The 57,671-nt window shown below is 45.9% G+C and carries 56 protein-coding genes and 1 tRNA gene (2 of these 57 only partly in view); 31 read left to right on the forward strand and 26 right to left on the reverse strand.

Annotation, left to right across the window (positions count from 1 at the left end; all coding sequences use genetic code 11):
• The 7 genes from B4F66_RS00865 to B4F66_RS00895 all read left to right on the forward strand — a co-directional run.
• Positions 1–175: the final stretch of a formylmethanofuran dehydrogenase subunit A gene (locus B4F66_RS00865; protein WP_292358590.1), read on the forward strand. The gene continues 1,493 nt to the left of window position 1, outside the view; only the last 175 of its 1,668 coding nucleotides appear in the window; its start codon lies beyond the left edge, outside the window; it ends in the stop codon at positions 173–175.
• Positions 172–1,074 (forward strand): formylmethanofuran--tetrahydromethanopterin N-formyltransferase, encoded by a 903-nt coding sequence (gene fhcD / locus B4F66_RS00870; RefSeq protein ID WP_292358588.1) that lies wholly within the window; start codon positions 172–174, stop codon positions 1,072–1,074. Before B4F66_RS00865 ends, fhcD begins: the two co-directional genes overlap by 4 nt.
• Entirely contained in the window at positions 1,071–1,886 is an 816-nt protein-coding gene (locus tag B4F66_RS00875; RefSeq protein ID WP_292358586.1) for a formylmethanofuran dehydrogenase subunit C, read from the forward strand. The genes fhcD and B4F66_RS00875 overlap by 4 nt, the downstream gene beginning before the upstream one ends.
• 159 nt (positions 1,887–2,045) lie before the next feature.
• Positions 2,046–3,056, forward strand: coding sequence for a class 1 fructose-bisphosphatase (locus tag B4F66_RS00880; RefSeq protein WP_292358584.1), 1,011 nt, complete (start codon positions 2,046–2,048; stop codon positions 3,054–3,056).
• A 79-nt stretch (positions 3,057–3,135) separates the two neighbouring features.
• Positions 3,136–3,873 carry a dienelactone hydrolase family protein gene (locus B4F66_RS00885; protein ID WP_292358581.1) on the forward strand — a complete coding sequence of 246 codons (738 nt, stop codon included), beginning with the start codon at positions 3,136–3,138 and terminating at the stop codon, positions 3,871–3,873.
• 47 nt (positions 3,874–3,920) lie between these two features.
• Entirely contained in the window at positions 3,921–4,730 is an 810-nt protein-coding gene (locus B4F66_RS00890; RefSeq protein ID WP_292358580.1) for an HD-GYP domain-containing protein, read from the forward strand.
• Positions 4,731–4,762: 32 nt separating this feature from the next.
• Positions 4,763–5,158, forward strand: coding sequence for an MAPEG family protein (locus B4F66_RS00895; RefSeq protein WP_292358578.1), 396 nt, complete (start codon positions 4,763–4,765; stop codon positions 5,156–5,158).
• A gap of 30 nt (positions 5,159–5,188) precedes the next feature.
• Here the strand turns inward: B4F66_RS00895 and B4F66_RS00900 are convergent, their stop codons facing one another.
• Positions 5,189–5,446 (reverse strand): TIGR03643 family protein, encoded by a 258-nt coding sequence (locus B4F66_RS00900; RefSeq protein ID WP_292358576.1) that lies wholly within the window; start codon positions 5,444–5,446, stop codon positions 5,189–5,191.
• 48 nt (positions 5,447–5,494) lie between these two features.
• Here B4F66_RS00900 and B4F66_RS00905 point away from each other — a divergent pair, with 48 nt between their 5' ends.
• Positions 5,495–6,025, forward strand: a complete 531-nt coding sequence (locus B4F66_RS00905; RefSeq protein WP_292358574.1) for a lipocalin family protein — start codon at positions 5,495–5,497, stop codon at positions 6,023–6,025.
• On the opposite strand, the gene B4F66_RS00910 is transcribed toward B4F66_RS00905, so the two are convergent.
• The gene (locus tag B4F66_RS00910) at positions 6,001–9,165 is read right to left on the reverse strand and encodes an efflux RND transporter permease subunit (protein WP_292358572.1); all 3,165 of its coding nucleotides are present in this window, start codon (positions 9,163–9,165) and stop codon (positions 6,001–6,003) included. The two genes, B4F66_RS00905 and B4F66_RS00910, sit on opposite strands and share 25 nt — an antisense overlap.
• Positions 9,166–9,171: 6 nt before the next feature.
• Entirely contained in the window at positions 9,172–10,251 is a 1,080-nt protein-coding gene (locus B4F66_RS00915) for an efflux RND transporter periplasmic adaptor subunit (RefSeq protein ID WP_292358570.1), read from the reverse strand.
• Between the two features lie 162 nt (positions 10,252–10,413).
• Between B4F66_RS00915 and B4F66_RS00920 the strand changes: the two genes are divergently transcribed.
• From B4F66_RS00920 to B4F66_RS00940, 5 genes are all read left to right on the forward strand, one after another.
• A complete protein-coding gene (locus B4F66_RS00920) occupies positions 10,414–11,490 on the forward strand; it encodes an AI-2E family transporter (protein ID WP_292358568.1) in 1,077 nt (358 codons plus the stop codon).
• A 117-nt stretch (positions 11,491–11,607) separates the two neighbouring features.
• Positions 11,608–12,033 carry an MgtC/SapB family protein gene (locus tag B4F66_RS00925; RefSeq protein WP_292358566.1) on the forward strand — a complete coding sequence of 142 codons (426 nt, stop codon included), beginning with the start codon at positions 11,608–11,610 and terminating at the stop codon, positions 12,031–12,033.
• 223 nt (positions 12,034–12,256) lie between these two features.
• On the forward strand, positions 12,257–12,682 hold the full coding sequence (locus B4F66_RS00930; protein ID WP_292358565.1) for a plastocyanin/azurin family copper-binding protein: 426 nt from the start codon (positions 12,257–12,259) through the stop codon (positions 12,680–12,682).
• A 159-nt stretch (positions 12,683–12,841) separates the two neighbouring features.
• On the forward strand, positions 12,842–13,222 hold the full coding sequence (locus B4F66_RS00935; RefSeq protein WP_292358564.1) for a DUF6746 family protein: 381 nt from the start codon (positions 12,842–12,844) through the stop codon (positions 13,220–13,222).
• Positions 13,223–13,300: 78 nt separating this feature from the next.
• Positions 13,301–13,642 carry a hypothetical protein gene (locus B4F66_RS00940; RefSeq protein ID WP_292358563.1) on the forward strand — a complete coding sequence of 114 codons (342 nt, stop codon included), beginning with the start codon at positions 13,301–13,303 and terminating at the stop codon, positions 13,640–13,642.
• A 180-nt stretch (positions 13,643–13,822) separates the two neighbouring features.
• On the opposite strand, the gene B4F66_RS00945 is transcribed toward B4F66_RS00940, so the two are convergent.
• Positions 13,823–15,991: a TonB-dependent receptor family protein gene (locus B4F66_RS00945; protein ID WP_292358561.1), complete on the reverse strand. Its 2,169-nt coding sequence runs from the start codon at positions 15,989–15,991 to the stop codon at positions 13,823–13,825.
• 587 nt (positions 15,992–16,578) lie between these two features.
• Between B4F66_RS00945 and B4F66_RS00950 the strand changes: the two genes are divergently transcribed.
• The 3 genes from B4F66_RS00950 (at position 16,579) to B4F66_RS00960 (ending at position 18,063) form a co-directional block, all read left to right on the forward strand.
• A complete protein-coding gene (locus tag B4F66_RS00950) occupies positions 16,579–17,415 on the forward strand; it encodes a plastocyanin/azurin family copper-binding protein (protein WP_292358559.1) in 837 nt (278 codons plus the stop codon).
• Between the two features lie 225 nt (positions 17,416–17,640).
• A tRNA-Asp gene (locus tag B4F66_RS00955) sits at positions 17,641–17,717 on the forward strand.
• A gap of 94 nt (positions 17,718–17,811) precedes the next feature.
• Positions 17,812–18,063: a hypothetical protein gene (locus tag B4F66_RS00960; RefSeq protein WP_292358558.1), complete on the forward strand. Its 252-nt coding sequence runs from the start codon at positions 17,812–17,814 to the stop codon at positions 18,061–18,063.
• Between the two features lie 93 nt (positions 18,064–18,156).
• Here the strand turns inward: B4F66_RS00960 and B4F66_RS00965 are convergent, their stop codons facing one another.
• Genes B4F66_RS00965 through B4F66_RS01035 form a run of 15 tightly spaced genes read right to left on the reverse strand, consistent with a single transcriptional unit; the run spans position 18,157 to position 31,327 of the window.
• On the reverse strand, positions 18,157–18,921 hold the full coding sequence (locus tag B4F66_RS00965; RefSeq protein WP_292358556.1) for an HAD family hydrolase: 765 nt from the start codon (positions 18,919–18,921) through the stop codon (positions 18,157–18,159).
• Positions 18,921–19,097, reverse strand: a complete 177-nt coding sequence (locus tag B4F66_RS00970) for a DUF3012 domain-containing protein (RefSeq protein WP_292358554.1) — start codon at positions 19,095–19,097, stop codon at positions 18,921–18,923. The genes B4F66_RS00965 and B4F66_RS00970 overlap by 1 nt, the downstream gene beginning before the upstream one ends.
• Positions 19,098–19,116: 19 nt before the next feature.
• Positions 19,117–20,400: a dihydroorotase gene (locus tag B4F66_RS00975; RefSeq protein WP_292358553.1), complete on the reverse strand. Its 1,284-nt coding sequence runs from the start codon at positions 20,398–20,400 to the stop codon at positions 19,117–19,119.
• A complete protein-coding gene (locus B4F66_RS00980; protein ID WP_292358551.1) occupies positions 20,397–21,371 on the reverse strand; it encodes an aspartate carbamoyltransferase catalytic subunit in 975 nt (324 codons plus the stop codon). The genes B4F66_RS00975 and B4F66_RS00980 overlap by 4 nt, the downstream gene beginning before the upstream one ends.
• Positions 21,361–21,891 carry a bifunctional pyr operon transcriptional regulator/uracil phosphoribosyltransferase PyrR gene (gene pyrR, locus B4F66_RS00985; protein WP_292358550.1) on the reverse strand — a complete coding sequence of 177 codons (531 nt, stop codon included), beginning with the start codon at positions 21,889–21,891 and terminating at the stop codon, positions 21,361–21,363. The genes B4F66_RS00980 and pyrR overlap by 11 nt, the downstream gene beginning before the upstream one ends.
• Positions 21,888–22,307, reverse strand: coding sequence for a Holliday junction resolvase RuvX (gene ruvX, locus B4F66_RS00990; RefSeq protein ID WP_292358548.1), 420 nt, complete (start codon positions 22,305–22,307; stop codon positions 21,888–21,890). Before ruvX ends, pyrR begins: the two co-directional genes overlap by 4 nt.
• Complete coding sequence (locus B4F66_RS00995) at positions 22,304–22,861, reverse strand: YqgE/AlgH family protein (protein ID WP_292358546.1); 558 nt, start codon at positions 22,859–22,861, stop codon at positions 22,304–22,306. The genes ruvX and B4F66_RS00995 overlap by 4 nt, the downstream gene beginning before the upstream one ends.
• A gap of 3 nt (positions 22,862–22,864) precedes the next feature.
• Positions 22,865–24,238, reverse strand: a complete 1,374-nt coding sequence (gene trkA, locus B4F66_RS01000; protein WP_292358544.1) for a Trk system potassium transporter TrkA — start codon at positions 24,236–24,238, stop codon at positions 22,865–22,867.
• A gap of 9 nt (positions 24,239–24,247) precedes the next feature.
• Entirely contained in the window at positions 24,248–25,522 is a 1,275-nt protein-coding gene (locus B4F66_RS01005) for a sigma-54-dependent transcriptional regulator (protein WP_292358542.1), read from the reverse strand.
• Positions 25,523–25,524: 2 nt separating this feature from the next.
• Positions 25,525–27,684, reverse strand: coding sequence for a HAMP domain-containing sensor histidine kinase (locus B4F66_RS01010; RefSeq protein ID WP_292358540.1), 2,160 nt, complete (start codon positions 27,682–27,684; stop codon positions 25,525–25,527).
• Positions 27,669–28,250, reverse strand: coding sequence for a DUF4390 domain-containing protein (locus tag B4F66_RS01015; protein ID WP_292358538.1), 582 nt, complete (start codon positions 28,248–28,250; stop codon positions 27,669–27,671). Before B4F66_RS01015 ends, B4F66_RS01010 begins: the two co-directional genes overlap by 16 nt.
• Entirely contained in the window at positions 28,228–29,535 is a 1,308-nt protein-coding gene (gene rsmB, locus B4F66_RS01020) for a 16S rRNA (cytosine(967)-C(5))-methyltransferase RsmB (protein ID WP_292358537.1), read from the reverse strand. Before rsmB ends, B4F66_RS01015 begins: the two co-directional genes overlap by 23 nt.
• Positions 29,528–30,460, reverse strand: coding sequence for a methionyl-tRNA formyltransferase (gene fmt, locus B4F66_RS01025; protein ID WP_292358536.1), 933 nt, complete (start codon positions 30,458–30,460; stop codon positions 29,528–29,530). Before fmt ends, rsmB begins: the two co-directional genes overlap by 8 nt.
• A gap of 8 nt (positions 30,461–30,468) precedes the next feature.
• Positions 30,469–30,972 carry a peptide deformylase gene (gene def, locus B4F66_RS01030; RefSeq protein WP_292358535.1) on the reverse strand — a complete coding sequence of 168 codons (504 nt, stop codon included), beginning with the start codon at positions 30,970–30,972 and terminating at the stop codon, positions 30,469–30,471.
• A 37-nt stretch (positions 30,973–31,009) separates the two neighbouring features.
• Complete coding sequence (locus B4F66_RS01035) at positions 31,010–31,327, reverse strand: c-type cytochrome (protein ID WP_292358533.1); 318 nt, start codon at positions 31,325–31,327, stop codon at positions 31,010–31,012.
• A gap of 187 nt (positions 31,328–31,514) precedes the next feature.
• On the opposite strand from B4F66_RS01035, the gene B4F66_RS01040 reads away from it, so the two are divergent.
• From B4F66_RS01040 to topA, 4 genes are all read left to right on the forward strand, one after another.
• Positions 31,515–32,546 carry a LysM peptidoglycan-binding domain-containing protein gene (locus B4F66_RS01040; protein WP_414673343.1) on the forward strand — a complete coding sequence of 344 codons (1,032 nt, stop codon included), beginning with the start codon at positions 31,515–31,517 and terminating at the stop codon, positions 32,544–32,546.
• A gap of 10 nt (positions 32,547–32,556) precedes the next feature.
• Positions 32,557–33,678 (forward strand): DNA-processing protein DprA, encoded by a 1,122-nt coding sequence (gene dprA / locus B4F66_RS01045; RefSeq protein WP_292358529.1) that lies wholly within the window; start codon positions 32,557–32,559, stop codon positions 33,676–33,678.
• A gap of 23 nt (positions 33,679–33,701) precedes the next feature.
• Positions 33,702–34,169, forward strand: a complete 468-nt coding sequence (locus tag B4F66_RS01050) for a Smg family protein (RefSeq protein ID WP_292358527.1) — start codon at positions 33,702–33,704, stop codon at positions 34,167–34,169.
• Positions 34,170–34,253: 84 nt separating this feature from the next.
• Positions 34,254–36,536, forward strand: a complete 2,283-nt coding sequence (gene topA / locus B4F66_RS01055; protein ID WP_292358525.1) for a type I DNA topoisomerase — start codon at positions 34,254–34,256, stop codon at positions 36,534–36,536.
• Positions 36,537–36,588: 52 nt separating this feature from the next.
• Here the strand turns inward: topA and B4F66_RS01060 are convergent, their stop codons facing one another.
• From B4F66_RS01060 to purE, 3 genes are read right to left on the reverse strand one after another with little or no spacing between them, the layout of a single operon-like run.
• Complete coding sequence (locus B4F66_RS01060) at positions 36,589–36,864, reverse strand: Rdx family protein (RefSeq protein ID WP_292358523.1); 276 nt, start codon at positions 36,862–36,864, stop codon at positions 36,589–36,591.
• Positions 36,864–37,994 (reverse strand): 5-(carboxyamino)imidazole ribonucleotide synthase, encoded by a 1,131-nt coding sequence (locus B4F66_RS01065; RefSeq protein WP_292358522.1) that lies wholly within the window; start codon positions 37,992–37,994, stop codon positions 36,864–36,866. Before B4F66_RS01065 ends, B4F66_RS01060 begins: the two co-directional genes overlap by 1 nt.
• Before the next feature lie 14 nt (positions 37,995–38,008).
• Positions 38,009–38,503, reverse strand: coding sequence for a 5-(carboxyamino)imidazole ribonucleotide mutase (gene purE / locus B4F66_RS01070; protein WP_292358520.1), 495 nt, complete (start codon positions 38,501–38,503; stop codon positions 38,009–38,011).
• Positions 38,504–38,736: 233 nt separating this feature from the next.
• Here purE and gltB point away from each other — a divergent pair, with 233 nt between their 5' ends.
• The 3 genes from gltB (at position 38,737) to hemE (ending at position 45,855) form a co-directional block, all read left to right on the forward strand.
• Entirely contained in the window at positions 38,737–43,227 is a 4,491-nt protein-coding gene (gene gltB / locus B4F66_RS01075; protein WP_292358518.1) for a glutamate synthase large subunit, read from the forward strand.
• A 23-nt stretch (positions 43,228–43,250) separates the two neighbouring features.
• Positions 43,251–44,657 carry a glutamate synthase small subunit GltD family protein gene (locus tag B4F66_RS01080; RefSeq protein ID WP_292358517.1) on the forward strand — a complete coding sequence of 469 codons (1,407 nt, stop codon included), beginning with the start codon at positions 43,251–43,253 and terminating at the stop codon, positions 44,655–44,657.
• A 133-nt stretch (positions 44,658–44,790) separates the two neighbouring features.
• Entirely contained in the window at positions 44,791–45,855 is a 1,065-nt protein-coding gene (gene hemE / locus B4F66_RS01085) for a uroporphyrinogen decarboxylase (RefSeq protein WP_292358515.1), read from the forward strand.
• A gap of 69 nt (positions 45,856–45,924) precedes the next feature.
• Here the strand turns inward: hemE and amtB are convergent, their stop codons facing one another.
• From amtB to B4F66_RS01100, 3 genes are all read right to left on the reverse strand, one after another.
• Positions 45,925–47,199, reverse strand: a complete 1,275-nt coding sequence (gene amtB, locus B4F66_RS01090) for an ammonium transporter AmtB (RefSeq protein WP_292358514.1) — start codon at positions 47,197–47,199, stop codon at positions 45,925–45,927.
• An 18-nt stretch (positions 47,200–47,217) separates the two neighbouring features.
• A complete protein-coding gene (locus tag B4F66_RS01095; protein ID WP_226075668.1) occupies positions 47,218–47,556 on the reverse strand; it encodes a P-II family nitrogen regulator in 339 nt (112 codons plus the stop codon).
• 63 nt (positions 47,557–47,619) lie between these two features.
• Positions 47,620–48,351: a TorF family putative porin gene (locus B4F66_RS01100; RefSeq protein WP_292358510.1), complete on the reverse strand. Its 732-nt coding sequence runs from the start codon at positions 48,349–48,351 to the stop codon at positions 47,620–47,622.
• A gap of 286 nt (positions 48,352–48,637) precedes the next feature.
• On the opposite strand from B4F66_RS01100, the gene lgt reads away from it, so the two are divergent.
• Positions 48,638–49,411 carry a prolipoprotein diacylglyceryl transferase gene (lgt, locus tag B4F66_RS01105; RefSeq protein WP_292358508.1) on the forward strand — a complete coding sequence of 258 codons (774 nt, stop codon included), beginning with the start codon at positions 48,638–48,640 and terminating at the stop codon, positions 49,409–49,411.
• On the opposite strand, the gene B4F66_RS01110 is transcribed toward lgt, so the two are convergent.
• Positions 49,408–49,767, reverse strand: a complete 360-nt coding sequence (locus B4F66_RS01110) for a diacylglycerol kinase (protein WP_292358505.1) — start codon at positions 49,765–49,767, stop codon at positions 49,408–49,410. The two genes, lgt and B4F66_RS01110, sit on opposite strands and share 4 nt — an antisense overlap.
• A 152-nt stretch (positions 49,768–49,919) precedes the next feature.
• Here B4F66_RS01110 and mnmG point away from each other — a divergent pair, with 152 nt between their 5' ends.
• The 7 genes from mnmG to atpB all read left to right on the forward strand — a co-directional run.
• Complete coding sequence (gene mnmG / locus B4F66_RS01115; protein WP_292358503.1) at positions 49,920–51,803, forward strand: tRNA uridine-5-carboxymethylaminomethyl(34) synthesis enzyme MnmG; 1,884 nt, start codon at positions 49,920–49,922, stop codon at positions 51,801–51,803.
• On the forward strand, positions 51,803–52,429 hold the full coding sequence (rsmG, locus tag B4F66_RS01120; RefSeq protein ID WP_292358502.1) for a 16S rRNA (guanine(527)-N(7))-methyltransferase RsmG: 627 nt from the start codon (positions 51,803–51,805) through the stop codon (positions 52,427–52,429). The genes mnmG and rsmG overlap by 1 nt, the downstream gene beginning before the upstream one ends.
• Before the next feature lie 5 nt (positions 52,430–52,434).
• Positions 52,435–53,217, forward strand: a complete 783-nt coding sequence (locus B4F66_RS01125; RefSeq protein ID WP_014705464.1) for a ParA family protein — start codon at positions 52,435–52,437, stop codon at positions 53,215–53,217.
• Positions 53,218–53,235: 18 nt separating this feature from the next.
• A complete protein-coding gene (locus B4F66_RS01130) occupies positions 53,236–54,099 on the forward strand; it encodes a ParB/RepB/Spo0J family partition protein (protein WP_292358499.1) in 864 nt (287 codons plus the stop codon).
• 239 nt (positions 54,100–54,338) lie between these two features.
• Positions 54,339–56,168, forward strand: a complete 1,830-nt coding sequence (locus B4F66_RS01135; RefSeq protein WP_292358498.1) for a methyl-accepting chemotaxis protein — start codon at positions 54,339–54,341, stop codon at positions 56,166–56,168.
• Between the two features lie 288 nt (positions 56,169–56,456).
• A complete protein-coding gene (locus B4F66_RS01140; RefSeq protein WP_292358496.1) occupies positions 56,457–56,831 on the forward strand; it encodes an ATP synthase subunit I in 375 nt (124 codons plus the stop codon).
• Positions 56,832–56,838: 7 nt separating this feature from the next.
• Positions 56,839–57,671: the 5' portion of a F0F1 ATP synthase subunit A gene (gene atpB, locus B4F66_RS01145; RefSeq protein WP_292358494.1), read on the forward strand. It continues 67 nt past the right edge of the window; 833 of the gene's 900 nt are visible here — the first part of the coding sequence; it begins with the start codon at positions 56,839–56,841; its stop codon lies off the right edge, out of view.

Genomic DNA, 57,671 nt, shown 5'->3' on the forward strand with positions numbered 1-57,671 from the left:
TACTCATGTGGTTAAACCGGAATATGACGTCAGCATTGAAAAACCGCTGCAACAATATTTTGATAAATTCCATACCCTGAAAATGAGCAACTTCAAAATCAGTAACGACGAAATCGTCGATGATGGTCGTGGTAGCTTAACGATACAGCCGCTGCATAAGGGAGGCAGACTATGATCATCAATGGCGTCAGCATTGATAAAACTTTTGCTGAAGCGTTTCCGATGAAAGGAACGCGAATTATCATTACCGCTCAGAATCTGGAATGGGCAATGCATTCAGCTACTGCCTTCACCGGTTTTGCTACATCGGTTATTGCCTGCGGTTGTGAGGCCTCCATTGAACGAACATTAGAGCCTTCTGAAACCCCTGATGGCCGTCCCGGTGTTGCTTGTCTGATTTTTGCCATGGGCGGTAAAGGACTGGCGAAACAGGTTGAAACCCGTGCTGGCCAGTGTGTTTTAACTTCGCCGACATCTGCTTTATTTTCAGGGATTGAAGGTGAAGATGGTAAAGAAATTGCTTTGGGTAAAAACCTGCGTTTCTTTGGTGATGGTTATCAGATATCAAAAATGATTGATGGTAAACGTTACTGGCGTATTCCGGTGATGGATGGTGAATTTCTAACCCAGGAAAATACCGGCGTGGTTTCCTCTGTTGGTGGTGGTAACTTCCTGATACTCGCCGAGTCGCAGCCTCAGGCACTGGCAGCGTGTGAAGCAGCTGTTAAGGCCATGAAACAACTGCCTAATATCATTATGCCGTTTCCGGGCGGTGTGGTTCGCAGTGGTTCAAAAGTGGGTTCCAAATACAAAGCGTTAAACGCCTCAACCAATGATGCATTTTGTCCGACCTTGAAAGGTCAGACTAAATCCGAGTGTTCACCAGAAGTCGAGTCCGTCATGGAAATCGTTATTGATGGCTTAAGCAAAGAAGATATAGACAAAGCCATGCGTGTCGGCATTCAGGCCGCATGTGATTTAGGCGCTGAAAACGGTATTCGCCGAATCAGTGCTGGTAACTATGGTGGCAAACTGGGTCCATTCCACTTTCATCTGCAGGAGATCATGGCATGACAGCACTGACTCTTAAACTTAAAACGGATTTGGCACAACGTGTTGATTGCTCTCCTTTAACACCCGATAAACTGGCGGGTAAAGATGTTGCAGATATTGCTGCGATGGAACTGGTCAGTGGTCGTTTAACGCTACCGGTAGAGGAACTGTTTGATATCAGTGGTGATGATGTAAATGACATTCGCTTTGAAAATAGCTCAGCCAAACTGGATCATATCGGTCATGCTATGAGTGAGGGTCGGATTACCATCAAAGGTGATGCCGGTGCTTATCTCGGGCAGTTTATGACCGGTGGAAATATTGAAATCACCGGAAACACTTTTATTTATACCGGCTGTGAAATGAAAGGCGGTCAAATAAAGATTAACGGTAATGCCGGAGATTTTGTCGGCGCGGCTCGTAGCGGATATAAAAACGGTATGACTGGCGGCATTATTATTGTGACGGGTAATACCGGAGCACGCACCGGCGATCATATGCGTCGTGGCATGATACTGATAGAAGGTAATGCGGGAGAATACTGCGGTTCACGGATGATTTCCGGCACCATCGCGGTATTGGGGGATGTCGGTAAACATTTGGGGTATGCCATGAAACGCGGCACGATATTGCTACCTAAAATGCCGCAGCATGGCATCACTGCCAACTTTAATGATTGTGGTTCACATACCTTGGCATTTTTACCATTGATGTTTGCTTCATTTAAAAAACTGGATAGCAAGTTTGCCAATGTTGAAGGATTTTCCCGGGTACAACGATACGCTGGCGATGTCGGTGGCATTGGCATGGGCGAGATTCTCGTTAAGATTTAAGGCTATTTGCTAGGGGGTTAGCCTGTCTAATCCCCGCCGTTTTTGAAACCCCATTGAACTGCTCTTGGCATTTTCACTGCCACTGGTTTACTCTCTTATTAACAGCTGCGAATCATCAGCTCAACTCCCAGAAAATAAATAGTCAAAGAGAGAAACGCCATGTCTGATATCGGCAAATCGGTTAATCAATTTATCGTTGAAGAACAAAGATCTCACCCCGATTCAACTGGTGATTTGACGGGATTATTAAGTGATGTAGTTAGTGCCTGCAAAAAAATCTCTCACTTGGTCAGCCGCAGCAATATTATTGGTCTTGGCGGTTATGCTGACAGTGAAAATGTGCAGGGTGAAACGCAGAAAAAACTCGATATCATTACCAATGAAGTAATGGTTGATCATCTGAAGTGGACAGGCCATCTGGCAGCTATGGCATCTGAAGAAATCGAAGAAATTATTCAGATCCCCAGCAAATTTCCCAAAGGCAAATATCTGATCTGCTTTGATCCTCTGGATGGTTCCTCAAATATTGATATTAATCTGTCGGTAGGTACTATTTTCTCCATTTTGCGTTGCCCTAATGATTGCAAAAATCCGACATTAAAAGACTTTATGCAGAAAGGCACTGAGCAGGTTTGTGCCGGCTTTACCGTTTATGGTCCGGCCACCATGTTGATTCTGACTACTGGTAATGGTGTCAATGGTTTTACGCTGGATAGTGATGTCGGTGAGTTTATTCTGACCCATCCCAATATGCGTATTCCCAAAGATACCGCCGAGTTTGCCATTAATATGTCCAATCAGCGTTTTTGGGAAGCTCCGATTCAAAAATATGTTGATGAATGCATTAAAGGTACTGAGGGTGAGCGCGAGAAAAATTTCAATATGCGCTGGGTTGCGTCAATGGTTGCTGAGGTTTATCGCGTGCTGACCCGAGGCGGCATATTTATGTATCCGATAGATTCCAAAATAGCCAAGCAGGGTGGCAAATTACGCTTGATGTACGAAGCCAATCCGATGAGTTTTATTGTTGAACAGGCAGGCGGGTTAAGCTCAACCGGTACCGAACGGATTCTGGATATACAACCCGAAAGCATTCACCAACGGGTACCAGTGATTATGGGATCCAGAAACGAGGTCGACAGAGTGGTGCGTTACCACAAGGATCACTAAAACGTTTGGCGATTCTCGCCAACTCTTTGCCAGCATTTTGGTCACATTAACCTACTTCTGTGTTTGGTAAGGAGAAATCATGTCGTTGAAAAGATGTTTATTACTGGGACTGATGGGAGCCTCAATGACTGCTGTTGCAGAAAATATTGATTACCAGATCAATGGGGAAACCTATCAAGGCTTTTATACCAGTGCTGCAGATAATGCCCCTCTAGTACTATTGATACACGACTGGGACGGTTTGACGGATTACGAAATCAAACGTGCCAATATGCTGGCAGAAGAGGGATATGCAGTATTTGCGGCGGACTTATTTGGTAAAGGTATTCGGCCCACAGAGGATAAAGATAAAAAGCAGCATACCGGTGAGCTGTACCAGGATCGGCAGAAGATGCGTCAACTGATAAAGGGCGCTTTAGATAAAGCTGCTGAATTAGGCGCCAATCGACAGCAAACCGTTGTTATAGGTTATTGTTTTGGTGGTGCTGCTGCACTGGAAATGGCACGTGCTGGAGAAGATCTGCAAGGTGTTGTCAGTTTTCATGGTGGTTTAAAAACACCTCCAGGTCAGGATTATGCTGATTCTTCAACTGAAATCCTGATTTTGCATGGTGCCGCAGATAAGGCTATTAGCATGCAAGAGTTTGCGGAGCTCAGCAACCAGCTTGAAGCTTTTAACGTACCTAACGAAATGATTGCTTATGGTGGAGCTGATCATGCTTTTACCGTATTTGGCATAGATCGGTATCATGCTGAGGCCGACGAAAAATCCTGGCATCGTCTTTTACAGTTTCTGGATGAAAAACGCTCAGAATAAACCTGTATGTATCGATAAGATTGTTCACAAGTTAAAAGAGTAAACGTTTGAAATTACCTCCCCATTATCGAGTTGTGCTGGCCTATTTACTGGTTGGCATTGCCTGGATCTTTTTATCAGATATCACCGTAGAATATTTGTTTTCCGGCGAACGCGGCATTACCCGGATACAACACTTTAAAGGCTGGTTATTCATAATCGTCACGACAGTTCTTTTGTTTGTATTGATTCGTCATGACTTTAATAAAATTGAGTTGGCCAACAAAAAAATCCTCGACAGCATTGAACAAGCGGTGACCGGTTGGATCCATGTTATGGATGTAAGGCATAAGGAAACCAGAGATCATTCTGAACGAGTGACTCGAATGACCTTAGAATTAGCCAAACTATCAGGCATTGCTGATGAAAAACAGCTTGAATCGATTCGCTACGGTGCAATCCTGCACGATATCGGTAAAATTGGAATTCCGGATGCCATACTGACCAAACCCGGCAAACTAACCGATGCAGAATGGCAAATCATGAAAATGCATCCACAAATTGCGTATGATATTTTGTCTAAAAACGATTTTCTGTGTCAGTATCTGATGATTCCACATGAACATCATGAACGATGGGATGGTTTGGGATATCCACAGGGCCTGCAAGGTAAGCAGATCCATTTTGATGCCAGATTGTTTTCGATAGTGGATGTCTGGGATGCGATTTATCATCGTCGAGTTTATAAAGATGCCTGGCCGGAAGATGAAGTACTTAAATATATATCTGATCAATCCGGGAAAGCGTTCGACCCGGAGATCTGTAGTCTTTTTGTAAAGAATTACAACCAACTGAAAATTGCAGCAGATTTCAGTTAAATACCCCTAACTTTTGCTGCCTGGAGTCATACATGCCTGCGTTGTTCATTGTGTTATTTATCGTCACGTTTTTTCCGATGATATTAGCCTTTATCGGGGGATACTTGCGTTACAAGCATGTTGATAAATTTGACAATCGGCATCCCAGAGAACAACAGGCAGAACTGACCGGTGTTGCCGCTCGCATATTGGCAGCACAAAAAAACGCCTGGGAAGCGTTAATATTTTATTCAGCTGTTACCTTGCTGGCATTTTATTCCAGTGTAAATTTACGGGAATTGAGTGGTGCCGCTATTCTGTTCTTGGCTTGCCGCGTTTTGCATCCAATCTTCTACGCGTTAGATTTGGCTCTTTTCCGTAGTCTGATTTTTATTGTGGGCTGGTTAAGTTGTGTCTATATTGCCGTAAGAGCTTTTTTAGCAGTCTAAACAATTAAAAAAATCCCGTTGTGGCAGGATCTAACGGGGTTTGTATTGCGTGGGGCAATAAGCTCGAGAGATATTAGGATTTCGTAAGGCGTGATGTTTGGTTTTACGACCTGAAACACGAGCACGCCATAAACGGAACGATCCCGGTTTCATTTCACGGCGCATTAATTTAATAACCTGTTGTTCTGGTAACCCGTAAAGCTGCAAAATTGCCTCAAAAGGGGTGCGATCTTCCCAGGCCATTTCAATGATCCTGGAAATATCAACTGAATTCAGAGTCTGATGCATACAACTTCTTTTAAATAAAATCTCAAGATAACCAGGGTTATGTGAAATATGCGTCTATTTAAAACCTTATTGCTGTCTCTAATGTTAACGGCTTGTACCGGAATACCGGAAGGCGTCGAACCGGTCACCGGTTTTGAACTGGATCGTTATCTGGGTAAATGGTATGAGATAGCGCGTCTGGATCATTCGTTTGAAGAGGGGTTAACCTCGGTGACAGCGGAATACAGTCTGCATGAAGATGGTCATGTTCAAGTGATTAATCGTGGGTTTAATGCTGCAGAAAACCAGTGGGAGGAAGCAGAGGGAAAAGCCAAATTTGTTCAATCCAGTGATATCGGCCAGCTTAAAGTTTCGTTCTTCGGCCCATTTTATGGCAGTTATATAGTGTTTGGACTGGATAAACTGGACTATCAATATGCGTTTGTTTCAGGACCGAATCATGGCTATTTATGGTTATTGGCTCGCACCCCACAAGTCAGCGATGAGGTTATCGCCGACTTTATCAATGAGGCCTCACAACGTGGTTTTGAAACAGATAAACTGATTTTTGTTGATCAGGATTCTGTCTCAGCTGAATGAGCTTGTACCGGATGTTGTCTCTGTTTCCATGATAATACTGTGACCAGTAAACTGGGTAGGAAAGTGAGTGTAATCAGGGTAGAAACAGCAATCCCAACCAATACAACTATACCGACACCTCGATAAAGCTCGGTACCGGCACCAGGAATAAAAACCAGTGGTGCCAGGCCAAAAATAGTGGTTAGCGTTGACATTAATATTGGTCGTAACCGCGTTGCTACTGCCTGATTAACCGCTGTATGTATTGATATTGCCTTATCGGCCAGATTGCGTCTGGCCTGTTCAACTATCAGGATGGGGTTATTGACTACCGTACCCAATAGAATGACAAACCCCAACATGGTAATCATATCAAACGGCTGAATAATGGCCGGTAATCCCATCGCATTTAATAAACTGCCCGAAGCATTCACTCCCACCAGACCAACGATGCCGCCCGCGATCCCCAATGGCACCGTAGTTAAAATAATCAATGGATAACCCCAATGCGAGAAAATAGCCACCAGCACCAGATAAATCAGAATGACGGCCACCAGCAGATTTTCAGATAAAGATTCCCGGGTAGCATCCAATTGATCTGACGCACCGGAAATTGACAGATTAACCCCTTTGGCAACTTCACCATCAGTTTGCATTGCTGGGATCATTTCACTGCGAACCTTATTCACAGCGGTTTCTAATGCTACGTCACGAGGCGGTATAATCAATAAGGTGACTGTACGACGACTATCAACCCGACGAAGTGTGGCACTATCAACTGTTTCTTCCAGATCAGCCAATGCATTTAACGGTATAACATCCCCATTGGGGGTTAGGATCGGTAAACCGGCAAGCCCGGATAGATTCTGCTGCTGGCCAGCGGTACTGAATAAAAACATATCCACTTTGTCGTCATCGATAAAAAACTCATCAACAAATGCACCATCACTTAGTGCGGCCACCGCATAACCAAAATCATCAGCAGTAAAACCTGTTTCAGTTAACCGTGACCAGCGTGGACGAATTTCAATTAACGGTTGATCCAGCGATAACGATCCTGGAATGGAGTCAATCTGAGGGTTTTCAAACAATCTCTCGGCCCGCTTCAGAGCAAACTCAGCCGTACTGTAGAGACTTTCCATATCCGGTCCGGCAATATCCAGACTGACGGCACGGGTTCCGCCCTGATCGCTGGAGATAATTGAGCCACGACCAGAAAACGCCCGCATACCCGGATAACTCTCAAATAAATCAGTTAAGGCATTCATCATCGGAATGATATCTTGAGTTCTGGTGGGCTCACTCAGTACCCGTAATCCGGTTGGAGAGGTTCGGATGAAATAATAGGCGAGCGAGGGGATAGGGGCCTCACCCTGATCAAACAGGGCCGGATCGGCGCCTTTGGCATCAGCCAGAATTTCAATGACTTCTTCACTGATGCGTAACATTTCAGAAAGATTATAGCCGGGCGGTGGAATCATGCTGGTAAAGGCTTTCGGTTCCTCTCCCTCCGGTAAATATTCTGCAGGGGGCATCAGGTGCCACGCGGCTACCAAAGTGGCACACACCGTAACAGCCATCGTTGTTAAACGTCTGACGGGGCCTTTGGTTAACCAGTTAACGCCATGCAGTATAATCCCCCGACGATGCAGATCTTCATGCGTACCTGTACTTTTTCCAAGACCAAAACGAGCGCAGGCAGCCGGAACAACGCCTACAGCAAATAACATTGAGGCAAGAATCGCTACGGAAATAGCAATCGCGATATCGGAATATAATTGTCCGGCTTCTTCCTGCACAAACAACACTGGTGCAAACACCAGGATAGTGGTCATACTGGAAGCCAGTACGGCCGTCCAGACTTCCCGAACTCCCACAATTGCTGCTTCAATTCGGTCCAGCCCCCGCCGCCTGGCCTGTTCAATGCTTTCCAGCACTACGATGGTGTTATCAACTGTCATACCGATGGCGAAGGCAATACCTGCCAGGGAAATAACGTTGATCGTCCGATCAAATACCAAAAGCCCTAAAAAGGCGGCAATGATACAAACAGGCATTCCCATCAACCCAATTAACGTACCGCGCAGGCTACGCAGGAATAAAAAAAGGATAAAGGTGGCCAGCAAAGCCCCTAACAGCAGGTTTTGTGAAACATTCTGAATTGATGACTCTACATAGCGGACATCATCTCCGATTAGTACCAGATCTAACCCGTTCGGGTTTAATAGATCACGCCGCATCTCTTCGACCACTTCCATCATGGCGTATTTGATATCAATTACATTTGAGCCTGGTTCGCGCTTAACGGCCATGGTCAAGGCCTGTTCATCATTCACTACAGCAACTTGGCGGACTTCATAGTGATCGAGTTTGATGGTAGCAATATCTTTTAACAGAATATCCGTACCATTGCGGTGTGCCAGGATGAGGTTTTCCAATTCCTGTTTATCTTCAAAGCGTCCAATGGTTCTGAGCAAATAACGTTTTTTGCCATCATCCAAATCACCGGCAGAGGTGTCGCTATTGCGGGCTCGTATCGCATCACGAACATCGGTCAGACTTAAACCGCGTTGGGCCAGTTTGGCGGAATCAATAAAGATCTGCATTTGCCGTTCAGCCCCGCCACGCAGCTGTACCTCGGAAACCCCTGGCACGCGTTCCATCTGCGTGCGAACATTGTCATCGATAAAGTCCGTAATCATGTCGATGTTGAGATTCAGCGGGTTCCCAGGCAAGGGTGATACCGCAAAATACATGAATGCATTTTCCGAAAAAGAGCTGCTGCGAATACTCGGCTGATCGACATTTTCCGGGTAGCTGGGCACCTGGCTTAATGCATTGGAGACTTCGATTAACGTTTCGTTGATACCCACCCCAAATGGAAAATCCAGCTCTATAACAGCTTCACCGGTTTCAGCAAATGCTTCCATACGGCGGAGATTGGGAATATTCCGCAGGTACCTTTCCTGTTCGATAAGTATTTCTTTTTCGATATCCTGCGGGGTGGCACCAGGCCATTGAGTGACTACGCTGATAGTGCGGACATCCAGATCCGGAATCATCTGGACGGGTATTAAACGTGCGGCGGCAATACCTAATACACAAACAATAAGCACAATGACGGTCAGTAGTTTGCCATTGCGAATAGGCGCTTCTAACATGCGGGATTAATTCCTTTTATTATCGTCGCGAACAATTTCTACTTCATCATTTTCCTGAAGCACCTCATTGCCCCGGACCACCACTAAATCATCTGCGGTTAAGCCATCGGTAATAATTATTCCATCCGAATCTTCTCTGCCGACTTTCACATTACGGCGATGTGCCTGGTTGTTTTCATCGACAATAAATACACTTCGTCCGCCGTCCGGATGGCGTAACACCGCATCACGGGGAACCCGATAACCTTTCCTCTCATCGCTTCCCAGATAAAGCACTGCACTGGCGGACGTACCTGGTAGCAGTGTCGCATCAGCGGAATCGATAACAATACGCACTAAAAAAGAGCGTGCCTGAGCATTACTAACGGGTACCAGAGCAGTTATTTTTCCAGAAAGTTTTTGTGAGGGCAGTGCATCAGGCAGAATTTCTACCCGTGTTTTGAGGGTGATATCGGAAAATTTTTCCTGAGGAACATTTACATCCAGTCTGACCGGTTCCAATGCAACCAATTCCAACACCTGATCACCACGGTTTACCCACTCGCCTGCTTCGGTCATTTTGCTACTGATAACTCCACTGAAGGGAGCAGGCAGTTCGTGACGTTGAAATTGCTCTTCAGCCATATTCTGCATGGCCCGAGCCGCAGCAAGTGCAGCTTGGTTCAACGCAAAATTGGATTCGCGATTCGCCAGTTCAGTGGCAGAAATGTAGTTTTCCCCGCGCAGACGTTGGGCTTCATCCACCAAACGCTGGGCTTCATCAACACTGGCTTGAGCTTCATTTGTTACAGCTTTTGCCTGCTCAAGCTGCTGTCGTGCAATCGCGGCATCCTGACGCATTAATATATCGCCTTGTTTAACCCTAGAGCCGGCGTCGACTAATACTTCTTTGACCAGGCCATCTACCCGAGGGGAAAGTAGCGCCCTACGTTCAGCCGTTAACGAACCTGATAAGGTAAGTTTTTCAGTAGATTCAGAAATTATCGGTTTACTGATGCTGACGGGCGTTGCTGCGAAACTGGAATAACTAATCAGTAAAAAATATAAACCGCACAGCAATTTGCTGGAAAAAAATGAGTTCAGCATAGTGGTTCGCATGGTTGGTGGATGCAAATAATGAACATAACCGGGTTGGATAGTTCCTGAAAAATGAGTGTTAGACTGTTTTTAATTGGTAACAAGTCTTATTGCGGTATGCCAGAATAGTAACAGACATTGATTAAGACGCTGAACAGGACCAAAACAGATATGACCTTGCGCGCAGTTTTCAAAGATTGGACGGAAAGATATTTTTCTGACGAAGAAGCCGTCATTTTACTGATAGTCCTGATTTTAGGGTTTGCTGCAATCATCTGGTTCGGCAGCATGCTGGCACCTTTTTTTACCGCTCTGATCATCGCCTTTCTGCTTCAAGGTGTTGTAAATATGCTGGTCAGGCAGCATATTCCGGAAACGATAGCCGTAGCGATAGTCTTTTTGGGATTTGTCAGTGTGATGTTGGCCCTGGCTTTTTTGCTGATGCCACTGTTATGGAATCAGCTGGTCAATCTGGTGCTGGAAACTCCCAGAATGCTCTCCAGTGGGCAAACATGGCTGGATGAACTTCAGTCAAAGTATCCAACACTGATAACACCGGATGAAATACAAAACTGGATTTCAATGGTTGCGCGCGAACTGAGTGTTTATGGCCAACGAGCGCTCACATTATCGTTGGCTTCACTGGGCAATGTCATTGGTTTGATTGTTTATCTGGTGCTGGTGCCGATTCTGGTTTTTTTCATGCTTAAAGATCGTGAGAAACTGGTTAAGTTTATTTTATCGATGATGCCAGAAAAACGTGGTTTGATGAGTCGGATCTGGAATGAGATGGATGGTCAGATCGCTAATTATGTGCGTGGAAAGGTGGTTGAAATCATCATTGTCGGGACCGTCGCATTTGTTACCTTTGCCTGGTTTGGGTTGCCTTATTCGGCGTTATTGGCTGTTTTAGTTGGTTTCTCTGTACTCATTCCTTTTATCGGTGCCGCCGTTGCAACAATACCCGTTGCAGCTGTAGCGGGTTTTCACTTTGGGCTTACAGATGAGTTTGCTTACGTGTTAGTGGCATATGGCATTATTCAGGCTCTGGATGGTAATGTACTGGTTCCCATTCTTTTTTCTGAAGCAGTCAACCTGCATCCTGTCTCTATTATATTAGCGGTTCTGTTCTTTGGTGGGATTTGGGGATTTTGGGGTATTTTCTTTGCAATACCTTTGGCGACGCTACTGAAATCGCTGGTTACTGCCTGGCCGAGAGGCTTGAAGTCACAGATTAAAGCGGAATAACAACACCGGTTCAGTCATCATATCTCCATATTCTGTAAATGAATCTTTTCCGAGAAGAGCACTCTAGGTCAGCAGAAAACTCTTTTGCAATCTTGAAACAGCATCAGGAGATTTTGTATGGAACTTAACTTGGCACTCATCTGGTATCACTCATATCAACTGGGAATCGCTTTTCTGTTAGCGTTGCCAATAGCCTTGAACAGGGAATATAAAGCCCGAGGGGCTGGTATGCGTACCTATCCATTAGTCAGTATTGCCTGCTGCGCCTTCATGTTGGTCGCCAGAGATGTCTATGAAGGCGACGCCGCTGAAGCCAGGGTGATGTACGGCATTATCACTGGTATGGGGTTTATTGGTGGTGGTGCTATTATGAAAAATAATAGCGGGGTGAGTGGTACGGCAAGTGCAGCTGGAATCTGGTTAACAGGGGCAATTGGTCTATCCGTCGCCTATGCCCGTTATGAGATTGCCATTGTTTTAACATTAATGGGATTTCTGATCTTTCAGGTTGTTAGTTTTTTTAAACATGGAGATAAAACATAAAGCCGGGAAGGCTTCCTTGGGGGAGGGTTAACCACTAAGATAACAACCACAGTGATTAACTCAAGTTAATGCGTCATTTATCACCACCATCCAACATAAAAATCATGGGTCTTTTGCTGGAACTATAGCAAATTGATCCCTGTCAGCATATTAATGTTAGGGATGTTTTCCCTAAGCAATTTCGTTGCTCTATATTTGATTCGATGTCTGAACAGGAGGCACTATGCCTAATATGAAATTTGCATTACAGACCATTCCCGTCCTTTTCCTATTTCTATGCCAGTCTGCATTTGCAGAGAAGCATGTGGTCACAGCTATTGGCATGAAGTATGAGCCCATGGTAGTGAAAATTGCCCCAGGTGATACGGTTTATTGGGAAAATATGCCTACCCATAATGTGGAAACCATAGAAGGCCTTGTACCGGAAGGAACAGAAAAAATAAACACCCCTTTGGGCGAAAACTACCAGCATACTTTTGAAAAAGAAGGCATCTATGTGTATATCTGTACTCCTCATATTGGGGCTGGTATGGGCGGTGCAGTCATTGTTGGAGAGCCAACAAACCTGGAGGAAATAAAGGCTGCGGATGTTACCGGTGGTCTTGGCAGAGTTGTCAGAAAAACTATCTCCGAAGCCGAATCAATGTAAACGCTTCAATCAGCGTCCTACATAAAACCTCTCGTTGTTGGTAACGAGAGGTTTTTTTATGCCCCTTGATATTGAAATATTTACCCCTATCTACTGTTGATAACGTTTATCGTTATTATTTGTTAACCATTCTTAATTATTTGATAGAGGCCTGCCTATATGAAAGTGATGAATTATCTTGCCGCTGCGGCGCTCAGTTTTGGTGTTGCTACAATGGCGAAAGCGGAAACAGTTGAGCATTTCGAAGGGAAAAACGCAGAATCACTGGAGGAGGCTGTAACAAATTTTAAACTTTATAATCAACGGCTTGAGAGTTTACTCAAAAAAGACTCAATGTCAGCTGATGATGTGACCAAAGTCCATGAACTGACCTATACCCTGGAAAATGCTTTGGCGAAAATTAACGATGAGCTGGGCAAGTTAGCGGTAACACTTGAAGAAGTCCATCTGGCCTCGGAAAAATATGATGCTGATGCGGTTCGGGATCACGGTGATGCTTATATGGAGGTTATTAATACCATCAGTAAAATGGGTCAATAAGAATCGGCAAATAGGAACCGAGCTTCATAAGAGCAGTCTGAACAATTATCTTTAATTTTGATGTTCAGAGAAGACGATATGAAAGCCCATTACGCCGCTATATGTAGCTTGTTGTTATCAGGAAATGTTATTGCTGAGCATGAGAATTATCAGCAATGTATATTTGATGAATCACTGAAGGCTGAACTTGAAGTTTCTGGTCAACCGATAACAAGCTATTGCACTATGCGGTTTTTTGATACTGCGCCAACGGCATTTCAGGCGCTGGTGCTACTTGATAATCTTGAAGATATGAAACAACGCGATCCCAAGTTTAAAGCCTTTTATGACACGGTTCGCAACAGTGGCTCAAACGATATCTATACGGATAGGCAAATCGTGTTGATGTATATCGATAAACGCGAAGTTCAAAAAGACTGATTCAAAACAGCAAATCAATCAAAGCCCACTTCAACGTGGGTTTTTTTTGTAAAAAAAAGCCCGCCTAAGGCGGGCTTGTCGGTAATGGTCATACAGAAACAGCAAATCTGGGAGAAATGGCTGTTTTATTACATATTTAAAACATGTTCTGCATACCTTCTCCGTCAACGTTGAAGCCGATTAAAAGTTGTAGGTAATACCACCGTAGTAAAGACGCTCACGACCCACTAACTTACCTTCGTTACGGCTGGCCAAGTACTCTTTATCAAACAGGTTTTCAACACCGGTAAATAACGTTACACCCGTATTAGGCACGCGGTAATTTACCGTAGCGTTCCAAACGGTAAAGCTTGGAATAGTTCCTTGAAGACCGCTAACATCTTCGACGCGAGTATTCCCATCATCAACAAATTGTTTGCTGACATGCTGTACTCCGATTCTCGCATTCACACCGCTTTGATGTTCATAGCCAAGATCAATGTTTAACAGGTGTTCAGGTGCATATTGCATTCTGTTACCGTTAATTGTTGGATCTGGACCATCTTCATATTCGGCTGTCCAAAGATTGGTATACGCACCTGACAAATAGATATTATTCGTCCAGCCATAAATGTCACCGAAATCAACACGACCCGCTACTTCAATACCGGTTTGTTTGCTGTCACCGCTGTTGTCAAAGGTGTCACCAAAATCAATCAAGGTATTTTGGATATCATTGTGGAACAATGCTGTTTTAAAGCTTATTCCCTTGAAATACGTGCTACGTACACCAACCTCATACAAGGTACTTTCTTCTGGTTCTGCCCGGCCGCCATCTTCGCTAAATTCACGATCTGCTCGTGCCGGTGCGATACCTTTATGAACACCTGCAAAGACAGTTGTGTTAGCAATACCATTCCAGGCTACGCCAAAGCTGGGGAGGAACTCTGTATAGGAGAGGCTTTCACGACTTTCTTGAACGCCACCTTCAAAGAACTTTTCGCTGGTGCGAACATCTTCTACTCGGAAACCAGGAGTGAAAGACCAATTACCAACATAGGTGGTATTTTGCATGTAATAAGACAAGGCATTGGTTTTGATAAAGGCTTCTTCAACATCACCTGGGTTATTCGCTAGCGCCAAATCATAGTCTTCACGCTCAGCAACACTTTGTGACAGGATTTCCTGACGATGGACATTTTCTTCGTGATAACGCACACCAAAGATGGTGTCATGGTCAAGGCCAAACAGACTGAATGACAAATCACCTCGAGTTTCTAATCCTCGAGTGTAATACTGGCGTGGTGCATGGCGACCGGCGCATTGACTAGCATCTACGTCACCAGCCAGGACACCTTCCCCACCTTGACCCGGACAATTTCTGAATACGGAAGTAATATTGCCGTTACTATTTAGATCTCCGTCTTCATTCTCTTCAGTACTACGCAGACCATTGCGGAAGGTATCGGTGTAATAAGCTTGAGAAGTTAGCTTAAAACTATCATTCACTTCGAAAATATGTTGTAACTGAACGACATCGCGATCTTGCTCCCATTCATCATTTTCAATAGATGGGTGAGAATAAGGGTCTTGATCGTATTCAAAGGGGGTTAAATAGGCCTCAGTTGAATTGCGACGGTCACGAGTGTGAACTAACTTTAAAGCAAGGGTTTGACGGTCGGTAATATCCAGCTCGCCTTTAAAACGGTAGTCTTTAACATCAAACTCAGCATCGTCATAAACTCCGTCACCTTTGTTCTGATTGAAATCGAACATCACTCCGCCGATTTCATTCCCAAAACCAACGCTGCCATTTAACATACGATAACCTTGATTACCAAAAGCAGAAGTGACACTTCCTTCGACTTCACCATTACGAGGAACCGGGTTAGTCACAAAGTTCACCGCACCACCTAAAGTCTGAGGTCCATAAAGAATTTGACCGGCTCCTTTAATTACCTCAATACGATTAACTGCTTGAGAGGGGGTGGTGTAGTGCACAACCGGATCAGCATAGGGTGCCAGTTGTAAATGCATACCATCTTCCATAATCATTGCTTTGGCGCTACGACGCGGATTCTGCCCACGGATACCAATGTTTGTATCAAACCCCATGCTTCCGTCAGCAACAACATTGATGCCTGGTATTGTTCTCATTCTTTCCAGATTAGATATTGGGCGACGTTCTTCCAGATATTCTTCATCGATTATATCGAATGATCCGGGAACAGCTTCTAGACGATCCGGCAAGATTCCTGTAACAGTCATTTTGCCCGTATCAACAGTATCTTCCTCAGCCAGAACGGCATAAGGCATCAGCATCAGCGATGACATTATCGCGGTGCTAATAATTTTTGGTTTTAATTTCATTTCTCTCTCCTGAACGTAAAAAGCCCGTGCAGGCTAGCTCTACGCTGATGGGCTTGATATAGGAAAAACTCCCAAAACATGTTCGAGGAAAGGTTCTAACAAGGTGTTTTAAGTCGTAGCAAAGACAGCGACTCTGCAGGTGGTTTAAATCAACCACTTTTGCTGGAAAATAGTTTTAGCGATTGTTTAGTTTTATCATGAGAAAAATCGCAGTCATTTAAGGGTGTGGTTGTAATGGTTCATCCATATGGCTGTATACAAGCATTTCTAAAAGTTCTTGTTTAAAACGATTGAATTCGAAAAAAATGTTGTTTAAATACAACTAAACAGGGTTTTTTGTTCGTTTTAGTAAACAGGTTTAGGGAGTTTGCGCACGAATTTTTAGGAGAAATGCCTTTTTCTTGCCTTCTACTACACGTTCTTAACCAATCTAAAGATCGAAATGTATGGCAGCCTTTAGACATAAACCCAAATCAGCCTGGTTACTGAATAAAAATTGTCTTAGGTCAAATAACAGCACATATTTGCTTATAAATAGCGTTGTGGTGATGGTATGATCGAAATAAATTTATCAATTGGAGAGTCCAATGCGTCATTCCCGTTCAATTATTACTGCCGCCATTATCATTGCCATAGCGGTTTTTGTGGTGGCAATCGTTTCATCCTTTATTTCCGGAACCAGTGAGCATTACGATCGCCCAAGCTCTCCAAAAGAAGTACTGGAAAAAATGTCTGAAGCCGTAGAGGCCACGGATGAAACTGCTCAAATTGAAGAACCTGCCCAGACCAGTGAAGAAGTTTCTCAGGTAGCTCAACAAGAAGCGGATGCTTTGGAAAGCAATACTCAGGAAGCGGTGCTTGAAGATACAAATGAAGTGGTTGAGTCGGCCATTGAAACGGCTAAGGAAACCAGTCAGAGTGTAAGTGACCGTGCCAATCAAGCGATTGCTGCGGCAGAAAACACGGCAGCTGAGGGACGGGCTGAGGCAGAAGCAATACTGGCTGAAGTTGAAAAAGAAGCGGGTATTGCCGAAGAGCCTGCAGAGGTTGAACCTGCAACAGCGGAATCTAAAAATCATACCGTCACAGCCCAGGGATTAATTTATAACCCGCTGGTGGTGACAATTGCGCCGGGCGACAGCGTTTCCTGGACTAATATGAGCACACATGACACTCAAGCAATTGAAGGGCTGGTTCCTGAGGGCACTGAACTTTGGCACTCACCGATGAGTGAAAATTACACTCGTACTTTTACTCAGGAAGGTATCTATGTCTATAAATGCACACCGCATTTTGGTGCAGGTATGGGGGGGGCAATTATCGTAGGTGAACCCGTCAATCTGGAACAGATTAAAAATGCTGGCGCCAAGGGTGCAGCAAAACGTCTGGTCAATAAAGCGGTACAAGCTGCTGAAGCTATGTAAATAGGATTCCCCCGCGAGCTGATGATAGAAGCTCCCGGGGGATTTTTTTGTCTGTTATTTATCGCCAGCGCTGAATTTGTTCAATCATTAAAATCGTTTAATGGCCATTAATTCAGATAGTTAGTGAGGAATGCTGGTTTTTTTCTGTTGAAGACTAACACCTTTTGAATTTTTACTGTATTCTTGCACGCTTCCTGACCGGTTGTATGTAAACCATCAGGTCGCGGAGCGGTAGTTCAGTTGGTTAGAATGCTGGCCTGTCACGCCGGAGGTCGCGGGTTCGAGTCCCGTCCGCTCCGCCATTTTTTTGGTAGACCTTTCCCTCATAGTTAGTGCTGCCTGGTTATCAAGTTTGTTTCAATTAATAAAGCGAAACAGGTGATACCAGGATAACCAGTGAAACTTACCATCCGACGCTCGTTTCCACGCTATAACTATCATTACCAATATAAATCTGCTCAAACTTCAGAAAAATTGTTTGTAGTAGAAATCCCCCCCCCCATCAAACTAGCTGGCCACTATTATTGGCCGGAATCAGTATATCCACAGATCAACCTACCCCGGGTATGTATGAGCAAATTTCTATCTGATGATATAACGCGTTATCGATGTGATAGATGGATGGCTGACAGCATTTTATTAGGCTAATGGCTCAAATGAATTACACACGGATGCCTTTTAAGTGGCCTCAAGCAATGTCAGTTATTTGCGTCACTATAATGGATGACAATACGTTTTATATCAGCAGTATTTCAAGTCAGACAAAGAGGGTGTTTCCAAGGTGTTTATTCGTGGATGCTGCCGGGCAGCTTGCATGTCATGAGTGGTGTTATACCCCCAGTTAGCCAAATATAACTGGATAGTGGATAGCGATGGAGTGTGGATAACATCCAATAGGGTAGGCAGACGATCTTCAATAAATAAAATGGTTGTTTGAGGGTGTGATTGTTGCAAGTCGTTGAGGATTTGCGGTTTTTTCAATTTACGATCTAATCCGTAAATATGCGTCGGGATAATGTCTACCTGGTTTGCCTGAAGAATGGCCCGAACGAAACGTTCCTGCTTGGTAGTAATAATAAAAAGCTGGGACAATGGAATCTGCTGCAGCAGTTTGTCGATACCCGTATAAAGCGGGTTCATTTTTATCCAACCCGAAAAATCATTTTCAATCCAGTTATCCCTGTACTCGCCGAAGCGTTTTTTCAATTCTGTGGTATCAAGCTGATCTCGAGATAAAATAGCGTCTATTTGTCTGGAAAAGTCTGACATTAAAAGGTCGGGGTTTAATCCTTCAAATAACAGCCGACAAATTAAGATGGCTTCAAAACCGGTTTCCATAACCGGTCGGACATAGCGAAAATCAATCATGATTTGCTCAGGCAAATCTTTAGGCATGTCGTGCCAGAGTTGCGTTGCGACTTGCCAGCCAGTTATACCGGTTTCAATCGCGCTATCACAAATTACCCCGTCAAAATCCAGAGCATATAATTTATTTTCTGTCACCATCAAAGAAGACAATGCTCCGCATAGGCACCGGCTTCATTTGCGGTCCAGTCGCCTTTGGGTTTCTCTTTCATATGTACACACCACTCATCCGAGCCGACCTCGGGAGTACAGGCTGAGAGGGCTATGGTTAATGCCATCAGGCCAAGAAATCGGAAACAATAACGGATAATAGTCATTTTGAAGACTCCGGGAGGGTTAGTTAGGCTCGCGTTGATAAACGACTTTACCCTGAAACAGGGTATGGCTGACCTGATGTTGGAACAACCAGCCGCCAAACGGACTGTTTTTGCCTGCACTGATAAAAGCTGATGGCAGGCAGTCATATTGCACATCCGGGTCAATAATACAGATATCTGCACTGGCACCGGCTTTGAGCTGTCCAGCGTCAATACCCAGAATAGCTGCGGGTTGGCAGGTCAGACTGGCGATAGCCTGATGCAGGCTGATTTCATCATCTTCCACTAATTTAAGGGTAAGAGGTAGCAGGGTTTCCAGCGCTGAAAGCCCTGGCGTCGTTTCTGCAAATGGACCCAGTTTGGCATCCGCATCCAACGGTTGATGATGAGAAGAGACTGCCTGGATAACACCATCGCGCAGGCCTTGTTTTAGCTGTTCCCGATCCCGTACACCTCGTAAAGGTGGCATCACATGACTGAAACTATCGTAATTACCCAGGTCATGTTCACAAAGATGTAAGTGGTGGGCGCTGACATCGGCAGTGACAGGTAGCCCCCGATCCTGTGCTTCACGAATCAGTTTAACCGCTTTACCTGTAGATAAACTATGAAAGTGAGCGCGTACTCCGGTTTGTTCGATTAGAATCAAATCACGGCTCACGGCGATGGTTTCTGCACTTTCCGGAATACCGGATAACCCCAGCCGGGCACTGACAGTACCTTCATGTACACACCCCTGTTTCTGCAACCAGGCATCAGCTGCATTGATAAACACCGTTAAATCCAGCGTGGCGGCATATTCAAGTGCACGCCTCCAGACTACGGTATTTTTAATCTCGGTTACGCCGTTGCTGACACCGACACAGCCAGCCGCTTTTAAAGCAGCCATCTCAGCCAGTAGTTCACCATTAAGTTTTTGGGTCAATGCGCCCACCGTCAACACCATGGTACGGCCGGCTTTCTTGGCACGATCTTCTATCAATTCCACCACTGCCGGATTATCTATAACCGGATCTGTGTCAGGGGGAACGGCGAGTGTGGTGATGCCACCAGCTACCGCAGCACGTGTTTCACTTTCAATTGTTGCCGTGTGTTCCTGGCCGGGTTCACGTAGCCGTGCACTTAGATCCACAAGGCCTGGACAGACAATTTTGTTATACGCATCAATTTCAATATCGGCATCAAACCCTGCCAAATCTTCTGCTATGGCAACAATTTTTCCGTCTTCAATATAGATATTGTGATCAATATCCAGCTGGCTGGCAGGGTCAATGACGCGACCATTTAGAATACAAATCTTCATTCTTCGATCTCTGCCTGTTCTGATTGACTGGCCAGCGCCATCGACATTACCGCCATACGGATAGCTATGCCGTGGGTTACCTGCTCCAGGATGACGGATTGCGGCCCATCAGCAACCGATGATGCTATTTCTACGCCTCGATTAATGGGGCCGGGATGCATAACAATGGCATCCGGTTTGGCATATTTGAGTTTTTCTTCCGTTAGTCCGTAACAGCGGAAATATTCTCGTGCGCTGGGTAATAACGCTCCTTGCATACGTTCCAGTTGCAGGCGCAGGGTTATCACCACATCGACCCCTTCAAGGCCACTTTCCATATCGTGATAAACATGTACGCCAAGGGTCTGACTTTCTCTTGGCAATAAAGTCTGTGGACCAATAACGCGGATTTCACCAACCCCAAGTGTTGCTAAAGCCTGAATCTGCGAACGTGCCACACGCGAATGCAGAATATCGCCAATTATCGCCACGCGTAAATTGGCAAAATCCTGTTTGTGGCGGCGGATGGTAAACATATCCAGCATGGCTTGGGTGGGGTGAGCATGGCAACCGTCGCCAGCATTAATTACGCTGACATGTGGCGCCACATGCTGTGCAATAAACTCGGCCGCACCACTTTGATTATGGCGAACCACAAACATATCAGTGTGCATGGCTTCAAGATTATGCAGGGTGTCAAGCAGGCTTTCGCCTTTGGAGGTGGCTGATGTGTTGATATTAAAATTCATCACATCGGCTGAAAGTCTTTTGGCGGCCAGTTCGAAAGTAGAACGGGTACGTGTACTGTTTTCAAAAAACAGATTGATAATGGTTTTGCCGCGTAACAGTGGTACTTTTTTTACCTGGCGGTGGCTGATTCCGGAGAACTGTTCAGCCCGATCCATAATTTCGGTTAATAAAGGGCGTTTCAGACCTTCAATGGTCAGAAAATGTCTTAGCTGGCCGCTCTCTGTCAGTTGGTTACTCGGCATTAAGTGCTCCAGCTGCACGGATCTCCAGTTGTAAGCCATCTTTATTGCGCAATTTCAGATGTTGATTACGCGGCAAAATGACGGAGGCGCCAACAATATCCGGGCGAATCGGTAATTCGCGGCCATTTCGCTCGATCAGCACCGCTAATGTGACACTCGCAGGGCGGCCATAATCAAAAATTTCATTCAGCGCCGCGCGGGTAGTGCGGCCACTGTAAAAAATATCATCCACCAGAACCAGATGACGATTATCGACTTCAAAAGGCAGATCGGATGGAGACACTTGGGGGTGCATGCCAATACGTGTGAAATCATCACGATAATAGGCAATATTCAATGTACCCAGCGGGGCATCAAAAAAGTCTTCTCCTAGAATGTTCTGCAATGCTTTTGCTACCCAGACCCCGCCGGTATGAATCCCCACCAGCAACGGGTCTTTATCCGCAAGTTCTTCGCGTATGGTTTCAGCCATCTCTTCGAGCAGGTTCTGAATTTCTGCTGATGTTTTGGGCATTGTCATTGTTGGTCCAGCCATGATTGAAGAATAATTTGAGCCGAGAGTTTATCGACATCACTACGTTTGTCGGTCTGCATTTTACTGCGTATTCCCATTTGGTCGAGCGCTTCGAATGTGGTTAAACGCTCATCCTGCCAGACCACTGGGATATTAAAACGATTGTTCATCCGATTGCCAAATTTTCTGGCAGCAGCAGTCATTAATTGTTCGGTGCCATCCATATTCAGCGGTAAGCCCACAACGATAAGTCCGGGCTGCCATTCAGCCACTATTTTAGCGATATCATCCCAATCTGGAATCCCGTCCCGAGCCGATAAAGCAGCGATGCCTCTGGCGGTATGGGTTAAATGATGTCCAACCGCGACACCTATACTCTTCATACCAAAGTCAAAGCCGAGAATATTTTTCTCGGTACTCATGCATGACCTGTTGTATTAGACATCAGATTAATATCAATGCCCAGTAATTTTGCTGCCGCCTGCCAGCGCTCTTCAGCAGGTGTTTCATAAAGCAGTTCCGGGGTTGCCTGAACAGTAAGCCAGCTGTTATCGGCTATTTCCTGTTCCAGTTGACCGGCTTCCCAGGCAGCATATCCCAGCGTCACAATCGAATGAGGTGGGCCATTCTCGGTGCCTAATGATTCCAGGATATCGCTGGAAGTGGTTAAAAATGTTTCATCAGTAATCTTCAGCGTGTTTTTCCACTTTTCACCACCATCATGCACTACCATGCCCTGATCTTTCTGTACTGGCCCGCCAAACAAAACGGCTGTTTTAATCGCCCATTCAGAATTGTTGGTAATCTGCAGATGATTAAGCAGTTCCTGCATCATGATTCGGGTTGGACGATTAATAATCAGCCCCATCGCGCCTTCTTCGTCGTGTTCACACAAATAAATTACCGAATGATAGAAAAAACTGTCTATCAGCGTGGGCATGGCGATGAGAAAATGATGTTTAAGTGAGTAAGACATAAATTAAAAGAAAGTGAATCCTACCTGGAATAAACGCTCTACCTCTTTGATATAACGTTTATTGGTTAAAAACAGAATCACATGATCTTCTGCTTCAACCAAGGTATTGCGATGCGCAATAATCACTTCCTCCCCACGAACAATTGCCCCGATAGAAGTGCCTGGTGGCAAGTCAATTTCATCAATGCGTCGTCCCACCACCATCGATGAGCTTTTATCGCCATGAGCAATGGCCTCCAAAGCTTCAGCAGCCCCACGACGCAATGAATGCACCGCCACAATATCACCACGACGAATATGCGCCAGCAAACTGCCGATAGTGGCTTGTTGGGGGGACAGGGCGATATCGATGGTACCGCTTTCTACCAGATCCACATAAGCAGCACGATTAATCAGCGACAGCACTTTGCGAGCCCCCAGACGCTTGGCCAGCATGGCTGAAAGGATATTCGCCTCGTCATCATTGGTCAGGGCACAGAACAAATCCACATTGTCGATTTCTTCTTCGCGGAGCAATTCTTCATTGGCCACATCGCCAAGCAGAACGATACTTTTTGATAACTCTTCTGATAAATAATCGGCTCGGGCACTATTGGCTTCGATGATTTTGATTTGATAATCATGCTCCAGCGCTCGGGCCAATCTTATTCCGATATTGCCACCGCCGGCCAACATAATCCTTTTATAAGGTTTTTCCAGCCGCCGCAATTCAGCCATCACCGAGCGGATATCTTTGCTGGCTGCGATAAAAAAAACTTCATCATCTGCTTCGATAACCGTTTCAGCTTCCGGCAGAATAGCTTTACCATTACGAAAAATAGCGGCGACCCGGGTTTCGGTTTTGGGAATATGTTTACGTAATTCGCGTAGGGGATTACCCACTAATGGCCCGCCATGGAAAGCTCTCACCGCTACCAGCTGAACCAGTCCATCGGCAAAATCCAGCACCTGTAAGGCATTCGGGTGGCTGATTAATCTTTCAATATAATCAGTCACCAGTTGTTCAGGGCTGATTAATACATCAATGGCAATGGCTTCGTTACTGAATAATTCAGGTTTGGTGAGGTATTCCGGCGTACGGATCCGGGCAATTTTGGTGGGTGTGTTATACAGCGTATGACAAATCTGGCAGGCCACCATATTGGTTTCGTCACTATTAGTGACTGCCAGCACCAAATCGGCATCTGCTGCACCAGCCCGTTCCAGCACATCAGGATGTGAGGCAAGTCCCTGTACCGTTCGAATATCGTAATGATCCTGAAGTTTATGAAGGCTATTGGCATCGGTATCGACCAGGGTAATGTCGTCATCTTCCCGAGCAAGGGTGGCAGCAACTGAAGCGCCAACCTGTCCGGCACCGAGGATCAGAATCTTCATTACAAACCCTTATACTTGTTTACTATCAATGCCTAGTGCTCGAAGTTTTCGGTAAAGATGGGTGCGTTCCATGCCAGCTAATTTAGCGGCTTTTCCCACATTGCCATCGGTTTCCTGCAGTTTTTGCAGCAGATATATTCGTTCAAACTGTTCGCGTGCTTCGCGTAAAGGCTGGTCAAAATTGATACCGGTGACATCATCCGCTTGAGGTGGCTGCTCTGACTGCAGTGCGGTTTCCACATCATCGACGTCAATATCATCGGAATCACCCAAAACCAGCAATCGCTGGATAACGTTTTTCAGTTCGAGCACATTGCCCGGCCAGGCATAATTGCGGAGACGATTTTGTGCGGCGACAGTAAAACGACGATAAGGCAGATCGGCCTGGGTGGTTTGCTGATCGACAAAAAAGTGTACCAGTTCGGGAATGTCCTCAACGTGATCACGTAAAGCAGGTAGTTGCAAAGTGATGGTATTGAGCTGATAAAACAAACCTTCACTGAAGTCGCCGCGGGCGATGAATTTATCAAGGCCCAACTGGGTAGCACAGATCAACTGACACTCTTTTAATCTGCCGCTTTCCAGTAAATGCTGCAGCAAGGCCTGAGCTTCATCACTGAGTAAGGCGACATCATTGATATACAGCGTATTGTTTTTGGCCAGTGAAATTAGTTTGTGACTGTCTGGTGGAAAACTTTCCGGACTAACCTCAATAAATTTGCCATTGTTGTACAGGCCCAGTCTATGCAGATAATAAGCAAAACAGTGTTTACCAGTACCGCCTTCGCCAATCAGCAGAATAGGCATTTCGTGTCCGGCAATGCGTTCAGCCTGTTCACGAAGCTGAGTCATTTTGGCACTTTTACCGACGGGTTCTAATGCAAACTCATGACGCTGGGCGGCCTGTTTTGCTCGATTTTCAATGGCTAATTCAACCGCACGAAGCAGTTTGGCCATGGATAATGGTTTTTCAATAAAATCGCTGGCACCTGAGCGGGTGGCTTCGACAGCGGTTTCAATGGTGCCATGGCCGGACATCATCACAATAGTGACGCCAGTGTTCTGTTGTTTGAATTCCTTAAGCAGTGTAATTCCGTCAACATCGGGCATCCAGATATCCAGCAAGACCAGTTGAGGCTGTTTCTGGGTAAAGACAAGACGCGCTTCTTCACCATTGCTTGCGGTGATTACCCGGTAGGCTTCGTCTTCAAGAATATCTTTAATGAGTTCACGAATATCGGGCTCATCATCGACAACTAAAATCAGTGGTTTTTCGTTGCTCACGCCTAGTCTTCCTCCAGTGGTAGCCGGATTATTATACCTGCTCCTTCGGGGTTAAGGTTTTCTGCCCAGACATCCCCGCCATGTTCTTCAATGATTTTTTTGACAATCGCCAGTCCCAGCCCGGTTCCTTTGGTTTTGGTGGTTGCATAAGGCTCAAACAATTTGTCCACCATGTTTTGTGGAAGCCCCGGTCCCTGATCATTGAAAGTGATTTCCAGCCATGGCATATGCTGCTGCACAATAATGTGGTAACTAATGGCTATATCTACAGGTTTACCGGCTTCTTCACTGGCTTCAATGGCATTTTTTAACAGATTATGAAATACCTGCCGCATGCGGTTTTTATCAAGTTTTATACGAATGTCTGTTGGACTGTTCAATAAAATAAATTGATGGTTGGAATGACTCTGGTAAAGGGTTAGTACTTCCCTTAGCAATTCACCAATTGACACCGTTTCAAACTGTAAACCCGGGCTGCGGGCATAGTCGGAAAATTCATTGACCATATCTTTCATGGCCTCAACCTGCTGCACGATAGTATCAGTGAGCTTCTGTAATGTCTCGGTTTGATCCGGTGGCACCAATGACGCGTATTTATGTTGTAAACGTTCAGCAGATAACTGAATGGGAGTAAGTGGATTTTTAATTTCATGTGCCAGGCGTCTGGCAACTTCGCCCCAGGCGGCATTTCGCTGTGCCTGTAACAGGGCTGTGATGTCATCAAATACAATCACCCAGCCGGTTTGACCGGGCAGGGGGGTACCATGACACATTAAGGTTTGACGACCTTTGGTTTGCTGCAGCTCTATCTGTTGTTGCCAGGCGACGGACTTGAAGGTGTAATTTTGAATCAGTAAGGCAAAGCTATGCAGATTGTCATTAAGCTTGGCCAGAGCATCTAAAGAGCTTTCCAGTCTTTGCTGTAAATTGACGCCCAGGATCTGACTGCTGGCCAAATTGGCGGTGCGTAGGTACAGATCATTATCAATGGTAATAACCCCGCTTGATAGGCTGCCCAATACAGTGGTCAGATAACTGGTCTGTTGTTCCAGTAAGCGATGGCTTCTGTCTGAGGCATTTCTGGCTTGTGTCAGGCGTTGGGTCATCTGGTTGAAAGAGCGTACCAGAAAACCGATTTCATCATGACCTGAGGCGGTAAGTTGCATATTGTAATTCCCTGAGGCAACAGCCTGAGTCCCTTCTGCCAGTTCCTGCAAGGGTTGAACCATACGTCGAGAGATCCATACCGCAAACCAGATTGAGGCGAGCATGGTCAGGAAAACTATCAGGCTCAACGTCAAGGTAAATATGGTCACTAACGGTTTGCGTAAATAGCTCAGCTCTTTATAGTCGGTATAGGCATCCTGAACATTTTTGCCCAATGAACTCAAATGGTCATTGACCGGAAAAGCCACATGTAAATAGCGTTCTTCGGCGAGAATGGATTTTCGTGGCAACATTACCGCTGCACGTAATTGCAGTTCATCATTAGCTGCCGGATCCAGACCTATATAGTCTTCACCTTGTTGCAGACGACGTACGATAGATTCATCAGGCGCATTGGGGATAATAATGGCCGGATTTTCAATGCTGGAGACTACCAGTCGACCTTGCATATTCCAGATACTGATTTCCAGTGCACCACTTAGTTGCACCAGTTCTCGCAGGCTATTGGTGAGTCGTGCGTCCGGTAGTTCTGATAATACACCGGCCATCATTCGTGTCTGACGGAGTAAGGTACGCATACGAATACCAAATGCGCTACGACTCAGTTCCAGTGAGTCCTCCAAAGCCTGTTCGACTTTTACATCAAACCAGCTATTGATGCCACGTTGCAGAAAATGTACGGAGAACCCGTAAACAATACTGGTAGACCCAACGATCAGCAGCACAAACAAGCTGACCAGTTTCAGTGTGAGGCGGGAGCCAGGCGCTTTGCGTTTGAAGTCACGGTAAAGTCGATATAACCCCCGGGCCAGGATCCCGGCCAGTAACAGCAGGCAGACTAGCCCCAGGCCAAAAATATAAAGAAATAAATCACTGAGACGAGAGGTGTCCTGGGTAGCCGCACTGAGCATGTAGGCCAATATTAATAATAATAAAGCCAGTGAAAAATACGGTGCAGTTCCCGAGCTGAGACCTCTTATTAATTGGAAGGCCATGCCACCTCATACCAATCGCTGGCTAAATCCCATTTATTTGACAGAAACGCTCCAGGCCGCATAGGCGAAGGCAGCGCGTTTAAATCAATCTGACTGCGAACTCTTAGAGTCAGGTCACTGGTATCTAGCGTATGTTGTGGTGGCAGACTGAAATCTTTAATCTCTCCCATGGCGCTTAATGCACTTTCCATGGTCGTAAAATTGCGATGCGTTTTGGTGTCCATGGAATGTAAGAGATATTGCTGAGACAAGTCGTGATAACGCAATACATAGCGTATTTCATTGGACCAGATATTACTCTGCCATTGCCACCATTCTCCCAGTACCGGATAACTTCTGATTAGCTGGATTTCCTGTACAAAGGTAATTGGCACTCCATTATAGAGGGCTTCTTTAACCCGGGCATTTAACGGGTAGCTGATAGAAGCATTCAATAGATAACCGTTGCCTGCCGGAGAGGTGCGTGCCTGTTCTATGTAAAATGTCTCAGCCTGTACGGTTTGCACAGAGACAAACAGCAACAAAAAAAACGCCAGAAGACGTTTAACGGTGACGTAGGCAGGCATAATAGAAACCATCCAGATGGTTATCTCCCGGTAGCAATTGATAGCCGAAGCTTACTCTTCGAGCTGGAGCCCGGGATGGAAGCTGCTCCATTGCCTCGGGCTGGCGTTGCAAAAATGCTTCTATCTGTAGTTCATTTTCCTGCTTCAAAGCAGAACAAGTGGTGTAAATTAACAAGCCATCCGGTTTCAGTAATGGCCATAAATTATCCAGCAATGCTTGCTGCTGTCTGACCAACTGTTCGATATCTTCTGCTTTTCGAAGCAGTTTTATATCCGGATGCCGTCTGATAACACCACTGCCAGTACATGGCGCATCAATCAATATACGGTCAAATTGTTCACCATTCCACCAGTTTTGTGGATTGCTGGCATCCGCTGCGAGACAATTTGCCGATAAATTCAATCGTGACAGATTTTCCTCAACCTGCTTGAGCCGCTCCTGACTGATATCCACAGCGATAACTTCATTATTTGGAAATCTTTCCAGAATATGACAGGTTTTTCCACCCGGTGCCGAACAGGCATCGAGAATGCGCTGGTTTGGTTGTAAATCAAGTAAATCAACTACTTGTTGCGCGGCACCATCCTGCACAGAAACCGCACCTTCTACAAAACCTGGCAAAGCAAATACATCACAGGCTTGTTGCAGCAAGATCCCTTGAGGACAGTTTTCAATCGCGATGCCAGGAATGGTGGCTTTTTCTAATAACTCCAGATATTCCGACTGGGAATATTCCCGGCTGTTAACCCGAAGCATCATCGGCGGTTGCTGATTGTTGGCCGACAAAATGTCTTGCCACAAATCTGGCCAGTCAGCCTGATATTTTTCAATCAGCCAGGCTGGATGAGCATATTCCGTCACTGTTTGTTCAGCCAGGGTTTCTTCCAATGTTTTCTGCTGGCGCTGATAATTTCGCAGACAGGCATTGATTAATCCGCTTGCCCATTGTTTGTTCAAGCGTTTACTGGCGTTAACCGTTTCTGACAGGGCGGCATGATCAGGTATGCGTAACGAGCGAAGCTGATATATACCCACCAGAAGCAAAGCCTGAACATCAGCATCTTTCGTTTTTAACGGTTTGGAAAGTAATTGCTGAAGGATGCTTTCAAGAGCAAAAAACCAACGGATTACACCATAGGTTAATTGCTGAAACAGGGGGCGTTGAGTTTCATCCAGTCGTTTACTGATATCTACAAAAGCGGTGTTTAATGATTGGCCTTGTATTACCCTCTGTATGACTAAAGCGGCGGCACTGCGTGGGCATAATAAATTACTTTTAGCCAAAATAGTCGCCTGCTTTTAAGGGATGCGCATTCAGAAAGTCATTGGTTGGCACGGCCTTTTTACCAGGTGCCTGGAGCGATAATAAGCGAATGACGCCATCCCCGGTTGCAACATCAATTCCCTGACGGTCTGCCTGGATAATGGTACCTGGTTTCATAGCATGGTTTTGTGAATCAACAACGGATGCCTGCCAGATCCGCAGCATTTTGTTTTGCCAGAGGGTTTGGGCAACCGGCCAGGAATTAAACGCGCGGATTTGCCTATCAATTTGCTGTGCTGATTGTGACCAGTCAATATTAGCTTCAGCTTTCAAGAGTTTAGAGGCATAGCAGCTTTCTCTGTCGTCTTGTGGAATAGCCTGAGATTGTAATTCCTCAAAGTTATTCAATGTTTCCAGCAGGGTGTTGGCACCCAGCAATGCCAGTTTGTCATGCAGTTGTTCGCCAGTATCATTTGCTTCTACGGCTATTTCTGCACGTTTGATAACCGGTCCGGTATCCAGTCCGGCTTCCATTTGCATAATACAAACACCGGTTTGTTTATCCCCAGCCAGGATGGCACGTTGAATCGGAGCGGCACCACGCCAGCGTGGTAACAGGGAGGCATGAACATTAATGCAGCCCAGTCGGGGAGTGTCCAAAACACTTTGTGGTAACAATAACCCATAGGCTACTACAATCATTAAGTCTGCCTGATAACTGGCAAGGGTAGCTCGATCGGCTTCAGCTTTGAAATTGAGTGGTTGTTCAACCGGGATATGGTGTTGTAAAGCAAGTTGCTTAACCGGGCTGGCAGTCAGTTTCCGACCTCTGCCAGCCGGACGATCCGGTTGTGAATAGACGGCGCAAATTTCATGTTCCGTTGTCAGTAGAGCCGCCAGCGTGGTTGCTGCAAAGTCCGGAGTGCCGGCAAAAATGATGCGCATGGATGTCCTTATAATTTTTGTTTCTGGTGTTTCTCCAGCCGTTTTTTGATGCGTTGACGTTTGAGATTACTAAGATAATCAACAAACAGTTTGCCTTCCAGATGATCGATTTCATGCTGAATACAGGTTGCCAGAATACCATCGGCATCCATTTCAAACGGTTCGCCTTGCAGATTCAATGCACGGACGCGGATCGTGTCAGCGCGGGTAACTGTTTCATAAGCTTCCGGTACCGAAAGACAGCCCTCTTCAAATTCACGTTCGCCTTCGGTTTCAATTAACTCGGGGTTAATCAAAAACAGCGGGCTGGTTTTATCTTCAGAAACATCGATAACAATTAACCGTTTCTGTTGATTAACCTGAGTGGCAGCAAGGCCAATGCCCGGAGCATCGTACATGGTTTCCAGCATATCATTTGCCAGCTGGCGGATTTCATCCGTTACCTTTTCAATAGGCTTCGCTTTCAGACGTAGCCTGGGATCGGGGAAGTGCAATATATTCAGTTGAGCCATTTCAGTACCTGCTATAAATCATTTCACCAGCAGTCAGTTATTTCAAACTTGAGTAATATGCTGCGAGGTTGGCGATATCTTCGTCTGACAAGTTATTCGCCTGCATCTGCATGATAGCGGCCATACCACCCTGGCGTTGCTTATCACGATAAGCTTTAAGCGCTGACACTAAATACTCAGCATTCTGTCCAGCGAGATTCGGATAAACTGGCATAATTGCGATGCCTTCAGCACCATGACAGGTTGAACAGACGGCGGACTTTGCCTTTCCGGCAGCAATATCGCCTTCAGCAATAGCCAGGGAATTCATCATAACGGCAGCAATGCCGATAATAAAACACAACGTTAATTTCATGCTGTTCTCCGTCAAGTAAGTTGGTATTGCCAGACTGAAAAAGTTTAACCAGTCGAGATATCGACACATTATAAACCAAGTTTGTTGCTGGATTACTTGATTAGTGTAATCGCTTATTAGACACTATGAGCCGTTGCTGTCTGTCCAGGGATAATGGCTGCCCTGTAGCGTCCATGAGGATTTTATGATGATACGTCACATCTGTTTAGGTTTCTTCGCCCTGTTGATGAGTGCTTCAGTGCTTGCAAATGAGGTGGCCCTTAATCCTGATCATCCGGATCGTTATGTGGTCGTTAAAGGCGATACACTTTGGGATATATCAGCCAAATTTCTGCAATACCCCTGGCACTGGCCTGAAATCTGGCAGGTAAATCCTCAGGTTGAAAACCCTCATCTTATCTATCCTGGCGATGAATTAACGCTGGTATATCGTGATGGTCGGCCAGTACTCAAGCTAAGCCGTGGACAGCAGACTTACAAACTTTCACCAGAAATGCGTGAAATTCGAATGGATGAAGCCATCCATACCATTCCTTTATCAATTATCCGACCTTTTCTGACGAAACCTCGAGTAGTCGGTGCTGAAGTTCTTGACGCTGCCCCCTATGTTGTTGCCACTTCTGATGAAAGATTATTGTCTGGAGCCGGCGATATTGTTTATGCCAAAGGTATTATTGATCCTGAGCAAAATGAATTTAATGTGTTCCGTGGCGGTAAGATTTATTTTGATCCCAATACCGGCGAAGAGCTCGGCGTTGAAGCTATATATACAGGCGATGCTGTGGTGAAAGAGCCCGGAGAGGTTTCCACGCTGGGGTTAACCTATACCAATCGTGAAGTGATGGTGGGAGATAGGTTGTTGCCTGTGGAAGAAGAGGATTTTGAACTTAACTTCATTCCCCGTGCGCCATCACAACCAATGGATGGCATGATTATTTCGGTATTTGACGGTGTATCGCAGGTGGGTCAGTATCAGATCATTGTGCTAAATCTCGGTACACTTGATGGTCTGGAAAGTGGCCATGTTCTTTCCGTATATAAAGCGGGTAAAACCATACGTGATGCCGTCAGCGAAGATCGTAAAGCGATGGTGACACTGCCTGATGTGCACGCCGGGGAGGCTTTGGTATTCAAGCTTTATGAAAAGGTAAGTTATGCGATTGTGATGAAAGCAACTACCTCCATGCACCTTTTTGACAAGGTGCGTTCTGCAGAATAAAGGAAACAGTTTGCATAGATTTTCTGCTTCGCAACTGTCTCTGGCATGTCAGCTGGCTCTGCAACGTATTCCCGGTGTAGGGCCAGCCACTTTTAACAAACTGCTACAGCAAGTTCATCAACCAGCTGATATTTTTCAAGCGCCAAGCTTATTAAAAGATGTTGATCCAAAAATTGTCTCGGCGCTACAAACGCCAGATTGGGAGCAGGTTGAGCGAGATTTGGAATGGCTATCAGCTGATAATCGCCATGTCATCGATCAACAACATCATCTTTATCCAGAGTTGCTTCAACAAATACCTGATCCTCCGGCTTTATTGTATGTTCAGGGGGATATCAATCTGCTTAACAACTGGCAGTTGGCGATTGTGGGTAGTCGTAACCCGACCGCTTCAGGCAGCGACACAGCATTTGAATTCGCGCGATACCTGGCTCAGGGCGATATTGTCATTACCAGTGGTTTGGCCACGGGTATTGATGCTGCCGCTCATAAAGGCGCTCTGGCAGCATCTGGCAAAACAATCGCGGTGATTGGTACCGGTTTGGATCGAGTGTATCCAGCATCACACAGAAATTTGGCACATCACATCGCCGAAGGGGGGGCGATTGTTTCTGAATTTCCATTAGGCACTTCACCCAAAGCGGAAAACTTTCCTCGCCGTAACCGTATTATAAGTGGTTTGAGCCTTGGCACTTTGGTCGTGGAGGCGGCAGTGAAAAGTGGCTCATTGATTACGGCCAGAATGGCTATGGAACAGAGTCGTGAAGTGTTTGCTATTCCTGGATCAATTCATAATCCATTATCCCGGGGCTGTCATCAGTTGATACGTGAGGGAGCAAAGCTGGTGGAAACGGCAAATGACATTATTGAAGAACTGGGGGCCATTGCCGGGGTTGTTCCGCAAGCTTTGGAGAAACCGACCTCATTAGAGCAAGCATCGGTGCAAGCAGAATTGGATAATGATTACCAGTTATTGTTTGAGTTTTTGGGTTATGACCCGATCCATATCGATATACTTATTGACAAAAGCGGATTGACGGCTGATGCCGTTTCATCCATGCTGTTATTACTGGAGCTGCAAGGTCAGGTTGCTTCACTGCCTGGAGGACGTTACGTTCGAAACGGAACCTGATCACGCCCACAACAGAGAAGCCGATGAAAGAAAATGTAATTGATGTGTTGCTCTATCTGTTCGAAAACTATATCGATACAGAAAATAGCAGTCAGCCTGATAAAGATGTCCTGGAGCTTGAATTAGAACAGGTCGGCTTTCAGGAAATGGAAATACACAAAGCACTTGATTGGCTAGACAATATGACGGTAGTGGCTCCGCAGACAGACAATCCCAATACACATATTCGTGTTTTCAGTGAGAGTGAAATAGAGCGTCTCGATATTCATTGTCGAGGCTATTTACTGTTTTTGGAACAGGTCGGTGTTTTGGATGTCGAAACTCGCGAAGTTGTTATTGAACGTGTATTGGCATTAGACAGCGAAGAAATTGATTTGGAACAGCTCAAGTGGGTCGTACTCATGGTGCTGTTTTATCAACCGGGCCGAGAAGTTGCTTATGCCTGGATGGAAGATCTGGTGTTTGAAGATTTGGAGGCGGTTATTCACTAAATCTGACCGCTCTTATTCTCCTTAATACTGCCCGTTTTACACGGGCAGTGTTATTTAGAGCGTCTATTTTTGGTACAGGATTATATGGGAAAAAAACTCGTTATTGTTGAGTCTCCGGCCAAGGCCAAGACCATCAAAAAGTATCTGGGCAAAGATGTAGAAGTCTTGGCATCTTATGGTCATGTGAGAGATTTACAGCCCAAAGAAGGAGCCGTCGATCCGTCAAATGATTTTGCGATGAAATATCAAGTGATTGATCGCAACAGCAAACATGTCGAGGCGATTGCCAAGGCCATGAAAAAAGCTGACACGCTCTATCTGGCAACGGATCCGGATCGTGAAGGAGAAGCAATCTCCTGGCATCTGTATGAGTTATTGAAAAAGAAGGGTGTGTTAAAAGATAAAGAAACCTTCCGTGTTGTTTTCCATGAGATCACCAAACAGGCCGTTAATGATGCGGTAGCCAATCCACGCGAATTGTCGATGGATCTGGTTAACGCTCAGCAGGCACGCCGTGCGCTAGACTATCTGGTCGGCTTCACCCTTTCCCCGTTATTATGGAAGAAAGTACGTCGCGGCTTATCTGCTGGCCGGGTACAAAGTCCTGCGTTACGGATGATTGTCGAGCGTGAGCTGGAAATTGAAGCTTTCAAAGCTCAGGAATACTGGACCATTGAAGCAGATGCCACCGCTGAGAAAACCCCGTTTCAGGCGAAGTTAACCCACTATAAAAATGAGAAGCTGAGCCAGTTCAGCATCGGTCATACCGAGCAAGCTGAGGATGTCGTTTCGACATTAACAAAAGCGGCTGAAGGTAAACTGCTAGTTACCCACGTTGAGAAAAAACAACGCAAGCGTAATCCTGCAGCACCATTTACTACCTCTACCTTGCAACAGGAAGCCTCCCGTAAGCTGGGGTTTGGCGCTCAGCGCACGATGAGTGTGGCACAGCAATTATACGAGGGTGTTGATACCGGTGAGGGTGCAGAAGGTTTAATCACCTACATGCGTACTGACTCGGTGTCGCTGGCGGCAGAAGCGATTGAAGAAATTCGCATGTTTATCGGTCAGCGCTATGGGGCGAAATCGGTACCAGGCAAACCGCAGGAATACAAAACCAAATCCAAAAATGCCCAGGAAGCGCATGAGGCAATAAGACCAACCTCAGTTTTACGCACGCCGGATGAAATGAAAGCATATTTATCCGTCGATCAACACAAACTTTATAACCTGATATGGCAGCGTACATTAGCCAGTCAGATGATCCACGCGACTTTGAATACCGTTGCCGTGGATCTGGGCTGTGGTAAGGGCAATACCTTCCGCGCCAATGGTTCTACCGTGGTAAACCCGGGTTTCATGAGTGTTTATCTGGAAGGGAAGGATGATACCAAGGGTGACAAAGATGAAAACATCCTGCCGCCGATGGAAGTCGGAGAGGTTGTTGATCTAGTCGCCATTCGCCCTGAACAGCACTTTACCGAGCCACCACCAAGATACAGTGAGGCCAGTCTGGTCAGAAGTCTGGAAGAACATGATATTGGTCGTCCTTCGACCTATGCCAGCATCATCTCTACATTATTGCAGCGTGAATATGTTGAGTTGATTAACAAACGTTTTCACCCCACCGATGTGGGACGTGTTGTCGGCAAGTTTCTGGTTCAGCATTTTACCCGTTATGTGGACTATGACTTTACTGCCAAATTGGAAGATGATCTGGATGCGGTGTCGCGGGGTGAAGCCGAGTGGATTCCTTTATTGCGCAATTTCTGGGGACCATTTAAAGAGCAGGTCGAAACCAAGGATAAAGAAGTCCAGCGTAGCGATGTCACTCAGGAACTGCTGGATGAAGATTGTCCTAAATGTGGTAAAAAACTATCCAGCAGGTTAGGCCGCAGTGGCCGGTTTATCGGCTGTACCGGTTATCCGGAATGCGATTACACCCGCAATATTGATGGTGAAGAAACCACCGCGAGTGAGCCGGAAGTGGTTGAAGGGCGTAAATGCCCGAAATGTGAATCGGATTTGTGGGTACGTACAGGTAAATACGGTAAATTTATCGGCTGTAGCAGTTACCCGAAATGCAAACACATTGAATCACTGGAGCAGCCTGAAAATACTGGCGTTGAATGCCCCAAATGTAATAAGGGCGAAATCCTGACGCGCAAGTCACGCCGAGGCAAAGTGTTTTATTCTTGCTCGGAATATCCGACCTGCGACTATGCATTATGGAACGAACCGATCAAAGAAGCCTGTCCAAATTGTCAGTGGCCGATATTGACCATTAAGACAACCAAGAGCAAAGGCACCGAAAAAGTCTGTCCGCAGAAGGATTGTGGCTTTAGTGAGAAAGTGGAAAGCGCTTAACAATAAAAAGGGACGCGAAAACGTCCCTTTTTTAATTCACCAAAGTGGAATTTTACTTTTTCCGATCCGAATGACCTAAATCCTGCTCAGGGGCAATTATGTCGCGGACCCGCTGCTTTAACTCAGTAATTTCCGGGAAACGGCCTTCCTGTTTTCTAGACCAGGCCAACTGATTGTCTGCTGTAACCTCAAAAGTACCGCCGGTACTCGGTTTAAGTGTTAATTCTGCAATCTCTCCATCAAAGGTGCTGAGCAACTCCTGCGCCATCCAGGCCGCACGGAGCATCCATCGACATTGGGTACAGTAAACAATGGTAACGCTATGCATTAGTCTGCTTTAATGTCGTCAAACACCGTATTGGCGGATTGCATTGCCAATTCAGGAGTGTCTGCCAGAACATTAAAGTGGCCCATCTTGCGTCCAGCACGGGCTTCTCTCTTGCCATACAAATGCAGTTTAATATCTGGTTTATTGAGTAGCTTATCCCAGCCAGGTTGACTGTTTCCCCATACATCACCCAGTAGATTAATCATCACCACAGGGGATATTAATTTGGAACTTCCAGCGGGTAAACCGCATAACATGCGTACCTGTTGTTCAAATTGCGATGTTCTGCAGGCATCCAGTGTGTAATGACCCGAATTATGCGGACGAGGGGCAATTTCATTGGCAATGATTTCGCCTTGCTTGGAAACGAAAAACTCAACCGCCATAGTGCCAACGTAATCAAGTCCATCAGCAATTTTACTGGCCATTTCAATAGCAGCAAGTTGCTGTGTTTCAGCGGCAGCGCTAGGCACAGTGGTTGAATGTAAAATTCCGTTGATGTGGACATTTTCTGCGACCGGGAAAGCGGTGATCTGACTATCTTCGCCACGCGCCAGAACAACCGAAATCTCGCGCTCCAAATCGATTCGCTGTTCCAGTACACATTCTTTTTGGCCTAAAGCTTCAAATGCTTCATAAGCAGCCTGTAAATCCTCACAAACAATCTGACCTTTTCCGTCATAGCCGAAGGTGGCAACTTTAAGAATGGCCGGGAATTTAATCTGAGTGCTGATATCAGCAAAATCATCCCGATGGGTTATGCGGACAAACGGCACGGTGGCAATGCCTTGCGCACGAATGAAGTTTTTCTCTATGTTACGGTTTTGCGTGCTGGCCAGAGCAGATGAGGAGGGATGCACAACGGTACGTTTTTCGAGAAAGGCCAGGGTGCTGGCGGGAATATTCTCAAACTCGGTAGTGATTGCTGCACAATGCTGAGCCAGCTCGGTCAAGGCTGCTTCATCTGTGTAAGCGGCACAGATATGCTGATCAGCGATAATTCCGGCAGGACTGTTTTTGTCTGGATCCAGCACAATAACCTTGTAGCCCATCGTCTGGGCCGCGGTGGTAAACATGCGGCCCAACTGACCGCCGCCAAGCATTCCTAATGTGGCACCTGGTAAAATCATCTACATCCTCAGTTCTAAGCTAATGGGGGAAGTGTCATATCCAGCACGGCCTGATGCTGATTTTTGCGGAACTGTTCCAGTTTTGCTGCCAGTTTTGTGTCATGAATTGCCAGTTGGGCAATAGCAAACAAAGCAGCATTTGCAGCGCCAGCTTCACCAATGGCAAAGGTAGCAACCGGAATACCTTTAGGCATTTGTACAATGGATAAAAGAGAGTCCTGGCCTTTGAGGTAACGCGAAGGAACCGGAACACCGAGTACCGGGACTAATGTGTTCGCCGCGAGCATACCTGGCAAATGGGCGGCCCCACCAGCTCCCGCGATGATACAGCTTAACCCTTTACTTTTAGCCGTTTTAGCGTATTCGGTAAGTAGATCCGGGGTTCGGTGAGCAGATACAACCTGAGTTTCGTAGGCAACGCCAAAAGCTTCAAGTTGTTCAACGGCTTTTTGCATGACTGGCCAGTCACTATTACTGCCCATCACTACGCCTACCAGTGGTTTGTCCATTGTTAGTCCGATTGTTTGTCAGAAAAGCAGTGCATTTTAGCTATTTTATTGAAAATAGGAAAATTTACTGCTGTTGGTTGTTGTCAAAAAAATGCAGCTAGAATTGAATGGTACCGGATCAATCGTTATACTAGGTGATCCTTTCTGCCGTGTTTTTGTGCGACGCTCCTCAGTTTAGACATAGCTGTGCCGGTTTAACTACCGGAGTGGAGCTGCGACGGCGCTAACAAACGATGAAGGTATGTGACGTGAGTCAGCCAACAGAACTAACACAAGGTCTTTACAGACCTGAATTTGAGCGCGATAACTGCGGATTCGGACTTATTGCTCAGATGGATGGTAAACCCAGTCACTGGCTTGTTAAGACAGCCATTGAAGCACTGGGTAACCTGACCCATCGTGGTGCAATCGGTGCGGATGGCAAAACCGGCGACGGTTGTGGTTTATTGCTAAAAAAACCTGACAGCTTTTTTAAAGCTATTGCCGAAGAGCTTGGCTTTTCGCTGGCACAGCGCTATGCAGTGGGTATGGTATTTCTGTCACAGGACGACACTAAAGCACAGTTAGCGCAGGACGCAGTTACCGCAAAGCTCATCGAACAAGGCCTGCAAATCGCTGGCTGGCGTGAAGTACCCGTTGAGCCTGAAGCAGCATGTGGTCAGGAAGCCTTGCGGCTGCTACCGAAGATGCGCCATGTATTTGTTAATGCTGGCGAGTCTATGGATGATGCGGCATTTGAACGCAATCTCTATATCGCGCGCCGTAAAGCTGAAAAAGCCATTACAGACGATAAAGATTTCTACATTCCAAGCCTGTCATCACAAGTGGTGTCTTATAAAGGCCTGGTAATGCCTTCATATTTGCCAGTGTTTTATAAAGATCTCAGTGATGAACGCATGGAAACTGCGATTTGTGTGTTCCATCAGCGTTTCTCTACCAACACCTGGCCGCAATGGCGTCTGGCTCAGCCATTCCGTTATCTCGCACACAATGGCGAAATCAATACTGTTCAAGGCAACCGGAACTGGGCCTTGGCGCGTGGTGCAAAATTTGCCACCTCGTTAATCGAGAATATGGAAGATATCCGCCCATTAGTTGGCACCAGCGGTTCTGACTCATCCAGTATGGATAATATGCTGGAAGCCTTGTTGGCTGGTGGCGTAAGCATGTTCCGTGCAATGCGTTTACTGATCCCACCTGCTTGGCAGAACGATCCCACTATGGATGCTGACCTCAAGGCATTCTATGATTTTAATTCCATGCATATGGAACCATGGGATGGTCCAGCGGGTGTAGTTATCACTGATGGTCGTTATGCGGCATGTACCTTGGATCGTAATGGTTTGCGTCCAGCCCGTTATGTCATTACCAAAGACCGTCATATTACGTTGGCTTCTGAAGTAGGCGTGTACAACTATCAGCCGGAAGATGTGGTTGAAAAGGGACGACTGAAACCTGGTCAGATGCTGGCGGTAGATACCCAGACCGGTGAATTGTTGATGCCTGAAGATATCAACAATATGCTCAAAAAAGCACAGCCATATCGCGAGTGGCTGGATAATAATCTGCAGCGTCTTCACGACACAGAGAAAGATGACGAGCATACATTGCCTTCAATTCAGGGCGATGAGCTGGATATCTATGAAAAAATGTTCGGCGTCAGTTTTGAAGAACGTGATCAGGTCATTCGTGTATTAGGTGAGCTTGGTCAGGAAGCAACTGGATCAATGGGCGATGATAGCCCGTTTGCGGTGATGTCTGAGAAAGTGCGTTCATTGTATGACTATTTCCGTCAACAGTTTGCCCAGGTCACCAATCCACCTATCGATCCATTACGTGAAAACATAGTCATGTCTCTGGAGACGTGTATTGGTGAAGAGCGTAACCTGTTTGAAGAAGGTGAAGACCATGCCCAGCGTGTGGTACTTGATTCGCCTGTATTAACTGAAAAACTGTTTAAGCAGATCCTCAAGCTCGGCGATAACGATCCTGAATACAAATCTTACCGTATCTCTCTGAATTATCAGCCTGAAATAGGTTTGGAAAAAGCGATTGATAACATTTGTGCTGATGCAGAAAATGCCGTGCGTGATGGTAATGTCGTATTAGTGCTAAGCGATCGTGATATTTCCAAAGACACATTGCCGGTGCATGCTTTACTGGCAACTGGTGCGGTGCATCAGCATCTGATTAAAGCTGGTTTACGCTGTGATGCGAATATTATCGTTGAAACCGCGACAGCTCGTGATCCACATCACTTCGGTGTATTGCTGGGCTATGGTGCGACGGCAATTTATCCTTATCTTGCCTATGCTTGCCTGCAGGATCTGCGTGCCACCAATGAAATTAGAGATGTCGAACATGCCGAGTTATGTCGTCATTATCGTAAGGGCATCAATAAAGGTTTATTCAAAATCACCTCGAAAATGGGCATCTCGACAATTGCCAGCTATCGTGGGGCACAATTGTTTGAAATCGTTGGCCTGAATGATGCTGTTGTCGACAAGTGTTTTACTGCGACAACCAGTCGAGTGAATGGCGCTGATTTTGATGCGTTACATAACGATCAGTTACAGCTGAATAAACTGGCTTGGAATCAACGTAAAAAACGCGATCAAGGTGGTTTGCTGAAATTCATCCATGGCGGTGAGTACCATGCTTATAACCCGGATGTAATTGGCACCTTACAGAAAGCGGTTCAGGGCGGTAGTTATGATGACTATAAGGCCTATGCCGCTTTGGTGAACGAGCGTCCTGCAATGGTGTTGCGTGACTTGCTGGAAGTCAAACTGGCCGAAACGCCGTTGGATATTGAAGAAATTGAAGATACTGGCGCTATCCTGCAACGCTTTGACAGCGCTGGCATGTCTTTAGGAGCGTTATCGCCCGAAGCGCATGAAGCGCTGGCGATTGCGATGAACCGCTTAGGTGGTCGTTCAAACTCTGGTGAAGGTGGTGAAGATCCGGATCGTTTTGGTAACGAGCGTGTCTCCAAAATCAAACAGATTGCCTCAGGACGCTTTGGTGTAACGCCACATTATCTTGTGAATGCTGAAGTGTTGCAGATCAAAATTGCCCAAGGTGCGAAACCGGGTGAAGGTGGTCAGTTACCTGGTGGCAAAGTTAATCAGATGATAGCTACGCTTCGCCATTCCGTGCCTGGCGTAACCTTGATTTCACCGCCACCACATCATGATATCTATTCGATTGAAGATTTAGCGCAGCTGATCTTTGATCTGAAACAGGTGAATCCTGATGCATTGGTATCAGTAAAACTGGTCTCGCAAGCAGGTGTCGGAACCGTTGCTGCAGGTGTTGCAAAAGCCTATGCCGACTTGATAACCATCTCTGGTTATGACGGTGGTACTGGTGCAAGCCCACTGACTTCAGTCAAATATGCCGGTGGTCCATGGGAGCTTGGTTTGAGTGAAGCCCATCAGACTCTGCGTGCCAATGATTTACGTGACAAAGTACGTCTGCAAACAGACGGTGGCTTGAAAACCGGTCTGGATGTTATCAAGGCAGCTATTTTAGGTGCTGAAAGCTTTGGTTTTGGTACCGGGCCCATGGTTGCGTTGGGTTGTAAATATCTGCGGATTTGTCATTTGAATAACTGTGCAACCGGTGTTGCAACACAAAATGAAAAACTGCGGACGCAGCACTTTATTGGCTTGCCGCAGATGGTGATGAACTACTTCCAGTTTGTTGCACGTGAAACGCGTGAATGGTTGGCAAAACTGGGTGTGCGTAGTTTGCAAGATTTGATCGGCCGTACTGATTTGCTCGAAATCCTTCCAGGGACGACGGATAAACAGCGTGGGCTGAACCTGCAACCATTGTTGTCGAATGCCGGTGTTCCTGCTGACAAACCGCAATTCTGCCTCGAGCCGAAAAATGAACCCTATGATAAGGGTGAGCTGGCTGAGCAAATGGTAGTGGATATTAAAGAAACCATCGTCAATAAAACCGGCGGTGAATTCAGTTACCAAATTCGTAACATCAACCGTTCAATCGGTGCCCGTTTGTCTGGTGAGATCGCCAAGGTTCATGGCAATTACGGCATGATTGATAAACCTATTCGTCTGAACCTCAAAGGTTCTGGCGGACAAAGTTTTGGTGTATTCAATGCCGGTGGTCTGGAGATGCGTCTTGAAGGCGATGCCAATGACTATGTTGGTAAAGGCATGGCAGCAGGTAAGCTGACCATCTACCCATCACCGGAAAGTGATTTTGAAACGCAAAATGCCAGCATTATCGGTAACACCTGTTTATATGGTGCTACAGGTGGTGAACTGTATGCTGCAGGTAAAGCAGGTGAACGCTTTGCGGTTCGTAATTCCGGAGCAGTTGCGGTTGTTGAAGGCGTTGGTGATCACGGTTGTGAGTATATGACCGGCGGTGTTGTTACTGTGCTGGGTGAAACGGGACTCAACTTCGGTGCTGGCATGACCGGTGGTCTTGCTTATGTGCTGGATCTGGATAACACCTTTGCGGAACGTTATAACGAAGAGCTGGTTGAATTGGTGCGGATTGACAGCGACGAAATGTCCGAAGCTGCTCTGCATCTAAAAGGCCTTATTGAAGACCACGTGCGTGAAACAGGTAGTGTCTGGGCGCACCAGATTCTGGACCGCTTTGAACAGGCGATTAAAGAATTCTGGCTGGTCAAACCCAAAGCAGCGTCATTGGATGGTTTATTAAAAATCGCCACCAAAGCGGCCTGATACAACTGGTAAAACTAATAACGATGAAAAAAAATACGTTTCAATTTTTAGATGTAGGTCGTGTCGACCCAAAAAAGCTGGATGCAAACGTTCGTAAACAGCAATTTGGTGAAATCTATGGGGAATTTGATGCATCTCAGGCAGCTGAGCAGTCAGACCGCTGCCTGGAATGTGGTAACCCTTATTGTGAGTGGAAGTGTCCAGTACATAACTATATTCCGAATTGGCTGAAACTGATTAGTGAAGGCAATCTGGAACAAGCTGCTGAACTGGCACACCAAACCAATACATTGCCTGAAATCTGTGGCCGGGTATGTCCTCAGGATCGTCTATGTGAGGGTGCCTGTACCCTAAATGATGGTTTTGGTGCAGTCACCATTGGCTCAGTAGAAAAATACATTACGGATACTGCCCTGACCCAGGGCTGGCGTCCGGATTTATCCAACGTTGTCGATACCGGTAAACGGGTTGCTGTGATTGGTGCTGGTCCGGCAGGCTTAGGTGCTGCTGACGTATTGGTTCGCAATGGCGTTAAGCCTGTTGTGTTTGATCGCTATCCGGAAATTGGTGGTCTGCTGACATTCGGTATTCCAGAATTCAAACTGGAGAAAGAGGTTGTTAAACGCCGTCGTGAAGTCATGGAAGGTATGGGAATTGAATTCCGCCTAAATACTGACGTGGGCAAAGACGTTGAATTTGATGCTTTGCTTGAAGAGTACGATGCTGTTTTCCTGGGAATGGGTACATACACCTATATGAAAGGCGGCTTCCCTGGTGAAGAATTGCCTGGCGTGTATGAAGCATTGCCTTATCTGGTGGCCAACAACAAAAAACTGCTGGATCTTCCTTCAGAAAACTATGTTTCACTGGAAGGTAAGCGTGTAGTCGTTCTCGGTGGTGGTGATACCGCTATGGATTGCAACCGTACGGCGATTCGCCAGGGGGCAACCAATGTTATCTGTGCCTATCGCCGTGATGAAGAAAACATGCCTGGTTCACGCCGTGAAGTGAATAATGCGCGTGAAGAAGGCGTTGAATTTATGTGGAATCGTCAGCCGATTGAAATCGTTGGTGATGGCAATAAAGTCACCGGTGTCAAAGTTGTGACCACTGCAATGGGCGAACCCGATGAGCGTGGACGTCGTCGTCCCGAGCCGGTCGCTGGCAGTGAAGAAATCATTTCAGCAGATGCGGTTGTTATTGCGTTTGGTTTCCGTCCAAGCCCAGCGCCATGGTTTGAAAAGTTTAATGTCAGCATTGATGATGGTGGCCGTGTGGTTGCCCCAGCTGAAGGTAATTGTGCCTATCAAACCACTAATCCGAAAATCTTTGCCGGCGGTGATATGGTCCGTGGATCTGATTTAGTGGTGACCGCTGTTTGGGAAGGTCGACAGGCAGCTGAAGGCATTCTTGATTATCTGGAAGTTTAAACTTCAGTACATATCTGAAAAATAGTGGCAATTTTATCGCACTGGGTTGGTCCTACTCGCTTGAGTAGACCTCTCAGTGCGATTTTGTTTCTGAGCTAGGAAATTTTGCCATCAACAATAAAAAGGTGCTCCGGTGTCCGAATTAAAAAATGATCGTTATCTGCGTGCTTTATTAAAGCAGCCTGTCGACAAAACACCCATATGGATTATGCGTCAGGCCGGACGATATTTACCAGAATATCGTCAGGTGCGCGAAAAAGCCGGTGATTTTATGACTTTGTGCACCACGCCGGAGCTGGCCTGTGAAGTCACTTTACAGCCACTGCGACGTTATGATCTTGATGCTTCGATTATCTTTTCTGATATTTTGACCATTCCTGATGCAATGGGACTTGGGTTACATTTTGTTACCGGAGAAGGACCAAAATTTCACAAAACAGTCCGCAGTGCAGCCGATGTAGCCAATCTCAGCGTACCGGATATGGAAGATAGTCTGGGGTATGTGATGGATGCTATCCGCCTGACACGTAGAGAAATTGATGGCAAAGTGCCTTTAATTGGCTTTAGTGGCAGTCCCTGGACTTTGGCGTGTTATATGGTTGAAGGCAGTTCCAGCAAGGATTTCGCCAAAATCAAAGCCATGATGTTTGATACACCTGATGTCATGCATGATTTGTTATCCGTACTTGCCAAGTCAGTCACTGCTTACCTGAATGCACAAATTGCTGCTGGTGCCCAGGCGTTAATGTTATTTGATACCTGGGGCGGAGCATTAAGTGGACCAAATTACAGAGAATTCTCCCTTGCTTATATGCAGCAAATTATCAGCGGTTTAACCAAAGAAAATGATGGCAGACGTGTGCCGGTAACCATGTTTACCAAAGGTGGGGGCCAGTGGTTAAGCCATATGGCTGAAGTCGGAGCTGATGCGTTAGGACTGGACTGGACCACTGATCTTTCACTGGCACGTTATCAGATAGGCGATAAAGTCGCTTTACAGGGCAATATGGATCCTTGTGTTTTATATGCTCAGCCCGAACGGATAAAAACAGAAGTAAAAGAAATCCTCAAAGCCTATGGTCACGGTAGTGGACATGTGTTTAATCTGGGGCATGGCATCCATCCGACTATAAATCCTGAACATGTCGCAGCATTGGTTGATGCTGTGCATGCTGAGAGTGTTCAGTATCATCAATAAAATCTTGTAAATTTCAGGCATAAAAAAGGGCAGGTAAAACCTGCCCTTTCCGTTTCAGTAAAGAATAACTTAGTTAGAGCTAGTGAACTCTGGGTATGCTTCCATACCACATTCCACCAAATCCACACCTTCGTATTCTTCTTCTTCGGTCACACGCAGACCCATAATCATTTTCAGTACTGCCCAGACAATGAAGCTGGAAACAAATACCCAAACGAAGATGGTAGCTGCACCGATGATTTGTGCTGAGAAACTGGCATCAGAGTTTGTCAAAGGCACTGCAAGCAGACCCCAAAGACCAACCACACCATGCACAGAGATAGCACCGACAGGATCGTCGATTTTAACTTTGTCCATAAAGACGATTGAGAACACCACAATTACACCACCGACAGCACCGATAATGGTAGCCATTAATGGAGTTGGCGTGTCTGGACCAGCAGTAATCGCTACCAGACCAGCTAAAGCACCGTTCAAAATCATGGTTAAGTCAGCTTTACCAAACAGTAATTTGGCGACAACCAAAGCAGCGATAACACCACCAGCAGCCGCTGCATTTGTGTTCAGGAACACCATCGCAACAGCGTTAGCGCTAGCCATATCGCCTAATTTCAATACAGAACCGCCGTTAAAGCCGAACCAACCCATCCACAGGATGAATGTACCTAAAGTTGCTAATGGCAGGTTTGCACCTGGTATCGGACGAACTTCACCGTTAGGGCCATATTTGCCTTTACGAGCACCCAGTAGGATAACACCGGCTAATGCTGCAGCAGCCCCTGCCATATGAACGATACCGGAACCAGCAAAGTCAAGGAAGCCAAGGTCACCCAGGTTATACATGCCAAATACATCAGCACCGCCCCAAGTCCATGAACCTTCTAATGGATAGATAAACGCAGTCATCACAACAGCAAATGCAGCGAATGCCCACAATTTCATACGTTCAGCAACAGCACCAGAAACGATAGACATTGCCGTAGCAACAAACACTACCTGGAAGAAAAAGTCAGATGCGGCAGAGTAAACTGCACCACCTTCAAAACCCTCTTCAGCAGATGCTGCCAATGCATCAGCAACCAGTGTTTCACCGCCATCAATTCCAGCCAGGAATAAACCGCCGCCGTACATGATGTCATAACCCACTACCAAATAAGAGGTACAGGCAATGGCAAACAACATAACGTTTTTGGTCAGAATTTCAGTGGTATTTTTCGCACGAACCAGACCTGCTTCAAGCATCGAGAAGCCAGCCGCCATCCACATAACCAGAGCACCACATACTAAAAAGTAAAAGGTGTCCATGGCGTACTGGAGTTGGAAGATTTGATTTCCTAATTCCATGTTAATGTCTCCTCAAGCTTACAGAGCATCAGGGCCGGTTTCGCCAGTGCGAATCCGAACCACTTGCTCAAGTGGGTAAACGAAGATCTTGCCATCACCGATTTTGCCAGTGTTAGCACCCTTGATAATAGCTTCGATAACTTGTTCTACGATGCCGTCATCAATTGCGATTTCCAGTTTCAATTTAGGCAGGAAATCCACAACGTACTCCGCCCCACGGTATAACTCCGTGTGACCCTTTTGACGTCCAAATCCTTTTACTTCAGAAACCGTTAAACCTTGTACGCCGATTTCAGAGAGTGATTCGCGGACATCATCAAGCTTGAAGGGCTTGATAATAGCTACAACTTGTTTCATAAGCGTATTCCTTCTTTAGAAAAGATGGCTCTGTTTACCAGAGCCATCTGCTTGGGGTGTGTTTTAGAATGATGAACTCACGCTTACTAAGAAACGATCATCTGCATTACTATCAACCACGGCAAAATCTTCACCATCGCTATCTGTTCCGTAATAGCCAACAGACCAATCCAGACCAGCAAAGCCTTTCGTTACACCAATGCCGTAATCGCTGTAGCTATCGCTTTTAGCAGGATCCCCATCATTACGATCTGAGTCGGTGTAACCATAATGTGCTGATAACGCTAAACCATATGGAAGATCATAATCAAAGCCGAGTTTATAGTAGATTTCGTCTTCGCCTGTATTGACCCAGTCACTAGTATAAAACACGGTAGCACTGAAGTAGCTGTATGAAAGGCCGCCATAATATTCGTTATAGTCCAGCTCTTCGTCATTTTCAGTACCTGGATACATATAACGAACCACGCCTAAATCATAGCCGATGCCACTTTCGCCAAACTCATTGGCAAAACCGGCATACACATCAATTTCAATATTCGTTTCATCGTCGATAGAAAGGTTAGAAGCCCATGTGCCAGCATAAAGACCAGATGCATGTGCGTAGTCAAAACCACCTTGAATAGCAGGTTTATCATCGGTAAAAGAAATACCTCTGAATAAGTAGTCGCTGAACAGGCCAACATTAGCACTGGTTGAATGCGCACCATCTTCGCTTTCCCATGCCATTGCTGATGAAGCGGCGAAAACTGATGTAGCAGCAAGACATATTGCTGAGAGCGTTTTGAATTTCATTTATATCTCCTCGTTTGAATTGTTTTAGTCTTGTTGAATCCGATGCGTTGATTTTTTACAACACCGTGTATTCAGACTGCCACAACTAACGCAGTTTATATGCCACATTTGAAAACACTTTTAATTACAATGAGATGGGATAATTTCGGGTTGGTTTTAGCTTAATAAAAGGCTTATTTTGGTGCGCCGTAGAAATTGTCGCGCCCAATAATGGTGCAAAATTCTGTAATGAAGATTCATAGCGAGCTTGATATGATGCCTGCACCATAGTAAACGAGAACAAAAAATGACTTACCCACAGATTGATCCTGTCGCCTTGGAGCTTGGTCCCTTAGCCATTCATTGGTATGGATTAATGTATCTGTTTGGTTTTGTTGCGGCCTGGATGCTGGCCAGATCGAGAGCCAATGATCATGGTTGGGAAAAATCTCAGGTAGAAGACCTGCTTTTCTATGGTGCGATTGGTGTAATCATCGGTGGAAGAATTGGCTATGCACTTTTTTATGATTTGCCAAATGTCATAAATAACCCATTGAATCTGTTTAAGGTCTGGCAGGGAGGCATGTCATTTCATGGCGGATTGCTTGGTGTGTTATTGGCAATCTGGTTATTTGGTCGCAAGACAAACCGATCCTTTTTTGAAATCAGTGATTTCGTCGCACCATTAGTCCCATTAGGTTTGTTTTTTGGTCGAATAGGCAATTTTATCAATGGCGAGTTATGGGGTAGAGTCTCTGATGTGCCCTGGGCGATGGTGTTTCCAACAGGTGGTCCGTTAGCGCGTCATCCATCCCAGCTTTACCAGGCGATGATGGAAGGCTTGTTACTATTTATTATTCTCTGGTGGTTCTCGGCAAAAAACCGCCCACGGGCAGCGGTTTCAGGACTGTTTTTACTGGGCTATGGGTGTTTCCGCTTTATCGCCGAATTTTTCAGGGTTCCCGATCCGCAATATGGTTATCTGGCATTTAATTGGTTCACCATGGGGCAGTTGTTATGTGTACCGATGATCATTGCAGGTTTGATTATCATAATTTGGGCTTATCAAAGAAAAACTTAATCCAGCAAAATCATCAGCCAGGTCGCTGCACTAAGCAATAAGGTCATTAATACCGCCAGAGAGCCGTAATCTTTGGCTCGGCCAGAGAGCTTATGTACATCAGTGCTGACGCGATCCACCACACACTCGATGGCCGAGTTAAGTGCTTCAACAATTAAAACAGCTACTAGAGAGGCGATCATCAAAAGCCTTTCGGCTGGAGTGACATCCAGAAAAAAGCTTACAAACCCCAGTAATAACAACAAGATAAACTCCTGCCGAAAAGCAGATTCATAACGGATTCCAGCATACAGGCCTTGTAACGAATAAACTAAAGCAAACAGCAATCGCTTAATACCAGTATTTTTCTCAATCATGTCACTCCGTCCAATTGTTGTATTGAGGTTTATTTACATATCATCAGCTCGATTTGTCCAAACTGATTATAAATGATTGAAATATTAGGCAAAGATTGTGACTGGCATGTTAAAATTCGCAATCTTTTACAAGTTTTTATCGCGGGTGAGTTATGCAGTTTCAAGATCAATATGACGTGATTGTCGTTGGCGGCGGCCATGCCGGCACCGAAGCCGCGTTAGCGGCTGCTCGCCAGGGCGTAAAAACACTGTTGCTTACACAGAATATTGAAACGTTAGGTCAGATGAGCTGTAACCCGGCCATTGGTGGTATCGGTAAAGGCCATCTGGTTAAGGAAATTGATGCGCTGGGTGGCATCATGGCAAAAGCTGCTGACCGTGCAGGTATTCAGTTCAGAATCCTTAATGCCAGCAAAGGACCTGCGGTCAGGGCAACCCGTGCTCAGGCTGATCGGATTCGTTATAAAGCGGCTATTCGTGAAGTACTGGAATCACAGCCCAATCTCTATTTATTCCAGCAAGCCGTTGATGATCTGATTGTAGAAAATGATCGTGTTGCCGGCGTAGTCACCCAGTCAGGTTTACGCTTTGGTGCTAAAACGGTGGTGCTCACAGTGGGCACTTTCCTTGGTGGTGTCATCCATATCGGTTTGCAACGTCATCAAGGTGGTCGGGCAGGAGACCCTGCCTCTGTGGCGCTAGCAGAACGTTTACGTGCTTTACCGTTCCGGGTTGATCGATTAAAAACCGGCACACCACCGCGTATTGCGACCAGCAGTATTGATTTTTCCCAGTTAGCCGAACAACCGGGTGACAACCCAACACCGGTCTTTTCTTTTCTGGGTAAGCGGAAAGATCATCCAACCCAGATATCCTGCTATATCACCCACACCAATGAAAAAACTCATCAGGTGATCCGTAATAATCTGGATCGATCGCCGATGTACAGTGGTGAAATTGAAGGCATTGGTCCACGTTACTGCCCTTCAATTGAAGATAAAGTGGTGCGTTTTGCTGATCGGAATTCACACCAGATATTCCTTGAACCGGAAGGTCTGAACTGCAACGAAGTCTACCCCAACGGTATTTCCACCAGCCTGCCATTTGATGTGCAATATGAAATTGTGCGTTCAATGAAAGGTTTGGAAAATGCCCATATCACCCGTCCGGGCTATGCCATTGAATATGACTTTTTTGATCCAAGGGATTTAACGCCTTGGCTGGAAACCAAACATATGCCGGGTCTGTTCTTTGCCGGACAGATCAATGGTACAACGGGTTATGAAGAAGCCGCCGCACAGGGGTTAATCGCTGGACTTAATGCCGGCTTGCAGGCTCGAGAGCTCGAGCCTTGGTATCCACGTCGTGATGAAGCCTATATTGGAGTATTAATTGATGACTTGATCACCTCCGGCACCAAAGAGCCTTATCGCATGTTCACCAGTCGTGCGGAATATCGTCTGATGTTACGTGAGGATAATGCTGATTCCCGACTGACACCTATTGGCCGTCAGTTAGGCATTGTCGATGATGAGCGCTGGAGCGTATTCAGTGAAAAACTGGAAGCCATTGATAAAGAAAATACCCGCTTGAATACCATGCGCGTGTCACCGGAAAAAATAGATCAACAACGTGCGACGTCTGTGCTGGGTGAGCCTCTGGCCAAAAGCAGTACGGCAATCGAGTTATTACGTCGTCCAAGTGTGGATTATCAAGGCTTGATGACATTACTGGACGAAGAGCAAATCGTTGCTGATGATGTGGCTGAGCAGGTAATGATTCAGGTGAAGTACGCTGGCTATATCAATCGCCAGCAAAATGAAGTCAACCGTTTACAGCGCAATGAAAATACATCTCTGCCGGATGATTTGGATTATAAAAATGTGCGTGGCCTATCTAATGAAGTACGTGAAAAATTACAAAATGCCAAACCACAGAGTTTAGGGCAGGCTGCGCGGATTTCCGGCGTGACACCGGCTGCCGTTTCATTATTGCTGGTTCATCTGAAACGTTCAGGCTGGAGCGAAGCCAGCTGATGGCGGTTGATTTAAAGGCACAGCTCGACAAGGGCTGTGCTGAACTGCAATTACAACTTTCCGACCAGCAAAAAATCCAACTACTGGATTATCTTGCGCTACTGCAAAAATGGAATAAGGTTTATAACCTGACCTCAGTGCGTGATCCACAAGGCATGTTGACGCGACATATCCTTGATAGTCTGTCGCTTATTCCTTATTTACAGTGCAACAGTTTGCTGGACGTTGGAAGTGGTGCTGGCCTTCCAGGTATTCCAGTGGCGATCTGTTTTCCGCAAATGGCGGTGACTCTGCTTGATAGCAATATCAAAAAAACACGTTTTTTACAGCAAGTGAAGGCCGAGCTTAAATTGAATAATGTCACGGTAATACATGGCCGAGTTGAGCAACTTACCCTGCCAAAATTTGAGGTAATAACCGCCCGCGCTTTCGCTACAATTGCCGAGATTATTGATTTAGCCGCGAGACACTGCGATGATGCGGGCAGCCTGATTTTAATGAAAGGCGTATACCCGGAACAGGAACTAGCTAGTGTTGGCGGCGGTTTTACATTGAAAGATGTGATTGCTCTGAATGTCCCGGGAGATCAGGCTGAAAGGCATCTGGTAAGACTGATTAAGGATTAATGTCAGTGGGAAATATATTTGCGGTTACTAACCAGAAAGGCGGTGTCGGTAAAACGACTACCACGGTAAATCTGGCAGCGTCGCTTGCCGATTCAGGCAAGAAAGTGCTGATGATTGATTTGGATCCGCAGGGTAATGCCACCACCGGGTGCGGTATTGATAAAGACGCCATCGAAACCAGCAGTTATGACGTCATTATGGCGGAAGCCAAAGCCAGTGATGCCATCATTCGTCCGGAAGGATTGGGCTTTGATGTAATGCCAACCAATACCGACCTGACTGCCGCCGAAGTCCAGCTGTTGGAAATCAAATTACGTGAACATCGCCTGCGACTGGCGTTGGAGTCCAGCAAGGAAAAATACGACTTTATCCTGATCGACTGTCCTCCCTCCCTGAGCATGCTTACGGTAAATGCTCTGGTGGCTTCCAAAGGTGTATTGATCCCGATTCAGTGTGAATATTATGCCCTTGAAGGACTGACTTCTCTGCTGCGTACCATTGAACGGGTTAAACAGCGAGCCAATCCCGCTTTAGAAGTGACTGGCATGGTGCGTACCATGTTTGATGCACGTAATAATCTTGCCAATCAGGTATCACGACAGTTGATAAGTCATTTCCAAGGCAAAGTCTTTCATTCAATCATCCCGCGGAATGTTCGTTTGGCTGAAGCCCCCAGTCATGGTCTGCCTGTGTTAAATTATGACCGGGCTTCGCGTGGATCAATTGCCTATATGGCGCTGGCAAGTGAATTGATGCGACGTGATAAAAAAGCAACAGCGGCAAGCTAACACACAGGTATTCCCAGCATGGTAAGTAAAAAAAGAGGATTAGGCAGAGGACTTGATGCACTGTTAGGTGACGTCAATCAGGATGAAAATAACCTGAACGACAGCTTGCAACATTTTCCGCTGGACATGATTCAACCTGGTAAATACCAGCCGCGCATGGATATGTCTCAGGAATCTCTTGAAGAACTTGCCGATTCCATTCGCTCTCAAGGTCTGGTTCAGCCGATTGTGGTCAGACCGATTGACGGTGGGCATTACGAAATCATTGCCGGTGAGCGCCGCTGGAGGGCTTCCAAGCTGGCTGGGCTGGAAAGTGTTCCGGTATTAATCAAGGATGTTTCGGATCGCAATGCGATTGCGATGGCCTTGATTGAAAATATCCAACGTGAAAATCTGAACCCGATGGAAGAGGCCAATGCTTTGCATCGGCTACGAGAAGAATTTGAATTAACTCACCAGCAAACCGCTGAGGCGGTGGGTAAGTCACGCGCGACCATCAGTAACTTACTGCGTCTGCGAAATCTTAATGATGACGTGAAGAAATTACTGGAAAACTGTGATCTGGAAATGGGCCATGCACGAACCCTGTTGGCTTTAGAGGGCGAAAGCCAATCCCAGGCAGCTTTACAAATCGTTGAAAAAGGCCTCTCGGTTCGTGAAACAGAACAGCTTATTCGTCGATTATTAAAGCCATCCACGGCAGATAAACAGGAAGTCCCACAACCTTCGCTGGAAGAAATCGAGCGAATCGAACAGCGCATCGCCGACAAGTTAGGTAAAGGTTTCAGTATCAAACACCGTCCTAATGGAAAGGGTAAGCTGGTTTTTGATTATTCCAATGTGGATGAGCTAAAACGCCTTATCAAACAAATAGGCGTATAAAGCCAGCGTCATTTCAAGTCCAACTATGTAATGTGCACATAATGAGTGAAAAGTCTGTTTCACTGTGGTGCAACTTTATTTCATTAGCGATGACTCCAAACACTTTAGCAGCATAAACTTAAACTTAGCTGCACCATAAGCTCAGGGTTTTAAAGCATTTCAATCTATTCAATATTGTAAATCCATTCGCTGGACTGACAATTGCATATTCCTGCTGACTCTAAACTAGGGAATCCGCAGTGAAATTGTTGAGCAGACTATTTAATTCATCTGAATTCATTGAAACTCAAATTGCAAGTACCACGGTGCAGGAAGATGTGGCATCAACTCCGCATTTTACCGAAGCAGAAAAACGCTTTTACCGTTCCCTGCAATTGGTGAGCAGTCAAACCGCCCAGCTTTCACGACAGGTTTTCCGTGCGCTTCAGGTTCAGGAAAACTTTTTATCAGAAATCGGCCAGCGTACTGACAAGCTGGATAATGAACTGCAGCGGGCCAGTGATTATCTGAATAGCTCAAATTCAACGGTCGGGGCTTTACAGGCCCAGATAGATGTTGAAGCGAACGAGGTAAACGCCGCAGTCGGCGAAGCGATGCAGCATATATCCCTTACCCTTGACGAAAAATCCCATAGTGTCACCGATGTGCTGGACGGCATTCTGGAAATTGGTAAAGGGGTAAATATGTTGGCACTTAATGCTGCTATTGAAGCTGCACGTGCCGGAGAACATGGGCGAGGATTTGCCGTGGTGGCTGATGAGGTCAGACGTCTTGCTGCGGTTACCATGGAACAGGCACAGCAGGCAGCCAGGCAACTGGACTTCACTCAGGTTAATGCCGAGCTGGATCAGATCCGTCAGACCAATTCTGAAAGACTGAACAGTTTTGTAGAGGTTATCCAATCGGCTACAGCACAGCTCACCGAATTATTTCAATCGATTAGTGAACAGTTGAACGCGGTGATGGAAAACACCGGAGTGATTTTTGAAACGCTGGATCTCAGTAATGGTGTTATGCAGCGTATACAAAGCAAGAATAAAATCATCAACGATGTGGTTGAAGATATGTCCACTGGACTGGAGCAAATTGATATACAAACAGCGGAGATCGATTCAGCAGTCAGGTCAATGGACAACACATTGAAAAAACTCTATCTGGTACCTGATGCATCACATGATCAACTTGACGATATTCTACAACGTGGAAAATTGAGGGTAGCGATAGAACCCAATTTTGTCGGTTTGTCGTTTCGTGAAAAACTCGGTGAGCCGCTGAAAGGACTCGATGTGGATTACGCCAGAGCTTTTGCACGTTACCTGGGTGTCGAATGTGAATTTATCGAAGCGCCTTGGGATATGTGCACAGAGTTGCTCACGGTGGGTAAAAAATATGGTGAACCGCCGGCGGATATTGTTATCAGTGCACTTCCTCCGTCGGCAGAATACGATAACGTGGCGTATTCTGAAGCCTACACATATCTGCATTGGGTATTGGCTCGCAGGAAAGGTGATAATCATATTAATCGGCTTGACGATCTAAATGGCAAAGTCGTTGGAATTATTAATGATCCGGCGGCGTTTCAAGTGCTTGAAGATTGCGGTATTCGCTGGAGCAGTAATGAAAACAAACCCGGTGAAAGGGTCCGACTGGATAATCTAATCGCTTATTCCGATCAAACGCGCATCCATAACTGTCTAGCGGATGGAGTAGTAGATGCCTTTGGGGTCGATTTGCCAATTTATTACTGGGCTTGTGAAAACCCTGCCAGTCCGTGGTTCGGCAAGATTGAAATTCTGCCAGGAAATATTGCGCCCCAACCGTATTATTACACCATGACAGTTAATGCCTGGGCATCAAGTTACCGTCTGCTGGCCAAAGCCAATGCGTTTATTCATTGGTTTAAACAACAGGATGAACGCCAGCAGATAGAACGTAAATGGCAGGGAGCCGCAGTAAATGGCGATATCAGTTACCGCGATGAGCCGGGGGATCTGATGGGGGAGGCCGAATTAAAAAATTTATACGAAGCACATTGCAGCAAATTTAAGCTGGCGCCCAAAAGTCTGTAATCGAAGGCAATGTAGTCTGAGGGGAAAAGAAGATAGTCGTTTTCTACAAAGTTAAATGTCTCGTTATTTAACCTCTTACGGGAAAATATCCCAGTTGTAATCTCCAAAAATCAGATGCCTTAGTGGAATCTTTCATAATTGTGAAGACTCTTCAAACAAAACACTAAATCAGTGTGACATCATCAATCAAAAATAAATTAAGCGATATAGTCGTTGACCGTGCAAAGGGTAGGTCTATATAATTCCCTGATTTGCTTAAGGCAAAACTAAAAGATCCAGCGGATAGAGATGGAGCAACTAGCCAGAGTCAGGCCCGTAAATCAGCTGCTAATAACACAGGTTATAGCGTTGGTTGTTATTGTGGCTTGTGTCTTATGGTTACATGGCAAGGATGTCGCCATAGCCGTATGCTTTGGGGGCATGATCAGTGTGGTCAACACACTATTGCTGAAATGGCATTTACTGAGAACAGTCGTTAAGGCTGGTGCCAATCCGGCAAAGAATCTCGGTGGCGTATACAGGTGTATTGCAGAACGATGGGTTTTTACCCTGGCCATGTTTGTGGTTGGCTTCGCGGTGTTTGAATTTTCCGCGTTACCGCTCTTGCTCGGCTTCGTCGCGATACAAGTGGTTTTATTGTTTGGAAATATGAAACAGGCTTGAGACAAACATGGCGGAAGAATTAACAACTTCAGGATACATCAAGCATCACCTGCAAAATCTGACCTTTGGTCCGAAACATGAAGAGATAGAGGCAGGCGTTTGGGCTCCAACAGGTGATTATGGTTTTGCAATGTCTTCTGGTGAAGCAGCGCAAATGGGTTTTTGGTCCATCAATGTCGACACCATGTTTATGTCGATTCTACTTGGCGGTTTGATGATGTGGTTCTTCCGCAGCGTTGCCAAGAAAATCTCCGCAGGTGTCCCAACCAATACACAGAATTTCGCAGAATGGATCATTGAATTTATTGATGATTCAGTACGTGGCTCCTTCAGCGGTGGTAAAAACACTCTGGTTGCTCCGATGGCATTAACCATCTTTGTCTGGATTTTCCTGATGAACCTGATGGACTTAATTCCAGTCGATCTCATTCCTTTAGCTGTAGCACACGGCGCATCAGCAATTTTCGGTGTTGATCCTCACGATGTCTTCTTCAAAATCGTCCCAACTACCGATCCAAATGCCACACTCGGCATGGCATTGTTTGTTTTCTTACTCATGCTGTATTACAGCTTCAAAGTCAAAGGCGTCGGTGGTTTCATTGGCGAGTTGACCTTGCAGCCGTTTGGTAAATGGGCGCTGCCTATCAACTTTGTGCTCGAAACTGTCACTTTGATTGCAAAACCATTTTCATTGGCATTACGGTTGTTCGGCAACATGTATGCGGGTGAGATGGTGTTCATTCTGATCGCCACCATGTACGGTGCCGGTCTGGTTCTAGGTTCTTTTGCTGGCCTGTTACAGGTTGGCTGGGCGATTTTCCACATTCTTATTATTACCTT

Source organism: Methylophaga sp. UBA3603 (assembly GCF_002375335.1).
Classification (GTDB): Bacteria; Pseudomonadota; Gammaproteobacteria; order Nitrosococcales; family Methylophagaceae; genus Methylophaga.

Excerpts from the sequence above, each read along its gene's own strand:
- fhcD (WP_292358588.1), top strand. The coding sequence starts at position 172 with ATGATCATCAATGGCGTCAGCATTGATAAAACTTTTGCTGAAGCGTTT.
- B4F66_RS00875 (WP_292358586.1), top strand. The coding sequence starts at position 1,071 with ATGACAGCACTGACTCTTAAACTTAAAACGGATTTGGCACAACGTGTT.
- B4F66_RS00880 (WP_292358584.1), top strand. The coding sequence starts at position 2,046 with ATGTCTGATATCGGCAAATCGGTTAATCAATTTATCGTTGAAGAACAA.
- B4F66_RS00885 (WP_292358581.1), top strand. The coding sequence starts at position 3,136 with ATGTCGTTGAAAAGATGTTTATTACTGGGACTGATGGGAGCCTCAATG.
- B4F66_RS00895 (WP_292358578.1), top strand. The coding sequence starts at position 4,763 with ATGCCTGCGTTGTTCATTGTGTTATTTATCGTCACGTTTTTTCCGATG.
- B4F66_RS00900 (WP_292358576.1), bottom strand. The coding sequence starts at position 5,446 with ATGCATCAGACTCTGAATTCAGTTGATATTTCCAGGATCATTGAAATG.
- B4F66_RS00905 (WP_292358574.1), top strand. The coding sequence starts at position 5,495 with ATGCGTCTATTTAAAACCTTATTGCTGTCTCTAATGTTAACGGCTTGT.
- B4F66_RS00910 (WP_292358572.1), bottom strand. The coding sequence starts at position 9,165 with ATGTTAGAAGCGCCTATTCGCAATGGCAAACTACTGACCGTCATTGTG.
- B4F66_RS00915 (WP_292358570.1), bottom strand. The coding sequence starts at position 10,251 with ATGCTGAACTCATTTTTTTCCAGCAAATTGCTGTGCGGTTTATATTTT.
- B4F66_RS00920 (WP_292358568.1), top strand. The coding sequence starts at position 10,414 with ATGACCTTGCGCGCAGTTTTCAAAGATTGGACGGAAAGATATTTTTCT.
- B4F66_RS00925 (WP_292358566.1), top strand. The coding sequence starts at position 11,608 with ATGGAACTTAACTTGGCACTCATCTGGTATCACTCATATCAACTGGGA.
- B4F66_RS00930 (WP_292358565.1), top strand. The coding sequence starts at position 12,257 with ATGCCTAATATGAAATTTGCATTACAGACCATTCCCGTCCTTTTCCTA.
- B4F66_RS00935 (WP_292358564.1), top strand. The coding sequence starts at position 12,842 with ATGAAAGTGATGAATTATCTTGCCGCTGCGGCGCTCAGTTTTGGTGTT.
- B4F66_RS00940 (WP_292358563.1), top strand. The coding sequence starts at position 13,301 with ATGAAAGCCCATTACGCCGCTATATGTAGCTTGTTGTTATCAGGAAAT.
- B4F66_RS00945 (WP_292358561.1), bottom strand. The coding sequence starts at position 15,991 with ATGAAATTAAAACCAAAAATTATTAGCACCGCGATAATGTCATCGCTG.
- B4F66_RS00950 (WP_292358559.1), top strand. The coding sequence starts at position 16,579 with ATGCGTCATTCCCGTTCAATTATTACTGCCGCCATTATCATTGCCATA.
- B4F66_RS00965 (WP_292358556.1), bottom strand. The coding sequence starts at position 18,921 with ATGGTGACAGAAAATAAATTATATGCTCTGGATTTTGACGGGGTAATT.
- B4F66_RS00970 (WP_292358554.1), bottom strand. The coding sequence starts at position 19,097 with ATGACTATTATCCGTTATTGTTTCCGATTTCTTGGCCTGATGGCATTA.
- B4F66_RS00975 (WP_292358553.1), bottom strand. The coding sequence starts at position 20,400 with ATGAAGATTTGTATTCTAAATGGTCGCGTCATTGACCCTGCCAGCCAG.
- B4F66_RS00980 (WP_292358551.1), bottom strand. The coding sequence starts at position 21,371 with ATGCCGAGTAACCAACTGACAGAGAGCGGCCAGCTAAGACATTTTCTG.
- pyrR (WP_292358550.1), bottom strand. The coding sequence starts at position 21,891 with ATGACAATGCCCAAAACATCAGCAGAAATTCAGAACCTGCTCGAAGAG.
- ruvX (WP_292358548.1), bottom strand. The coding sequence starts at position 22,307 with ATGAGTACCGAGAAAAATATTCTCGGCTTTGACTTTGGTATGAAGAGT.
- B4F66_RS00995 (WP_292358546.1), bottom strand. The coding sequence starts at position 22,861 with ATGTCTTACTCACTTAAACATCATTTTCTCATCGCCATGCCCACGCTG.
- trkA (WP_292358544.1), bottom strand. The coding sequence starts at position 24,238 with ATGAAGATTCTGATCCTCGGTGCCGGACAGGTTGGCGCTTCAGTTGCT.
- B4F66_RS01010 (WP_292358540.1), bottom strand. The coding sequence starts at position 27,684 with ATGGCCTTCCAATTAATAAGAGGTCTCAGCTCGGGAACTGCACCGTAT.
- B4F66_RS01015 (WP_292358538.1), bottom strand. The coding sequence starts at position 28,250 with ATGCCTGCCTACGTCACCGTTAAACGTCTTCTGGCGTTTTTTTTGTTG.
- fmt (WP_292358536.1), bottom strand. The coding sequence starts at position 30,460 with ATGCGCATCATTTTTGCCGGCACTCCGGACTTTGCAGCAACCACGCTG.
- def (WP_292358535.1), bottom strand. The coding sequence starts at position 30,972 with ATGGCTCAACTGAATATATTGCACTTCCCCGATCCCAGGCTACGTCTG.
- B4F66_RS01035 (WP_292358533.1), bottom strand. The coding sequence starts at position 31,327 with ATGAAATTAACGTTGTGTTTTATTATCGGCATTGCTGCCGTTATGATG.
- B4F66_RS01040 (WP_414673343.1), top strand. The coding sequence starts at position 31,515 with ATGATACGTCACATCTGTTTAGGTTTCTTCGCCCTGTTGATGAGTGCT.
- B4F66_RS01050 (WP_292358527.1), top strand. The coding sequence starts at position 33,702 with ATGAAAGAAAATGTAATTGATGTGTTGCTCTATCTGTTCGAAAACTAT.
- topA (WP_292358525.1), top strand. The coding sequence starts at position 34,254 with ATGGGAAAAAAACTCGTTATTGTTGAGTCTCCGGCCAAGGCCAAGACC.
- B4F66_RS01060 (WP_292358523.1), bottom strand. The coding sequence starts at position 36,864 with ATGCATAGCGTTACCATTGTTTACTGTACCCAATGTCGATGGATGCTC.
- B4F66_RS01065 (WP_292358522.1), bottom strand. The coding sequence starts at position 37,994 with ATGATTTTACCAGGTGCCACATTAGGAATGCTTGGCGGCGGTCAGTTG.
- purE (WP_292358520.1), bottom strand. The coding sequence starts at position 38,503 with ATGGACAAACCACTGGTAGGCGTAGTGATGGGCAGTAATAGTGACTGG.
- gltB (WP_292358518.1), top strand. The coding sequence starts at position 38,737 with ATGAAGGTATGTGACGTGAGTCAGCCAACAGAACTAACACAAGGTCTT.
- B4F66_RS01080 (WP_292358517.1), top strand. The coding sequence starts at position 43,251 with ATGAAAAAAAATACGTTTCAATTTTTAGATGTAGGTCGTGTCGACCCA.
- amtB (WP_292358514.1), bottom strand. The coding sequence starts at position 47,199 with ATGGAATTAGGAAATCAAATCTTCCAACTCCAGTACGCCATGGACACC.
- B4F66_RS01095 (WP_226075668.1), bottom strand. The coding sequence starts at position 47,556 with ATGAAACAAGTTGTAGCTATTATCAAGCCCTTCAAGCTTGATGATGTC.
- B4F66_RS01100 (WP_292358510.1), bottom strand. The coding sequence starts at position 48,351 with ATGAAATTCAAAACGCTCTCAGCAATATGTCTTGCTGCTACATCAGTT.
- lgt (WP_292358508.1), top strand. The coding sequence starts at position 48,638 with ATGACTTACCCACAGATTGATCCTGTCGCCTTGGAGCTTGGTCCCTTA.
- B4F66_RS01110 (WP_292358505.1), bottom strand. The coding sequence starts at position 49,767 with ATGATTGAGAAAAATACTGGTATTAAGCGATTGCTGTTTGCTTTAGTT.
- mnmG (WP_292358503.1), top strand. The coding sequence starts at position 49,920 with ATGCAGTTTCAAGATCAATATGACGTGATTGTCGTTGGCGGCGGCCAT.
- rsmG (WP_292358502.1), top strand. The coding sequence starts at position 51,803 with ATGGCGGTTGATTTAAAGGCACAGCTCGACAAGGGCTGTGCTGAACTG.
- B4F66_RS01130 (WP_292358499.1), top strand. The coding sequence starts at position 53,236 with ATGGTAAGTAAAAAAAGAGGATTAGGCAGAGGACTTGATGCACTGTTA.
- B4F66_RS01140 (WP_292358496.1), top strand. The coding sequence starts at position 56,457 with ATGGAGCAACTAGCCAGAGTCAGGCCCGTAAATCAGCTGCTAATAACA.